Here is a 49,665-nt window from a genome sequence, read left to right on the forward strand (position 1 = left end):
TCCGAATACGATATCGACGACACCGATCCCGTTGCTGACCTACTGGCGTCGTGGGTCTTCACGGGCCCTGGCGTCTCCGACCTCTTGCCCGACGTCCAGGAGGCCGTCGACGAGGAAGCGACTCGCCTTCGCGAGCGCGTCGACGCCGGCGTCGAAGACGCCGCCATCCTCGATATCCCGATGGTGGACGCCAATTCCCACGGCCACATCCGGGGGCTCGTCCGGGAGATTGCCGACCGCAAGGGGTTCTATGACGGCAATCGTGCGGATCTCGACCGACTCACCCGCTGTCTGGAAGCAGCGCTCGCGACGACCGACCGTGGCCCGGACCCCTGCCTCGTGGCAGATGCCCTCGACAGCCTCGAATCGCGTGACAGCGTCTCTGACCGCCTCGATATCGACGCTGTCGAGACCGCGCTGGCAACGCTCCCCAGCGCAGCGATCTTCCCAACGCTGCCGCCGGCAGCCCGACGGATGCTCTCGGCACTGTTCGCGAGCACCGAGCCACTCGACCGGAAGGACCTCATCGAGATTACTTCAGAGAGTTCCTATAACCGCCATCACAAGACGTTGCGGGCGTTCTTCCTCGTGGAAGATACCGGCGAGGGCTTCGTCGCACACCTGGAGCCGTGGTGGTCGTCGACGTCATCGGTGAGCGAGCCATATCACGAGGACACTCCGTACCCGGGATCACCGGCCGGCCATCCGTCGCACATCCTGCTGGGCCCAGTCTATGACTCTGGGCTGCTGGACATCCCGCCGGATGAATACGCCGCCCTCGGATATCTCGACTACCAAGAGCTTCTCGACGAACTGGGGCTCTCGCGATGGCGCCCCATCCTGGAGGCGTTCTGTAGCGATTGCCATGAGGCAACTACCACATCGCATGCTGTGGACTCAGAGCTATCTTACTCGGACCACTCAGGGGTTCGAATCGGGCCGCCGTCGGTGACTTACGACACCGCTCAGGTATCGATTACTCAGACTGTCGCAGACGACTAACTGACGACTGTCCGTTGAATGCGTATATAACTTCCACAAGCAGTGAGACGTGTCAGCGATCGTGCTGGGGGCAGCACGTGTATCCTTCGGCTGCCGGCTTTATGGGTCAACATATCTTAATTATGGGCGAAACGTTTCCTCAAACAGAGTGGCGCTTGATTCGCTATCTACATAGACGATATCGACTTCAAGCTCGTTGGCTGCTGGTGTCTCACCGTCACGGAAATCAGCTGTCCCGCTATTCACCCGGAATTCAATCGTTTCTCCTGCCGACCAGACATCCGTCCCATCATCAGCGATGAGCTTGGTTGATCCCGACCTCTGATCGATCAAGTCATCGTTTCCATCGATATTTTCATTCAACAGCTTGGATGAAGCTGTACTCGGCAGATCCACTAACCGCGCCTCGGTATCCACACCAGGGCCAGACGCACGAACAATGATCTCGATGTTCTCGACGGCCACGCTGTCACCGGCAACGTGTGTGATCCGAACAACTTGCTGGTCACGATCGCCGCCAGCAACAAATTCACCACTTGTCTGACCGACCGATGGCGCAGGATTATCGACATCCTCTGCGAATCCAAGTACGAACGTGGCAATCGTTGCGGCTAGTATGACTGCAATTGCGACCATCAGAATAACGGAAATAACGGGTGAAACAGCTCGCTTTTCTTCCACAGGCTCACTGTTGTTCCCTCTCAAAATAAATCACTGCCTCCTCTTTTGCACCATCTGCGCGTTCACCTTCCCTGTTCAGCCTGCCATTGGTAGCTGCTGTTAAGGGTGCCGCCAGATTCAGCTAAGCTGATATTGCTCTTGAATCGTCGGCGAGACCAGCTCGTAATCAATATACTCACCGGTGAACTCAGCGTTCCAGACGAATTGGTTGGTGATGCCGTACTTGTTTCTGATATCGGCTGGTAAGCACCACTGGAGGCCGGTCTGGATGTCGACGATATCAATATCGTATGCGCCTGGCCCCAGTGTCGTTTCACAATAGTCCTGGTCGATGTGGAGTCGCACTGTCATCGACGAATCCTCGATATCACGGATGCCGAGCCGGAAGGCCCCGTCAGGTTCAGTCCCGGCCGCAGCCAGCCACTCTCTCTTGATGCTCAGGTACAGAGACGTCCCGCCGCGCTTGATCACACTCCGGCCCGCAGCCATAGTGTTGGCCATGCCAGATACTTACCGAGTAACTAGGATAAACGTATCGACCGAATCAGTCAATGGCTGTTAGATACTCTAAAATTGTATATTTACGGCATTTAGAATATCGACTCTATTTGACAGCGTACTAGTAGATATAATATCTAAGTCAGACGTTGAGACCTCTTACCAGTTGTTGTGCGTCTGGTTTTTATCTACCAGAGACGGTGGAATAGGTGAGCGATAGGCTTGCCTACTGTTCAACTTCGTATTTGTTACTTGCTGGGATCGTTGTCCCACATTTGACGCAACTAAGAGTCCCGGTAGGAGCGGTTCCGCAGACCTCACACCGCCACGTGTCCCCGACCTTGATTATGTCACCATAACAGTCGTCGGAAGTGTGTACAGTCCCAGTTCGTGTGTATCCACAGTCAGGACATTTGTATTTCCTAACCGTTACCATATTCGGGGTTATTGGATCTGCCCGAAAATACCTTATTCTACTTTTGATTTCGATGATGGCTGACCAATCCCAGTCCGGACCACTGCGCTCAGGAATAGATTCGCTGCATTCATACCAACTGATATACCAGCACATTTCTGCTATTTTGAAGCTCCGTCTGTCGACCGTTGGCTCGCCCCTTGGGTAGCCTTGGTTGTTCTCGCCGGACGAGGAATCCACACCAGCCTCGCTCACTGCTGAACCTATCGCTGTCTGCCGATTGTGCGCTATCTTTGGATTGGGGCTGACAAACTAGACAGATGCCCCATTGTGTTGCCGTCTCCGGATTCTCTCTTGGGAAGAACACAACGACGCAGAGACACCACTGCGATGGGTTTGGACTGGCCAACGACTGAAACCTCCCGTAGACATTTGTAAGCCAGCAGCTAGAGTCTCTCGTAATGCCACGCAGGTGGACAGAACAATATATGCGGGAGCGGTTTCCTGCCGAGGTTCGTGAAAAACGACTTGAGCAGGGGTTAGATCCCACACAAAAACCCACACACGAGTGGCTCCGAGAGAACGGCTATCGGCAGTTTCTTCGCCGGGCTCGTGAGCTCGGGTACACACCCGATACGTTCCTCCTTGAGGAGTGTGGATTCGATGAACGGCACAAAGAGTGGCCTTGCTCTGATGGGGAGCTGATCAGGCGTCTGGAGGACTGGCTAGCCTACCACGAGGACGTGGGTGAACGTCTCAATAGCACATCCATCGGCGACGCCCGAACCCATCTCCGGCGCATCATGGAACTGTCTGAACAGTGCATCGGAACCGGAAATCTGCTGAAGTATGGCCGTGGTGAACAGACGGTCTGTGTCCGGCGGGCAAAACACCTGATGCGAGCTCTGAAAACCGAGTTCGAGAATAGCCAGACACGATCTAACTACATCACCACGTTTCGGGACTTTCTGCACGATTCGTACAAAGATGGGTACGTTGAGCATGAGCCGATTACAGCGCTGGTCGACCGATCCGGCTGGACTGAAACGACCAACGGACCGGGATTCGCCGCGACAACTGATCTCGTGAAAGCGTATTTTGAGGCCTGTGAAACCCGTGTCGAGCAATTCCTGATACTCGCGCTGGCGGGATACGGCGTCCGACCAAGTTCGATCTGTGGGGACGAAGATCGCGATGCCTTCGTGCTCGATGCCGAGGTACCGCACATGACCTTCTCGGATGCCCGCAAGAACGGTCCGGGACAGATGCCACTGGTCATCGGTGTCGATTTCGTCCGGTCGTACTTCGAGACACTGGAGCAGGACCCATCGTATGACGGTACGATCCTCCCGAGTGACCGGTCTGCCGATGGTGCCCGGTCAGCGCAGTGGGTACGAGACAAGATCGCAGCCATCGGCGAGCGGACAGACGCAACGCTGCCAAACGGAAATAAGCCGACACCGAAGCACTTCCGGCAGTTCTGGTATACTCGTTTTATCGAAACGTACAGTGAGTGGCTCGATCGAGCCGACGATGTTGCCTCAATGCGCGGGGCTTCCTCGGGCCAAGTGGCCGCAGAGGCCTATGCCGGTGACAGTCCGTGGTTCAAACAATTCATCAGATATATGCGGCCGACGCTGGAGGCAGCCTTCCCGGCGGAGATCACACCAGCTGATGAATTGGGCAATATCGACGTCAATCCCGACCGTGGTCCGACAGGGCAGACATCGCTGCAGACGTTTGCACATACGACTGCTGCGAGCGTTCTGGGTTGGTGTTCGGTTGCTATTGGTGCTCTGACGAAAGCCCGTCTTCAGAAAGAGAAAGCAGAGTATCTGCCTGATGACTGTGAGCTTAAGATTGTACGACCACGCCGATTCGCGAAGGGTACTCTTGTCTCGATGGTCCTCATCGTTATCATGGGGATACAGATGGCTGAACAGGGTGTCTACTTCAATCCAGTAACAATGGAAGCTGGCACGCCAGCCATCCCAACACTGCAGGTTGTCGGTGGTTCAATGATTGGTGCTCTCAACACGCTGTGGGCAGATTACAAAGTCCGAATACAGGATGAGCCAGACAAACGCGGCGTGTTTGACGCACTGCCGTTCTTTGGGCCGGACGCTGAGTAAGTCTGCGGTAGCGACCTCCGGTCGCCTGTGAACTATTCGACCGAAATCAGATGTAATATCCTACCCCCGGCTTCCGCCACCGGCACCGACCTGCACACCGGTCTCGGGGGTGTCGCCAGTGTACCAGGAATCGTCGACACAGGAGTCATCGAGCACAGAAATTCGCCACTCGCCGGGCTGTTCCATTTTGACGAGGAATTGAATCTCGGTATCGGGGGTCCCATCTTCATCCAGCAGCCCACACATATCGAGTTCGTCTTTTGGAATCGTTACCATGCCGGAGTTGCCGCGAACATTGAGTTTGTTAATGCTTGGCATAAGTCTTTCACGGCCATCGCCAGTGGATAGCCATACTCCTGCTGTTCGGTGGATACGAGCGTAAAAACCACTCCCATTTTGACACCAATTCGTTGACACCTGTCAAAATGGGCTGGTGCTTTACTAGCCGTGCCAGCCGATACCGTGCTATGGTGACCTCCGTCTCCTGCCTGAATTGTGGCGAGCCAGTCAATGCACAGTACGCACGCGTGTTCGGGAACGATGATGACGAGGTCCATGCTTGTCGGAACTGTGCGACACAGGGTGCTATCTCGAACGGCGCCGCCGTCGACGCCGACCGAGACGGGACGCCGCTGGTGCACCGTCCCGACGTCGACGAGCCCGTTGAGGCTGTCTTCCACGAGGCAGAATCCGAGGAAGACTCCGAGGACTACGTCACGCTCGAGGAACCCCGCGAACAGCCGACCACCACACAGACTGGGTCAAGCACCGACCATCACGACGACGAGGCGTTTGCTGCCCTGATCGCTGAATAGCCTTCAACTCGCCTCGAACCGGGCCCTCGACAGATTGCGGTCCACTGTCGCATCGTTTCAGTGATGAGAGACGCGTGCAGCGACGATGATCTCGCCCGCTGCCCGCTCAAAGAGGAGTTCATACCCCTCAGCCGTCTCTCGCAGCGGGCTGTCTGGGAACGATCCGTCCGGATATGGGCTCGACGGCGACTCGACAATCTCCGGTTCATCGCCACCGATATCGATCAGCCCGCTTCCGGGTGCGAGGACACGCAGCTCATGGACGGCGCCATCGACTGCGGTATACTCTTCGACGATCGTGGGCTGCCCAGCCTCATCGGTCGCGACCTGGACGGCATCATCGCTCTCATCTTCAGCAGCAGACTCAGGAACACTCAGCCGGAACTGGAACTCCGGTGTCTCATGTGGATAGCCCAGGTCAGTGAACTGGAACTCGGAAAACCGGCTTTCGGTATAGCAGAGGCCATAGCCCGGTGGCCGGGACGCGAAGAGATTCTGATCTTGCTTGAGGCCTCGGAAGGGCTTGGGTGTTTCTGCCTTCGTCGTTCGATTCGGGCGCTCGCGGTTACTCAGCTCGACCCAGTAATCAAATTCCTTGAGCCAGTGATTGTGGACATCTTCCTCGTGATGGGCTGCGCCGACGAGCGACACTCCGGCTGACCGCATTTCCTTCGCGGTGTCTGACATGATCTCGACACACTCGTAGGTCCAATGGCCTGCCTCGCCACCACTCGTGGATTCCGGGGCGAGCATTCCGAATTCATCGATATAGACGGTCATCCAATTCCGGTCACCATCGCTGTCAACCCGCGTTCCGCGGAATGTCCGGGCGGCGAGAAACCCAAACCACCAGTGTACAACCGGAGTCGGCTTGTCTTCGCCCTGCGGCGTGAACTTCGGCTGTTCGGTCGTCGTATCCGGAATGGCCATTGCTCTTTCACAGCCCCGGAACAACGGATCGGGATAGACGACATTGAACGTCCCTTTCGGATGGTCCTGGAGCTGCTCGATGAGATCGAACACGTCAGTGTAGTAGCGCACCGCCCGGACCAGCTCCTCTGGAGTGGGCGCGTCGCGGTCGACAGCCTCCATCCAGCGGCCGTTGACATCAATCCCCTCTGGTAACCAGAGCGTTGTCCAGTCGCGGAGTCGACGCCAGTCTGAACTCTGCTGACGACCGTTGCGGACAATTCGCTCGCCGTTGTGTTCCATCTGGTACGTGGCAAACTGGTCGATGGCAGTGGACTTCCCGGAGCCTTTCGGGGCCTCAATGAGCGTGAGACTGGCTTTCGGACTGGTGACGGTATCTGGCCCGTCAGCTGCATCTTCGATATGGATGAGCATGTCCGGATAGACACCAGAAAGGGCTGCTCCCGTTCGTCGATAGAAGGCTTCGGGATCGAAGGCGGGAATATTGAAGCGCTGACGGATTTCGTGTGCATCAGACGGGTATTGACTCGGCGCCGGTCGACCGATGACGATGGGCTGGCCTTGCTGTGTTCGAACAGTGTAGCCGTCGCCGTCAGGATCTTCGCCTATCAACATCAGTGGGTGTGCAGCTGTGGCTGGCTGGTACCGATAGTTGCCTCGTGGCATTCTATTGTGGGCCCTCTCTCATCGGCGAGTGCCTTGCAGTGGTGCTCGAAGCTGGCTGCCGGCTTGTTCCTGTCACCAGCGACCGCAGTGCTGAGAGCCACAGTGGTCATCGCAGAATAGTTAACAGGCGACTAGAATAAATCCGTGGACTCTCATGCACGCGCTCGTCTGTGTGACGAACTCGAGCGCGTACGCCGTGGACCTCACCGGCATATCGTCTACGGTGACCCGCGCGGACCTGCCTGCTGCCACAGCCCGTTGACTCGACTGTGAGCAGTAGTCAGTACCAGATATATACGAACCCTGTCAGGTACGGTCGATGGTGGCAGAAAGAAGAGATATTGGCTGGGTAGTGACACTGACGACACTGTTGTGACGTTTTTGCGGTGAGCGGTACGCGCGCGTTTCCGGAACTGGAACGGAAGGGGGGACCCCCCAACCGCCCAGTCTCTGCATATTGACTGACCTGCTGCGTCCACTCACAGCACCCGCAGCGAGTACTACATATCAGAAGTAGAGTATAGTTCTGTTTGGGATGGTATCAGTCCCAGTCATGCGGTGCCGGAATCTACTAGGATGTTCAATCGCTATTGTCTGGTACTGATGTTCATGTCGAGGCACCACTCTGCAGACCACTCACAATGCTGGGAACGCACGCGTCGCAATCGTGTTGGAGAGAATATTGATGAGTGAGTCACGACTGAGCGATGGCGAGGGCGCTGGGGCGCTGGAGGAGTGGGTCGAACTGACGGCAACTGAGCGACGCATCCTCGTCGAGATCAGTAAGATGGAACAGGAGGACTGGGCGATGTGGGGCGGAGCAGTGATTGATGCAGTGGGCGAACAGCACCTTTCGGTGTCAGACAAACAGGTGTATCGCGTCCTTAGCAAGCTGGTTGACCGGGGGTGGCTGGTCGATTTGATACCGGACAAGCGGACGAGCCGATACGCACTCACGCCAGCTGGGCGGGACGTGCTTGAGGCAGGCCATGCAGAGCTGACAGCAGCTGTCGACGAACTCCCGGATGAACTGTTGAGTGAGCGTCGGGAGTAGTTTGCACCGAGCAGGCTTGCGTCGCCCGCTGCCTATGTAGAGAGGTCCATAGGCTTATCGCTATGGAGTTGATACCATAGGGTAGCGGATGGCGTCCTACACGACCATCGAAGACTGGCGGGATGTCAAAGACGGCTACGTCGTTGCTGTGACCATCCGGCAGGCGGACGATGAGACGTACCCATGTGGATAGGATTACAGTCTCCACCTCGGGGAGGTCGGCGGGGACACGATCCTCCGATACGACAACGCCCACGAACAGACGAAAGGGCACGAGCGCCACAGCAACGATGATGTTGAATATATCGAGTTTCCGGGGTTGCCGGCGCTCTACGACCGCTTCAAGGAGGAGATTGACGAACTCTCGCCTGTCTCGTGGAGTTGGTCAGCGTAGGACGCCTCCAGGAGGGACACACCATGGCCACACTCAAAGTCACCGTCGGAAATAGCGAGCAGATCCAGCAGCGCACTCGTAACCGAATCAAGGCCGCGCAGGACGGTGAAGACCTTGATGACGCCCAGCCAATGCTGAACTTCGACTCGTACGCAGAACTCAGTCGTCTCCTCAGTCCAAAGAATCTGGAGTTGTTGGAGGCGATCTCTGAACATGAACCGGCGAGTATCAGCGAGGCTGCTGAACTGGTCGACCGTGATTACAAGCAGGTCCACCGGAACCTCTCCGAACTGGCAGCCATCGACGTCATTGAGTTCGAAGGCGGCGGGTCGGGCCAGGCGAAGAAGCCACTGTTAGCCTACGATGGTCTCGAAATAGATATCCCGTTTACCGGTTCGAACGGGAATACCGGTACTGCTGGTCCATAGCTACTCTCTGAAATCCATAAGTATATGATATTTAATTTGAGTCTCAACTGGTGTCATTTGTTATAGCACCCAAATGTTGATTCCGATAGAGTGTCAACGCTGTCAACAAGGATGTCACATCAAGTCCGTCTTGAGGATGATGTATACGAACGGATCAAAGCGAACAAGCGTGACGACGAGTCATTCAGCGACGCTGTAGAGCGGCTTATCGGTGGGCAATCACTCAGAGACCTTCGCGGTGTGTTCGACGAGGACCAGGTGAACGAGATGCGGGACGCCATCGAACGGGCTGATCAGGACGACCGCGACGAAGTTCGGGATGTCGCGGAGCGATTCGAATGATTGTCGATACAAGCTTCATTCTGGATATCATCGACGGTGTCGAAGCGGCCTTCGAAAAGGAACGGGAACTTGAAGCAGCGAACGTTCCACTGGTGATTCCATCAATGACGGTCTTGGAATTGTACATTGGCGTCGGGAAGGTCGCGGATACCCGTGAGGAACGCCAGACTGTAGAAGCTGTGCTTGACTCGTACCCGCTGGTCGATATGACACCGAGTATCTCCCGCCGCGCTGGTCGGCTACTCGGTGAACGGATGGCCGATGCGGACGACGGTGAGGGACCAGGTATTGGCAAAGGGGATGCGGCAATCGCTGCAACCGCTCTGGAGCGTGATGAGCCTGTTCTCGCCGGCGACAGCCACTTCGGAACAATTCCGGGTGTGACCCACGAAAGCTATCGGTAGCGGCAGGTCTCACAGTTCGAGTTCTGCGAATGCCTCATCGATAACATCCTCGCTGGGGGCGTTCAGATATGGCTCGATGGCGGCGAAGGAGTCCCACCCACCGACGGCCATCACCACTCGGGGATTCATCTGCTCGTCGACGAGGAGTCGTTGGGCGAACCGTCGACGGAGATCGTGTGTACTCACCTTCTCGAAGTCCTTGTCGCCAGTCGCTTCAGCCGCCCGCGCAGCTGTCCGACGAACCACAGCACGGACGCCGGGCTGGGTCAGATCAATAAAGGAGTCCTTTGGTGCGATGTTGTGCTCGTTCTGGAAGCGCTGGAGGTCACGCTCGACCTCGGCGGGGAGGAAGGCATCGCGAGGCTTCCCACCGTTGCCGCTGGTGTCTTTCCCGGCCTGAACGCGAAGTCGATACTGACCGCTCTCAGTCTGCTTGATGTCAACGGGTCGGACCTGGGGAATCTCGAATGCGCGCAGGCCGACGAACGCACCCAGTTGGATAATGAGGTCGTCGCGCTGACTGTTGGTCGCCCGGCGGAGGTCCTCAATCTCAGCGTCTGTGAGCCAGACCTTGTGTTCGTTCCCGTCGGTGGCTTCAATACGCATTACGATTACTTTAGTTTCCGTCACTAAAGTATCTAGCGGCTGGTAGGTATGGGGCGAGACACCCCATGTGCCGAGTGAAAATCGGGGAGTCTGTTACGACTAATATGACAAGTCGTTACTCATTATCTTAGGCGTGTCTTTGAGATATGGCCGCTCGGTATGTTTACGTACTGAATAGGCGGTTCTTTTTGACAGTTCTGAAAATAATCACCTTGCGAACTGTTCTGTGACACCTTACTGGCAGTGACATCCGTGGGCCGCGCACGGCGCAAAGTCCGCGCTAGCTATCAAATATGATAATCGTGCCCATGTCGTTTTTGCAAATGTCATAAAATAGCTAAATATGTCGAGTAGTGTTCAAGAGGCAATCCAAGTCCTCCATGTTGATGATGAACCGGACTTTCAGGACCTCACTGTGGAATTTCTTGAACGCGAAGACGAGCAGTTCAGTGTCGTCGTAGCTTCTGGTGCCACCGAGGCTCTAGAAATAATCGACAACGACAAGCCAGACTGTGTCATTTCAGACTTCGATATGCCCAGAGCAGATGGACTTGAATTTCTACAAATGATTCGGATAAAGTATCCACAACTCCCGGTTGTTTTCTTCACTTCGCAGGACCGTGAGACGATTATTGGTAGTGCTATCGCCGTCGGTCCCACAGGCTATGTAAAAAAGGAGGCAACTGCTGAACAGTACGAATTTCTAGCCGAACAGATTCGCAGTACGATGTAGTGACCAAACCGCGACTTATCGGACAAGTCGTAATTACGCTAACGTCGGGATTTGGAATTAACCACGACGTTCGTTGGACGCCGTAACACGCCTCGAAAAGTGAATAAGTTACGCGCGCTCTCTATCTACCTCAACCAAATATTCAATAACAAAATCCCACTCGTCGAGATCATAGTGAATCGTTGCGACGTGGGTCTTTGGCTCATATTCGCCTGGATTGATATTTGCTCGCACTGCGTCCCATGCTGGTGTCTTGAGGTCCATTTTCTGACCGTGGTCGCTCTCATCGCGGATGTCCGGCGGTTCCGAATCAGTGGTTGAACCGAGGCTGCCAGCTTCCCTCACAACAATCTTTTCGTACCTCATACTGTCTTTACTCATCACCTTCCTTCCAGAGATAAATCTGCTCGTTTGACTCTGTTTCGACGGCGTCAATCATCGGCAGGTTGTCGGATAGTGACGCTGGATCGACCAGCGGTCATGCCGGACCAGTATTGCGACAATATGTTTAAGACTAAACAGAACCATGACGAAGTTACTAACACCAACCGGAGGCTGCATGGGTGTTCAACGACGAACCGGGTGATAACGAGACGTTCCTATATAAACTCGAACGGGAATCAGAAGTTCAGAAGCTTATCGCACACCTAAAACGGAGTAGGAAGAACTACGTTCGACGACGAGCGGCCACAATGCTGGGGAACATTGCAGAAATCTCGAACCCCAACGAGCGACGGCAGGCTGTCAAAGCACTGGTCAGCGCTGTTAAATCGGATGAGGACGACAACGTTCGCGCGGCTGCGATCGACGCGTTGTATCAGCGTGGCGAGGACGCGTTCGACTATCTGGTCGCAGAACTCGCTGAGATGGGAGGTTCAGAGGCAACTGAGCGAACCGCGACAACACTACTAACCGAGTGGCTCTCAGCTGACCGGCTTGAGTTCCGGATGGTTGCGGCGACGGCACTCGGCGAACGTGGTGCGACGGCGGCCGTTCCGAATCTGGTTCAGGCGTTAACTGATCCGTCTCCTCGTGTTCGAACGCGGGCAGCACAGGCGTGTGGGCAACTGTCAGACCCGCGAGCTGTCTCACCACTAAGTGAACGCCTCTCAGATGATCGGCAACAGGTGCAGGAAGCTGCCGCTAACGCGTTGGGTGCCATCGGGACTGATCGTGCGCTTGCAGAGTTGGTCCCCGTAACCCAGGCAGACGAGGAGGCGCTTCGACTCACTGCGGTTGATGAACTCGGACAGTTTGGCTCGGTGAAACCGGTTGTGGTCCTTGTTGATGCTCTCGATGATGACTCATCGACTGTCCAGCGGGCAGCGATGCTCTCTCTGCTAGAGTTGCTCACGACAGCCTCCCCGGAGGAACTCGAACTCATTCGCGGGACCGTTGTCGACGAACTGGCTCGAGCAGATGTCCAGGCAACAGTGCCGGCGCTACTTGATATCGCTGCAGACGGGACCCGGCGGCGGTACCGGCAGACAGCGATTTGGTTGTTGAGCCGCATTACTGGTGACCGATATCGATCCGAAGTGATTGACTGCCTGCTCTCGGCTCTAGACAAGCCCGACGAGGAAACCGCACAGCTAGCCGAAGCAGTGCTCCCAGAGCTACGGAGTCCCGAGTTAGAGAAGCGCCTCCGGGTGTATCTTAGCCGTGAACGTGGATCCGAAGAGGCACGGAGCCGCGCTCAAGCAGTTCTTGATGAGATATGCGACGGCTCCTCGGGAGAACTTGTGACAACGGGTGTCGACTATACATATGTCGACAGTCCGGCCGACTACACGAACCAGCACAGTTCGCGTGACTGACTGCACCTCTTATACGGTCCTAAATCGTGAACCCTTTGCCCGAATCTGCAGGTCGAACAGTTCCTTGAGTACGTTGATTTCTGATTCGGGCTGTCCGTTCGGATTCAGGTAGTAGTGGGTGAGCGCATCCATGTTTGCCAGCCGAGAGTTTAAGACGTGAACGAACTTGAATGCCGTCTCAGTGTCGAATAAACGAAGTAGTTCGCTGAGAATATCAAATCCAACGGTTAGTCGCGAGTTGCTTGTTTGTTGTTCGTCCAAGACACGAACGAGCGTCTCACCAAGTTCGGTCATGCTTACTCCCTTATCCAAGATAGCGATGTCAAGTGGAGCCGCCTCCAGATCAATATCCGTAACATCGGCAAACGGCTGTGCTTTGGTCGTGAGGATCGTCGTCCAGGCTGGCCAGGATTGAAGCGCGTTGTCAAGAAATCGAACGCGCTCTGCTGGGTTATTAGTGACAAAAACTGCGACGTCTGCCGGCGATGTGAAATGCACGCGGGCGTTGTCGGCGCCTGCAGTTTCTAGTGGTGAGAGAATCAGGATATTGCCGACCCGATCAATCCGGTCGGCCACATGAACACCAGAGTCGATGAGTGCGGAGACGTGTTTGAACAGGTGATTTTTGAATTTGGCAAGCCCCTCGTCGGCGTCGTAGCTCTGACTGGTCTGGTTGCAGTACGGGCAGTCCCACCTGAGGCTGAACTCGTCCGATTCAACGGTGTGTTTGTAATGGGAGAGTAAGTGGGATTTTACTGCATCCACGAGTTCTGACTGCTTCGACGACCAGACTGTGAACTTACACTCCCGACACTGCCACTGATGGACCATTCGGGTAGGGTATAATTCACTTCGAGTCAGAAATAAACTTATCTATACGTTCTCTGCTGTGATCTAACCAAACGTAATGAGGGCGATACAGTCGATTAATTCGCCGACTGCTACTCAGCGCAAAGCGGTGGGCAAATATGGTGGTGTGGAAATCTATGGCTTATTGAATAGACTGCTCTATTGATCGCTCAGCTTTTCGCCGAAACACTCTAGGAAATCCGGCTAGTCATCTTGACATATACGGCTATGACTGATCCCGATTCACAGACCCCGATGCACGAGTGCCAAGCCGATCTCGTCGTCGCACTCGACCTAGATGACTTCTCGCCGGACGCCTATACGTCGGCATCGTATCTCGAAGCGGCCCTCGAGGCTGGCGTCACCGTTGTCGATCTCGCCACCGCCCACGATGTCTCGAAGCGCTCCATCTACCGCGTGCTGGACCGCCACGACATCGACTACGAAACGCCACCCAAAAACGGCCCTGCCCGCCGGCTCTGGAACGCCCATCCCGATTCGGTGCCCGGTGATGACTGATGGGCGCGACCGACACAGCTGCGACCGTCGACGCTGGTGTGGAGCCGTCGCTTGTCGACACGATCAAGAACATCGAGGAGGGTGATCTTCTCGTCGTCAACGGTACGTCACGAACTTGGGATGTCACGGATGTCGCTAACCGCACCATTGAGGGCCCGAACGACGCTCGTGAGTCCAAGCGCGTGTGTCGACTGTCCTGTGGCGAGTCGGTGTTGGGCTTGGAGCTTGTTGCGTATCCGGACCACTACACAGCGTCGTTACACGCTCCTGCGGTCGAGGACTGGACTGAAGAGAGCCAGTCGTTCGATGTCCACGATGTCACCATCCTCTCGCAGGACATCCCGTGGGTGGTCGTGACTGGTGGCGCAGACAAGTATCACTTCCCGGACCCACAGGCAGCTGCGTTCGGTGAAGCGCGACCGGCTTGTGGCGGTGGCAATCAGAGCGCGACATATCGTATCGTCCGCTCGAATACTGTTCGGCCTACATACGCTGGCTGCAAAGATTGTCTGCGCCGCGAGAAACCCGTCGCACTCGACCACGTCACCTGTCCGTCCTGTTCACGGTCGATCTGTCACGGCATTCTTCGAGGCAGTGCGGTGGGGGCCGTCGACGGGCTGTCGATCACGTGCCCACACTGTGACTTCGACGGCGTGATCAATGTCGATGTGGCCAGCGGCTTCGCCGGCGTGGACGATCCGACGACGTGACCCACGGTGACTGCTGACTCACAGCCGTTGAGCCGGTAAACTCTATATTGCTATATCGAATATCTGTAGACTAGAGACAGATTGCATATCTGGATACAAAATCTAGATATAATATACAGATACACGATATGTGGGCCTGCACGCACATACAAATGACCGATCCGTGATGCAGAAACGGCGACTCAGAACTGTGTCTCTTGCCGTTCGGTGAAGGTTTCGTAGCCGTCTTCGCCGGCCTCAATAAGATCAGGGCGGACCTCCGCAAGCCCTGCCCGGACAAGCAGCCCAAGTACTGAACCGCGACTCTCCGAGTCGGTAGCATCTCTGTCGAGATACTCGCGAACATCGGCCCCGACAGCATCGAGTTGCCCAGCCTCGTCGAGGCCACGGATCAACGCTGCGAGGTTCCGATCTCGCATGGTGAGGTTCGTCGGTACTTCGCCAGCATCGAGTTCTTCGTAGACGTCGGCGATGTACTCCTCTAACGACGGCGCGTCGGGCTCAGTGTCTTGTTGCTGTGGCTCGCTCTGGTGCCGTTTCTGTTCTTTCGACTGTTCGAGTAGTTCCTCTGGGTCGCGGTCGTCTGTGGTGTCGCTCATCGGTCTGTGAGTCTGCTCAGCAGTTGCCCAGTGTTCGCACTGTACGCCTCACGGGCTCGCTTCCCGGTCGCATAGAGTTCGTCGTCAGGAACAGCGAAGAGCGTCCGGCCCGTGTTCTGGTTATTTCCGATGTCGGCGGTCTTCGTGACTGGTTCGCCGACGATCTCCGGATACTCCTCTGTCACATACTCGACGAACGATTCTGAGAGGGTCTCCTGACTACTGATTATCGTTGGGATGATCAACGCCAGGCCGAGGTCGACATCAAGGTCGGCACTGATTTCCTCCAGCGTCGCATCCAGTTTCTGGAGTTGGTCACGCTCGAAGGCACCAGGCTTCAGCGGAGCGACGACATTCCGGGCAGCGAAGAGCCCGTTGAGTGCGATGTTGTCCTCTTTGCCCGGGAGGTCGAAGATGACGAGGTCGTACTGGTCGGCGACGAGGTCCTCGACGAACCCATCGAGTTTCTGGTAGCGCTCTTCGAGAGGGACGTTCGCGAGGTTGTTGTCCGCGCCACCCAGACCCGGGTCAGCTGGGATGAGGTCCGGGCCCTCGTCGGTCGGGAATGTCATCCGGTCCAGCAGGTCATCGATGTTGTCTCGGAGGAACGCCCAGTCATCACCGAAGACAGCTGAAATCGGGGCGTCGATCGAGACGCCGTCGTCGGCCGTCTCTTCGTCGACGATGGAGAGCCCGAAGTGTGTCGCGAGGTCGTTCTGTGTCCCGGCGAGATCGACCAGGAGCACCTCGTGACCCATGTTGTGTGCGGCAACGGCGATGTGGGCGGCGCTGGTTGTCTTCCCAACGCCTCCCTTTTCGACGTACGTAGCAGCCCGTTGTACTGATGCCATATACAGATACTGTATACATATTGGTGATACATATAGCTGCGTCAGACGTTCATGTAATCATGAGACTACTCACTGCAACGGTGGCGTGCAGAAGTACATTCGATCACCATCGAAAACGGCATATCGCTCTTGAGCCGGGTCATAGACCACGCGTTCACCGGCATCTGCAGCGACATTAACCAGATCGACGAGCGATGACATTTCGACTACATTCAACTCAGAATCATGTAGATCTTCAGATAGAGTTCCAATAGAGATCCACTCAGCATACTCCACATGAGTCAGTTGGTCACGCTCTGCTGGCGAGAGCGCAATCTGGTTACGGCGACGTAGTAAAACGAGGCTGGCAAGCCCGCCTACACTGACAACGAGTATTGCTGGCCCACCAATGCTCCTGATCGGTGAATACTCGCGCGTCGTAGTAACTGATCGCACCTGCCGGCTTGTATTCGTCATTTCCCCTGGATCATTGACAACAAACGAATCACCGTCGGGAATGAATCGAAGTTCATCAACAAATTCGCGATTAACTGTCCGGCCATTTACTTGACCGGTCATTTGTGTTTGCGCTTGGACAACTACGATTGGGTCGCCAGGTGTCTCACCCAGGGTTTCCTCCACACGCTCAAGCTGAAGACGTGTCTGATTCAGGTTAAATTCAAACTCTGTGTTTGCAGAACCACCCGGTTCAACATCAGCCGCGGTGGTGCTCCCGATCTCGCGAGTCTGCTGCCAGAAAACTGTCCCGTCACCACGACTTTGAACAATCGATAGAACCGTAATATCAACATCTACGGCCCCATCTCCGCTTGCAGTATACTGGAACTGGTACTCACCAATAAGACGCGGTGAAATAAGCGGAAAATACGCGCGTTGATTCCGCAAGCGCTGATTTGTCTCATACACTGGGTTTTGTCCAGTCACTGTTGCACCGTGACTAAACGTTGATGTCCGACTCCACCGTGAGTCGACCTCTGTCTCAGTCTCCGTTCCTGGGCTAATATGAGCAGTATAGCTAGCCCATAGACCACCCACTAGCAGAAGTACAAGCAAGGCAAGAATGATGACATATTGCTCGTCGACTGCTTTTCGGATTCGTAGAGGAAGTGCGTCATCAGACTGGTCTATTGTGTCGGTCATCGCTGTGACCCTCCAAACAGCTTACTCCATCTTGAACTTACACCCGGCGACCCCTCAATTCGAGGACCATCCCCGATGATCCGTGCTACGATAATGAATGGGAGAGCTAATACTGTGTCAAAGACAAGCACTGGGGCTAGCGGGCTGAGTTGATACAATATTTCAATCGCTGGTTCGGGGAGTATGAGCGGATATCGATATTCCTGCACGTATCGCCTGTATGCGCCTGTGTCGGAGGGTGCAAATAAACGTACGGTCGCATTAGCTGAGTTATTTGGCTGGATACGCCCGCTACCGGTTCCATTGAGCACTTGAACGCCGTCACTGGCCGGTTCAACATAGTACTTTACAGGGAACACTGTTCCGCCGGGCACCCGGTATGCTGTCGTTTCCGTTTCACCTGCAGGAATAACTCCAGGACCCGGTAAGTCGGTTTCAGCACTTACGACCTGGTACTCAGTCGGTCCGAGAGGAAGAAGTACACTGAGGGTCGCTGTTGCGACAACGACCGCACCACATAATAAAACGACTTCGCGTGGTCCGGCCTGCAGACCGCGTCCACTGTCATGTCCTCCAGTACGATTTTGGACTGAATCTCGATTCAACCCTCCAGTGTCTCGACTACTGGCTAACAATAGAAATAGACCCGCCACCCCAGCGCCGACCCATACTTGCGTTGGAACCCGTTGTTGGAACGCACCACCGACTGTCTGAACTGCCATCACTGCTGTTCCCAGTTCCGGAATCGTAATCAGGGTACCAGCAACGCGGATGCCGACAGCGACAACTTGTGGGTCGCGAACTGGGGGCTCGCCAGCCGATTGGTCGGTAAATGGGTTCGCATCTCCTTGTGTTATGTATCCGCGCTCGGTTTCTCGAACAATTCGGTGAGTGGTCAAGTCACCACCATTCACTTGCTCAGCTCGATAAATAATCACGTCACCGGGTGCTGGCTCACCAACGACCTCCGGCGGTAGCGTAAGGAATCCGTCTCCAGGATCCAGTGCCGGCTCCATACTTCCGGTTTCAACGTAGGCTAACAGAAGCGGCTGCCCAACAACTTGCCCAGCAAGGAGAGTGATCGCGAAGACGATAATAAGAACCTCGACCACCCGCTCTACTCTTGCCCACATTCATCACAAAATCAATATTATGCTTACATAAAATTGCCGAAATAAGTGACGCTATCTTCTACAGACTGGGCAGGCCGAGTGCCTTGGGGCTTGACGCCGCAGCGGTTCACTCTGAATGTAGTTGTCTTTGCGCCTCTATTACGCCGTTTTGACGAATTCGGACTTCATGTGTATCCACAGAGAACCGAACCTCAGTAAACTGACGCCCTTCTACTGCCTGAAGGCCGTTACAGAGTGACTCAGCGTCAACGTACTCATCTAGTACTGGTACGTCATCACTAGACAACTTATCTAGAACTCCTGCAAGCTCTACAATAAGCTCGGTATCGCTTTCCCAGTCATGCACTGCAAGCGTCTCCCAGTCTTGTGGCGAAGATGGAGTAGCAGCGGTCCCTGACATACTCCCCACTCGTTCTTATACCAATATGAAAATACTGCCCCAAATATCAACAGTAATAACGAAAGACTATAACTTATAAATCAAACAGGAAATATAAGATACTAAGTAGAGCCAACGATGTAGATCTGGAATTACGAAATATTTACTATAAGCGTTGATGCCCATTTTGAGACGGCGAGAGGACCTCGCTGTGAATGCCAGGTGAGGTGGCTACTCTTGCCGGCGGATACGGAGAACAATGACCGCCACCAGCAAAGCGACCAGTAGCACAGCGCCAAGCGCTGGAGTCGGACTAAAGCCACTGGGCTCGCGATCGGTTGGTTGATCAGTCGACGGTGTCACAGCAGCACCACCCGGCTCGGCAGTTTCGGTTTCCGTACTGATATCGGCTCCCTCAGTTTCGGTACCAGCATCAGTGGACCCGACAATCTCGGTTTCGGTGACGGTCTCGCCCACATCACTCACATCCTCTGTCTCAGTGGGGACGCCGCCTCCGCCATCTTCGCCATCTGTGCTGTCGGCATCGTCTCCAGCATCTCCGTTGCCCCCACCGCCTCCGTTGCCCCCACCGCCTCCGCCTCCGCCACCCGGCCCGGAATCGGACTCATCACCGTCATCGAGCGCCGGTGCATCATTCACTGTCACGGCAAGCGGCGAAAAGCCCGGCGTGCCAGCGGCAAGCGTAACCGTACTACCGGATGTCTCTTCAACAGCAGTTGGGAGAACGTCCCAGCCGGTCCCATTATACCGCTCAACAGCAAGGTCGTCGGGGCTAACGCCGGCCGGGAGGGCGGATTCAGCAACTGTTAGCGTGACTGTCGCATTGGCAGCTGGAGCACTGACAAGAGTAATGTTACCGGCTGCAACGGTGGCTGACCCGTCAGTGGATGTCCCAGTAATGTCACTAACAGACTCTGCTGCGACTGCCCGAACTAGCACGTCACTCCCTGTTGACGCATCAGGGGTAACCGATACCGACTGTAGTGCAGGCTCTGGCCCGCCCGGGACCGGATCCGGTATCTCAATTGTTTCCCCAGTATCACCAACTTGTGGGCCGCCACGGACAATAACCTCTTTACTGACCGCATCAGACTCATTCGGTGCGCGCGAGGCGGTCTCTTCGACACTAAGGGTAACGTCATATGTCCCGGTTTCGTTAAACACGTGTTGGGTCGCCGGACCGGCCCCGCTTGCGACAGTGCCGTCGTCAAAGTTATAGACGTATCTTAGCTCGTCGCCGCTGCTTCCGGTTGCATTAACTATCACTGGTTCACCAGCAGTCGGGATATCGGTCTCAACCGCAAGCGTCCCATTAGCGACTTCACTCACCTCTGCGATGACCGACAGGGCGAGGTCGCTCACCTCAAAGTCACCACGCGTGTCAGCAGTGAAACCTATCGATGTGGACTCGCCGGTCCCGAGCTGGATCGCATTTGTCTCACCTTCAACTGGAGCGTCAGGGTCGGCACCACGGTAAAAAGTGAAGTCATCGGCAGGTGGCCCTTGGTCGACGATGTAGACATACGCTTGCCGGTTGCCATCCTCACTAGCAACGTTCGTGTTGAGGACGAGGAGAACGCGATCGAACCGAGTTACCGCATCAGCTTGCAGGCCCTCACCTGGTACGCCTGCATCACCGTCGAGCTGGATTGATACTTGCCCGCTCGGGCCAACCTGAGCGTACGCACCATTCGGCCCGTTGGCCGGTTGGATCTCAACGCCCTCGCCAATTTCGGCGGCCCGTGTAGTCGTGGGGGGAGCTGTCGCTGTAAGAAGGGCGAGCACAATGAGTACGGTGAGAGTCCGGGCGTTCATTTACTTGATATGCCGTCGTTAGTTTAGTGTCGAACTGGGTATGTATCCGGCGATTCTGCGAGTTGCGCCGCGCCGGGCAAGAGGTGCGAGGCGAACTGTTGGAGTCCTGTGACTGACATTAATCATGCCAGCAGTGGTCTTACGTCGCTTCTGTTATCTCATTTCGTGCCTACAACGCAATAGCACGTTTAATTTATGAATTAATAATATGGGCTAAATCACGATTTACCTTTCATCTAAGGGGCACGAGTATTGGGATCAGTACTTCGGTTGACCACTACGGCATTGCCGCTTGCGAGCTGACTGCCGCTGTTGGCCTTCGAGAGTTCGTTTGCGACTGCCTGGGCGTCAGCAAGAGCCTGTCCGTTCACATCAGTAGTACTGGATTCCATCCTGATTTCTGCACCTCCGAATGCCTTCCCAATTCTTGGGTCACTGTCGTCATATTCGATCGAGTTACCCTCAACTGTCGCGCTCTCAGCGGACGAGTCAATGGCGAGGCTCTCACTATTGGCCACGTCCGTGAGCGTGTTGTCCACCACCGTTGGGTCCGCGACGCTACCTGTGGCGATTTTTGTGCCACCACGGAGCGTACAGTCACGGATCTCCTGACCGATTACGAAGAACCCACCCGGCCGACCGCGGTCGAGCGAGATTGGACGGCCTGCCTGCCGGTTCAGAATACCAATGTCGACGTTGATGAACGAGGCGCCAGGGGTGTTTCCGAGTGAGAGACCGCCTTTGGTGTCGAAGGTGACGCTCCCGTCCTCCTCAACGAAGACTACGTTGAGGGCGGCGTTGCGGAAGGTAACAGCGGAGTCTCCGACATTGATCAGCCCGGAGCCGCCCGAAAAGTTGCTTTTCGAGCTTTCATTACTAGCCCCGAAAAAGTCGAACTCGATGTTCTCAACTGAAATGTCGTCTGCCGAGAACGTTATCCCAGCACTGGGGTAACCGCCGTCGTAATTGAGGGTCGGCCTGCTGAGGCCTTTGATGACAGCGTTTGCTTTGTCGAACTCGACCGGATCCTCGAACGAGTCGTACTCTCCGCCCTCGAACAGTGCAACGAGAGCAGACTGGGAGCTACTGCCACCTGCAGTCCCGCCCTTAATATCGGGCTTGAGTACCTCATTAACGCTGGCGAACTGCTCCCCAGAGCCGACGATGTCCGGAGTCGCCCGCGTGCCGGCGTCGCCACTCACTTGGACTGAGTTCACTGCATTTTCGATCAGCAGCGATTCGATTTGTGCGGCTTTGCTGCTCTCACCGTTGACGCTGGCTGGGTTGTCAACGATTTTTATTTCCTTCGAGTTCTCGCCGTCAATATCGTGATTTACAACTTCGTTGTTTTCAACGGTGAAATCGAGTTCACCGGCCGTGCTTCCGAAGCTGAAGATACCTTCGGTAAGGACATTTTCAACATAGTTGTTCGTCAGCGTGAGTGAACCAGATGCGCCGTTCGCGCTGATCGGAGCGTTGATCGACTCACAGTTAGTAATCGTCGTATCTTCGCCGGTCGCTGCGATGGTGGGGTTCCCCTTTGGGCTCCCGCTGCCAGCTTGATTCTCAACCCTGACTCCGTCGAGAGTAACGTCTGAGCCGCTAACGAGGATAGATCGTTCACCACCGAAGCCGGCTCCGGTGACTTCCTCAGTTATTTCCAAGTTCCGAATGCTCACACCGTCTCCAGAGGCTTCAATAAATGCACCATCCTGGACATCGCGGTCTATCGTTGGCCGACCATTGAATCCAGTGACCGTAACATCATCTGTCGAAATGTCAATCGCCGTGCTCTCCGTGATTGATACACTGCCATCAACGCCGACAACTGCCCCTGCGTCAACTTCACCACTGCTGAGTGCACTGGAGAGATCAGCGAAGGTGTTTGGTTCGTCACCGTCCCCATCAACTACGTACTGGGGTTCAGGAATACTCTGTTCTGGCGCGGAGGCGTTCGCGTCCGCGTACAGAGTCACATTATCGAGCAACTGTCCGCTGACATCGTTGTTAAGCGTGTCAACGGTCAGCCCGACGACAATCTGCTCACCAACGCCGAGTTCGACAGAGTTGGCTGCTCCTTCGAGTGACTGCCCATTTGAACCGTTCGTTGATGTCTCAGTCGACCGTGTAACACGGAAAGTCACCGCGTCGCTGTCATCCTCGAAGTAGACACTGACTTCTTGCGAGCCCTGATTGACGACGCGGAACAGGTCTTCAAGCTGCGTAATCGCATCTTGAGTGACACCCTCCCCTGAACCACTGTTATCGCCGTCAAGTTCGAGTTCGACCGTGTTGTCGCTCTCTGTGTTTACGTACTCGCCCGCATTCGCGCTGTCGAGTGGCTGAATGGCGATGAAGGAACTTTGATCCCCTGCAACGGCCACATCCACGTTCCGCTCTGCCTGTACACTAGTAAATGCCTCTGTACCGAAGGCTGCACTGCCCCCTGCTGCGGTCGCACCAATGCCGATGAGTAGCTTTCGCCGTCTCATGTCCACCCATACCTGTATGTGGAGAGTACTTTGTTTTCGCTCCGTTGAAGGGCCGAAACAGGTGATTTCGGCGTCGGTAATACTCTGTTAACGCCCGTAATAGCTTGTTTACGAAACAGAAATTGACACGCTACGGGGTGCGAACCTAGATGTTACGAGAATTCTAACTGATATGAAGCCATTAACACTCGATTAAGTGAACATAAAAGTATTTGTACATATCTAATATATATCCGGTTGGGTTAATGAGTATACCTGTAGCTAACTGGCTAACAACCAGCACGGGGGTTGAATTGGAGGAGGAGGTGGTCTTTTCTGTGTTGTCGAACCAACGTCGGCGATTCGCACTTCACGCTCTGTGCCAGCGGGGTGAAACGGCTGAGCTTGGGTGGTTGGCAAAACGGGTCGCCGCCTGGGAAAGCGGTGTTTCTCCGGCGCGGGTTGGCTCCGATGCCCGCAAATCGTGTTACGTGTCGCTGCAACAGAGCCACCTGCCAAAAATGGACAAGGCTGGAATCGTCTCATTTGACAAACGTTCGGGTGTCGTTCACCCGACAGCTGCTGTTGACGATCTCGACATCTACTTTGATATCGTTGCCGAACCCGAAATCCCATGGTATGGGTACTACCTTGGGCTCGCGGCGGTCGGTGTCGCGCTATTGATTGCGATGGTAACTAACACTGGATTGTTCAGGACTCTCCCAGATATCGCGTTGATGGCGTCTCTCGTTGCTGCACTGGTTGTCTCAGCGCTTGCACATACCTACACCGCTCGGCGACGGAAGCTTGGGAGTGACGGCCCGCCACCGGAGGTAGACCAATGAACCATCAGAGGCTGATCCTCTCGTTATTTGTTCTCGCAGCCGTCATCACGGGAACTGCTGGGTACAGTTCCATCCAAGCACAACGATCTGTTGATGTTACTGTTGCCAATAATGAGGATGCCTATCTGGCTGTTGAGACGCACAATCCCGAGATTCCGAACGGGACAGACGCTAGCGCACTGACAATCACGAACCGGTTTGATAGGGAAATTGATCTTTCGGTTCAGGAAGTTACGACTACCGGGAGTATCAGCTATGACTCACTGTCTGATTCCGACGAGCTCGGAACGGGAGATAGTACAAATGTAGATGTGACTTGTGATGGCACACAAGACGGACGGATCAGTACAGTACTATTCGCAGAGGGCGACAACCGTGAGATATCCGTCAGGACCATGCAAGAAGTGTATATTGAGTGCACAGCACAGTCATCGTGATACAGTTCACGCAGTACAGGCCATTCTGATCTCTCAACCTTCTGTCGTGGCCTTTCGTCTATCCTTGCCGCTGCCGTCTGCTGAACTGTTTCTCCTGAGCCGTCACCCAAACTTCCATAGAATTCAACTGCCTGTCAAAAGCTGATAGCGCCTTGATAAGTGAGGTGAATAGATATGCAAATAGTTTACAATTAGTTAGCGGTTAACCACAATTATGTCACCACAAACAGAGGAGTTGTCTGCTAGTGACCAGCCAAACAGCACTGCAAGCCAGGGTACACCCGAAGCACAGACAGACTCTCACAGCAACCGAAATCACTCGGTAGCAAACGATAGCAGTTCCCCGTGGGACCTGCTCGTTATCGGCGGCTTATTCTTCGCATATGTTATCGCTCTCATCGGTATTGGCGTGTTTCGCGCAGTCAAGGGAATCGTTGGACTTGGAAAGTGAGGTGCTTACCGAGTACAAAAGTGAGCGTCGAGAGCAGTTTCTGATAAGTCATGATGACCAGTGACTCCCGGGGTGACGATATCGGCGAGCCAGAATCATTACACACAAGAGAATCAAATACCGCTAGCTGGGTACATCACATACAATACGACTGATGGATATTCCATCTCAACTACGGTGTTTGTTTGCTGGCACTGTCGAAGAACGCAACGACTCCTATGTGATTGAAGTGCCCAAACAGGAACTACAGACCGGTACTCTGCAGGCCGGTGCAATGTATCGCGTTGCGCTGCTTTCGGGTCCGACTGACACTGAGTCTCAACAGAGTGAGACAGAGCCGCAGAGAAAGCGCAGGTCACAAGGGATACAGACGCCGCCGGTTGCGGAAGGCGAACAGCGCACCGTCGACATCGAGGATCTCGGCGACCAAGGTGACGGACTCGCACGTGTTGAGCGAGGGTTCGTAGTGATTGTTCCCGACACCGAGGTTGGAGAGCGCGTTACTGTGGAGATTACCGATGTTAGAGAAAACGTCGCCTTCGCTGAGGTTGTTGCACGGGGCAGTTCCTCTGAGTAAGCTGTCTCGGATCTATTCCTCGTTGGCGTAGACGAGCTGCAGTGCTTCACGAAGGTGATAGAGCACCTCGTCATCATCCGTCTGGTGGTGAGCGTGCCGGATGTGCTTTTCAACGGGGTTGTCGGTTTCAGTTTCGACGCTTTCTGGAGGCACACATCCGTATTTTACTGTAATCTCATATATCTGTTGGTTATCTGCTAGATACAGGTGTACCACTCGTAATTAATTGGTTTGTCATTGGTGCGCAACCAATATAGTCTGTCTACTGTATCTGAGATGCAAATTGATTCGTTGAACAATGCCAAGTAGCGGTCCCAACAACATACTGGTCATCAGATGAGATGCTCTATAGATTTGCCGTCCCGGACCAACTCGGACTGCTCAGGCGAGGCGTCCGTAGCACGGGTGGAGAACGACTCCGGTGACACGGCCTGTTGCATCGCTGTGAGCTTTGATCGAAGTTGGCCGCTCGTCGAGCGCACCAGCTCATCGTCTGGCCATAATCGACAGGAAAGTGCTTAGTTCCAGTTTATACCGATACTTATTTCAAATAAAAAAGGTATCCAATGAATGCCCCGAGACCATGTATAAGAACGAGAACAGGCAGGAGAATGCCGCACACTCCGATCAGCTGGAGCACTAACGTAGGCCCAGACTGAACAGTCAGAGAGAGTACGCCATACGCAAGCAGGGACGTGGCAAAGACCCCGGCTGTGGCCGCTTTCAGACTCTGAATTCCGTCATACGCGATAGCCCGGGTACTATCCGCGCCACGGAGTGGGAGTCCATGACTTCGGATGTCGATGACGGTGCGAATTAGTACCCATGCCGCCAGTACAATTACGCCAAGGGAACCAGCAGCGACAATCATCATTCCGGCGCTGAGTATCGATGTATCGCCGCCTAACGCGGTAAATGAGCCAAAAATTACGACCGGCAGTGCAATCACACAGACTGCAATCGATAGTGCCGTTAGTAGTATCTCAACTGGCAGGGTATTCGCCAACATCCATGCTTGAATCCGCTCCGTCTGTGAGGGCGAGGCCGCCATTCCTGATTGTCGCGGTGCGGCTGTTGGATCGCTGGAGGGGTCGGAGGGCATATTCGGCGCCAATGTCCCAACGCAAAAAATTCTTATCAATTAGCCTGCAATAACTCCGTCCACACCGTAGTGGTTCTATCACTTGATCAACCCGTTATTGGCGGCAGCTGCGCGCAGATCATACGCGTTGCCCTTAGGCAACCGACCTGCTCCGCCTGCAGGGGATTACTCTGAACAATTTCTAATAACGCAGGTATCTCCACGAGCGCTCAAAATGCTACACCTAGTATATATCTGGTAACTAAACTTAGGCCAAAATATAAGTAATGACAGAGTAATTAACCATTCGGTAAGAATGAACCACATAGGGGTGGCCAAGTCGGATACAAAAGAGTCACAGCTTCGAACGATGGCGCGAGATATGTCCGAGAGTCTGGCGAAGGTGTTCAGGGCACATGATAACTCGAACCGTGAGGATGCTATTGAATCACTTATCGAAGTAGACCGGCGCCAGTTTCCGACGTTAGACACTGATGAGGTTGAGCTAGCTTCGACGGCGTTCGTTGACGCGCTCTTTGCAAAGGACGAGATCGAATTCCAACAACTCACTGGCGGCGAAATTGACGCAACCGGACTGCGAGAGGCAGATTATTCGGCTGCGCTACAGAAATTACGACAACGAGCTGTACTTATCGGTGCTGATCAACAGTATGCGGTTGAAAAAGTTCGGGCCTGGAGACGACACAAAGTTGGTGGCGACTACTGGACCCCGTTCCAACAATCACAACTTTACGAACTCAGAGCCGCGTTGAATGATCCCGAGTATCCACACAAGCCACGAGCAGGTCAATCCGGGCCAGGGCCTGAAGCGATGCGGTATGCATTGGCGTTCGAACTGCATGATATGCATACAGAACGACACTGGCTACAGGGTATCCGTGTCATGACACCATACTTCCTCAGGATTCTTTCCCACCATGAGGAGATGGGGTGACTGACATGACGATGCATACTAACGGCGAGGTCAAATCAAACGTCTTCTCTCGTCATAACGATGGCTCAGATATGACTGTACTTGTCGTCGATGATGATCCCGATATTTTAGACCTCACTTCGACTTTTCTGGAACGAGAAAAAGACGGTTTCAACGTAATTACACACGCGGATCCGACAGACGCGATCGAACAAGTCGATCAAGTCGATGTTGATGCAATCGTCAGCGACTACGATATGCCGTCGCTAAACGGGTTAGAGTTCCTTGAGGCTATTAGAGAAGATTATAAAAATATCCCCTTCATTCTGTTTACTGGCAAAGGTAGTGAAGATATCGCCAGTGAGGCGATCTCGAAAGGAGTCACGGACTATCTAGAGAAACAAACCGGACCCGAACAGTACGCGCTGCTCGCAAATCGCATCTCGAACGCTGTGGAGCAGTATCATGCTTCTGAGACGCTGAAACGGTCCCAGCAGAAGTTTAGCAAAGTTGTCAGAAACTCGACAGACGTACTAGGAATAGTCGATAAGAAAGGTGAATTCAAGTACATCTCACCAGCTTGCGAGAACACACTCGGATACAAGCAAGAAGAGTTAATCGGCGAATGTGCCTTCGATTATATGCCTCCGGATGATCGCCAAGAGGCGATGAACGAGTTCTTTGCCGCGATTGAAAACCCAGACAGGGGGCCAACGGTCGAATTCCGATTCGAGGATCCCGATGGCGGGTGGACAATTGTTGAGGCACGGGGCGAGAACCTGTTTGACGATGAGTTCATCAATGGGTTCGTCGTCAATGCTCGGGATATCGGGGAGCTGAAACAACGGGAACGAGAACTTGAGCAGCAAAACGAGCAACTCCAGAATATGCGAAAAATGCTCTCGCATGATCTACGGAGTCCTGTGAGTGTCGCGTCTGAATCCCTGTTCTTGTATCGCGATACGGAAAATGAAAAGTGGCTGGAAAAAACCGAAACCGCGGTCCAGCGAATGGATGAAATCTTAGACAAGGTGACGACTCTTTCTATAGACGATACCAGCATCACTGACACCGAGACTGTTGAGCTTCGAGATATCGTCAGTTCGGTTTGGGATACAATCCAGACAAAGGGCGCACAGTTGCATATTCAAGACTCGAAGAAATTTGAAGCCGATCCCAGTCGGCTTAAACAGATCTTTGAGAATCTCATCCGAAACGCCATCGAACACAGCACTGGCGAGGTAATCATCAAAGTCGGGACAACTAACGAAGGTATCTACGTTGAGGATACAGGGCCCGGCATCGCTGAAGATGAGCATGACGATGTTTTCGACTCTGGATATACAACTGACCCAGCGAATACCGGGTTCGGATTGAGTATCGTAAAAGAAATTGTCGTCGGCCATGGCTGGGAGATCTCGCTGATAGAAGGCGAGAATGGAGGTGCTCGATTCGAGATTGACAACATTGTCTTCCAGCCCGCAGTCTATAACTGAACGTTCAAGCCCTCCAAGTGGAGACCCTACTAGCGGTAAGTGACCAAAGAAAACTATTGATATTGCTCTGTTGACTTGATGGAAACGCTGCTATCCCAAGAGAGCGTGAACTAAGACATGGGGCGCAAGAGACCGACCGCTATTCCGTGCCATCGAGCACGTCCTGTTGACTGGTCCATGTGCGAAAGAAGCCGAGCCATGGGCGTTACAGCCCGGATGTCTTGAACAATGAACGTATCGACTATCTTGTTCACTATCGTGGCTCGTCGCTGAACGCAACCGCGAATAATGCACTCATCCGGCCAAAAGGCTACTCTTGGCGCTAGATGGCCGAAACCTCGTATTCGGCAATTAAGCGCCTGCTCGGCGACGCCGTGCGAGCGCTTGGCTGGTCTCGACAGTTCCGTGAAATCATCTTGATGTTCCCCATCTCAAACATAGAACCGCTCTGTGAGCCGCACTAACTGTAACTCAGAGCCTATTCAACAGATCAGTATAGACAGTAGTGTAGTGGCCTGATAGACACATCAGATGAGATGTCCGAGAGGATCAGTTTCGTGAGCCAATTCTGACTGCTCTGGCGACATGCTTGGGTGCTTCCCGGAGAACGACTCCGGTGAGACGGCCTCTTGCATCGCTTTGAGCTTCGACCGCAGTTGGCCGCTCGTCGAGCGCACCAACTCATCGTCTGGCCAAGAATGCACTTCGAGCCCGTCGAAGCGTGTTGCGACTTGCTGGACTGTATTCAACTGTTCGAGGGCGTACTCGACCCAGTACTGGTGGCTGTCTTGCAGCTGCTGGAGTTCGGTGACAACGTCGTCGTAGCCAGCTTCTTTGGCGGCGGTGAGACACTGCTGGAAGTTCGCGCCGCGTGGGTTGATTGGCTCGTGGAAGACGACGACCTCACCGAGCGCTCTAAAGTAGCTGAGTAGCTCGTGAAAGTCGTCTTCGCCCATCGTGGGGTATGTGGGCGACATCGAGACGAACACCGACACACCGGCCTGCTGGAGTTTGTCTAGGGCCTGCCAGCGAGTCATCGGTGGCGGGGCGTTCGGTTCCATCGCTCTGACGAGCGTCGCATCAAAGGAGGGAATCGATGAGCCGACGGTCTCAACCAGATCGAGCCGTTTTCACGGCAGTTCCACACTGACGCACTGGATGCGTGGGCACTAGAGAAGATGCCGTCGGTATACCGAGCGGACGTTCTGAACGAACACGAGTCACCACAGGCGTCTCTGAACGGAGTGTGGGGGTGGGTATGCTATATAGCAGTTCAATGGTGAATGCGGCTATGATGAGGAGCTACCATCGCTCGCCTGGTGCCCTGGTCTGGAGACGATCTCTTTGCACGCCTCACACAGTCGACCATATGTGTCGGTACAACTCCCCTCAAGAATGGGGACTTCCGTATCGCAGTTTGTACACTGGGTCATTTGTTGAGAGCCGGCTAGTGAAGTATGAGTAATATGCCTGTATTCGGCTTGTGTCTTGCGATTGTGCTGGGTTTGACTGCTGATAAACTGTGACAATTTGGTGAGCCGAAGCGGTTGTGATCGACGAACGGATGCGAGCGGGCTCGGAGGGATTCGAACCCTCTGTCTCGGGATTAAAAGTCCCACGCCTGTGCCTCATAGGCCCCGAGCCCGGAATATAGTATATGTGCTTGACCGGTATACATCTCACGCTGCCGAAACTGGACTCGATGGGAAATCGGCTTCTGGCATTGTGGTTGCCAACCGTTGACGGCATTGGTGACGGGCTGACAAATTATACGAAGACGGCCGAGTCGGCCGGCGAGTTGGCCACTGATGTTGTCTACGAGTTGTGCGGGCTGACCAACGCGGAAACTGAGAGTGGTGAGGATGTGGTTAAGAGAGTGAACGGTCTGCTGGACTGTGGTTATCTCACTCACACTAACCAAGGTCGGCCTCACCCAACCCCCAGAAGACTCAGCTGACTCCATCCTCCAGCAGACCACCGAGCAGAAACCGAATCTCCGCGTTGGTGAAGCCAGCGTTGTCCGAGAGTCCGACAGCACAGTCGAAATCCAACTCACGGCACGGTACAAACCTGACGACGAGGACGCCTATGAGACCGACCAGTGGGGCTACACGGAGACTGAACCGCTGCCGGCGCTGCGGATTACCGACCTCACCGAAACGGAGGGTGACCTGATCGAGGCGTTTGTGCCGGTCGCCGTCGACGAGGCCGGTGGCTTCGCTGGCTTCCGTGAGACGGCGACAAAGACGAACTCGCTGGTAGATCGGCTGCGGAAGCTGACGTTGCCCGCCGTCGACGACGTTCGCGATGGACTGGCGAGTTACATGGAGACGGTCGAGCGGGCCGACGAATTGGAGACGAAGATCGAGCGGACTGACGAGCTGATCGACGAGATCGTCTACGAACTGTATGGGTTGACTGACGAGGAAATCGAGATTGTTGAGGAAGCGGTTGGAGGGGAGTGATTTCGAGTTCTCCCTCAGGCTGTAAACTTTCATTACCCAAGAGCTAGTCAGGTGCGGTAGGTATCTCACGTGCCACCGATTGATGAAATTGATCGCCGGACTGACGTTGTCTTCATCCTATTTTACCATATGGAGTCAATCCATGGTGTCACGAAACTCCAGAAGCTACTTTTCCTGATTGAGCAGGAAACCAACTTCTTTGAAGAGTACAGAGACGATATTGCGTTCAATTTTGCGCCCTATAAGATGGGTCCTTTCTCCGAGGCAGTTTATGAAGAGCTCCATTTCCTCCTCCAACTGGGAGCTATCGAAGCTACCCCGCTAAACGGCAGTTCAGTCGATGGTTTCGGTGACGATGACCTAACAAACAAAGAATTTACTATTACCCCAAAAGGGGAGAAGATTGCAGCTCAGTTAGTCGAAATTCTCGAACCCGAGTATCGAACGGAAATTGAGAACTTGGTGGAGTCATATGGCAACCTATCGCTACAGGAACTACTGGAAGTTGTCTACACGTCATATCCGTCGTTCGCCAGGGAGTCCGAAATCAAGGATGAACTTGAGTTGGAGGGAGACTGATGGCTGATATCGAATATGTCGAACAAGAATATACGAAACGGTGGGCTGAAAGTGAGGATGAGCACTCCAATCAGTACATCCCCGAAAAGTATCAACTAGGAATCCTCGCAGACTATTTGCAAAGTGAAGAGATTGTGTTCACCACTGAAGCACGTGTCTTCTCGTATCCGATCGACATTTTAGCTGTTGACGGTGATGAGACAATTGCAATCGAAATGAAAGCACGGAATATTGGCCGCGGAATTGAACAGGCCCGCCGTGACGCCGACGTGGTTGATTACTCTTATTTAGCCGTCTGGGACCATTCTGTTTCTACAGAACTTGAAAATCGTGTTGAAGACCTCTCAATTGGGCTACTAAGCATCGATGAAGACGTTGAAGTTATTTCCAAAGCTGAATCTGTGTCACAACAATTATGTAGGAAGGAAAACATCGTCAACCGAGTCTTAGACGATGTTCGAGACGATCGTCCGGTACAAGAGCAATAACGAGCGGTCTATTTTCGACGACTACCACGAATTATGGGATTCAGCTCTCGTATCAGCACATCTCCTCGCTAATTCCAAAAAACGGGTTCCAAAGCTGCTTGCTGACTTGATTGAGGAACGGAGCCTCAGTTATTATATTGACCCTATACTTACCGAATTTCGACAAGGGAGGAGCTTCCGGTATGAGAACGGAAAGCTTCGACAATGGCATAGTGCCTATGCATCTGAGCTTGGCGATCCATTCAAACGACTGCTCAACGATCCGGGGACGGTCAACGCTCGATTCTTACAGACAGGTGTAATCCAACAGATTGCACAGGACGCAATCGAATTCCAGGAAAGTATTCTCTACGAGCGTCTTGAAGCCAACCTCGGAAAATATGAAGAACTGGACATCGATAGAGAGGAAGCTAAACCGGACGCCGTTATCCCATGGGGACATAAACTGGAAACCCAGCAAGATTATGACGCATTCGAGACAATTCTCGAAGCCTCGAGGGCTCAAGCAACTCGTCCTTTGCGACCGGTAGTGTACACATCGACAGGAAAAATCTCTCGTGGTGAGAATCGAACTGAATTGGTTCAGCTACTCAACAACGAGGATATTGGAGAGTGTTTCCTTCTGTTTGAAGATCTCGATAAGCACGACACCACAGAGTCCGAATACAAACATATCATCGACTTCGTATATGATCTCTCGTCTGCGGGTATTGATCCGTACTTCTACTACGGTGACTTCTTCGCGAACCTTCTTCACGACTTTGGCCTCCAGGGGGCCGCCTATGGGACAATTCATGGAGAGCAGTACCGAGAGTCGGTCAAGCCAAAGGCAAGTAGCGGTATGTCGTCCCGATATTACCTCGATAAAGCCAAAGACTTCCTCCAGATTCAGGCTGTAGTGGACATCATGACACGGGCAGATGAGCCGGTATGCGAGTGTCAATTCTGCAGCCAACACTTCGATGACTGGCTAGATCTCGCCGAGCTTGATGAAGCAGAAGATGACGAGACGGCACTGCAAACGGTTGTGATGAAACACCGAATTTTGAAACGGTGGGAACACGCTCGGCTGGTTGAGGAGACAGGCGTAGAGGATGTGGTTGAAGATCTCCAAGAGGATTTCAAAGACATTTCAGGAGAGTATAGCAGCTCACAGCAGGTTGCCTCACGCAAGACGTTGCAGTACATCCAGCGGTGGCGGCAAGCCGTTGAAAACCGCACTGCACTGCTTGAAAATTAAAACTAGCCACCCCTGTGCTATCGCCATTTCGTCCACGAATTATACTTTCACTCCGCTGGTCTGACAATTAAGACCATCTGCGGACTACTGTTTCATAGAGTGTAGAACACACAATGCCCTGGATTGCAATTTATGATGGACGAAAAGCTGCCCCGCGACAAGTACCAAAAAAGACTGATGTAGAATGTCCTGAATGTGGTGGGCAGATGCGAGTCTGGAGTAGGTCCAGTGACGGGCGCGCTCGTCACTTCAAACATACCGAAGGGATGGGTCATAGCGATGGAAGTGGGACTTCAGCCTGCGAATCCGTCGCTGAATCGGATAAGCACCTAAAGTGGAAATCACTGGCTGCCGACCGATTGGAGAGTATTTTTGAGAGCAACATTTCGAACTGCCAAATGGAGAAGCGACTCGGAGCACCCCATTCGGACAAAAAGCGGCGATTTGGAGACGCAGTTATTACCTTCGAGAAGAGAGATTCCCAGCTAGGTCGTGGCGTCGTTGTTGAAGTCCAGCATAAGAATGAGTCAAAAGATATCGACGCCGCGACGGCAGACTTCATCGAGCAGGACTATGCTATTGTCTGGACAGATGCGGATGATTTTGGGAAACACCAATGGCGGATGGCGGAGGTCGATGTCCGGTCACGCGCTCAGGAAGCGGCATGGCCTGAGTGGGTACCGTCGCAGAGTGAGTGGTGGCAACCACCGTATAGTCACCGCGCTCACCAGCCAGAGTGGCACACTGCGTGGGAAGAGTTACCTTCGGGAGAAGTGCCAGCCACACTCCCGCCAGAGTGGTACGATCAAAAGGCACGATATCTTTGGAAACAGCAATCATGGGATACTCTGTTTCCGGCGTGGGTAGAACAAGGCAAGGAGGAGTATCCTGCAACAGAGTACCAAGCTGAAGTACGTGATGAGGTCGTTGATCAGTCGGACTTGGTGATTAGCCTTCCGCCGGACGTGATTGAACCAATAGTATTTCGGACGGTTTCTTGGGAGCGGTTGTTTGCACGCGGAACAGAACCGCCCTACTCCGAGCGATCAGATGTATCCCTGGAGATCAACATCGCCCCACTCATCGACGAGAGAGTATGGAAACAGTGGTATCGAGAGGGCGTTCGTGACCGACAGTCTAAGCAGGATGGCATTGATCCCCCTCCAACGGCGTTCGACGATGTTCAGTGTCATGAATGTGGAAATTATTTTTTCTGGAAGAACGGGTATTCAGAGTGCCAAAACTGTGGAACTGAGATTGACTGGCAGTGGAACATAGCAACCGGCCGTATCTCAGAGGACTCAGTACCCGAAGAGTTCAATTAAAGATATATGTTCCTAGTTAGAAATTCAAATATGGTATTTCCTGGATTTAGTATTTCTGACAACATCGTGGGTAAATCAGTTAGCTTTGATACAATTCGATTAGAAGAATACGGAGAGTTACAACACCATTGGGAAGGCGATCTTCCTCCACAAGTCCGGTTAACGTCTGAGGCACAAGATGCGATAAAATGTGTTCTAGACAAATATTATCAAAGGTACCCTGAGCTAAGAGATTGGTACCCTCCGGGTAGTACTTCGTTTAAATTCCCAGTTCGAGAAGCTGATATTGACCCCTTACTAAATTGTTTAGCCCACTGTATTGTCCTGCGGCTAACCCCAGGAGCCCCTTCTGAATTTTCCTCATCGGAGCCTAGGACGCTGCTCTATTCGGAGTTTTTAATTGACGATTTAGATTATTCGATTAACCCCCCAGACTGGAGCCAGTTAGACGATTCCGAGATGAACGTTCAGGCCGAAATAGAGAATCAGATACCAGATGGTTATGATTCGATAGAGCTGACGCAAGAAAAATTCCGCGAGTATGTGTATGATGTGCTGAGACCGATTGCTACGGAATCAGACTGGCCCGAGGGTGCGGCTTGGAGTATTAATCTCGCTTTGCATGAATTACGGAAAGGCCGATATCAAGAGGCAGCATACGCATTTGCAGCCGTTCGGAACAGTGTTACCAAATCTCCGACTCCGGTTGAGGAGACAGACTACACTCAACTTCTTAATAAATATCTCATAACTCTCAGAGACCTTTCCCTTCATCATAGCACCGCTGAAGCACCCTCAGTTAGCCAAGAACGATTTGTTGACATATCTGACCGCACATACATTTTTGTGCCGACATTCATTTCGGAACCAACTTTTCACGATCCCTACTTCAGAATGTCCTCGCCAATCTGGATAGCGAATGCGTTAACCTTCATTTCTGGATTGGCACATGCCCTCGCAGCTCCCACAATTTCTCGAAACGAGATTGACCCGTTTGGGTCAGAAATGACATTTAATAATACTTCATTTGTGCTACGCGCCGCGAATGAATTGGTTGGAATTGACGAAAGGACGAATCAAGAAGATCCGGTTGGATACTTAGACTATATCGATTTCCGCGAATTTGCACCGGAAGCTGTCCTCACTGATGTGTTCGAATCCATCGGGTATGAGACCGTCGGTACGTTCGAAAGTTCCTTTGAATATGAAGGTATTGAGGTGTCATTAGATGCGGATCTAGTTCTCGAAAAGGATTCCAAACTACACCTGGTCTACTATAACCCGTCCGATGTCCAGAGCCTGCATCAAGAAGTGGAACAACTTGATATCGAGGCGCTACTACTCATTGTTGCTGAAGAAGAATATACTGAGACGATTATTGATAGTGCACGAAACTCTGAGACTATCGAATTGTATTATCTTGATGTGGGCTCAACTACCTTGCGTTCAGTTGACACAGGACTCCCAGTAAGGAGCCAAGCACCAGTAACAAAAAGTGAGGTACAAGAACGCCTTCGTGATCTCTACGACTCAGCAAATACTGTCGACAACCCACAGCAAAAAGGTGATTTACTCGAACAATTTGCAGAATTGCTATTTAAGAGGTACATTTCGGAGACAGAAGTTCTCCGCGTCAACAGCGAAACTGGCAGTGAAGAATTTGATTTGGTCCTTCGGAATAATCAGGAGTCCGACCCATGGGAGAACCTATCGTCGATTATTATGGTGGAATGTAAGAATTGGAGTGGGTCTGTAGGTGCGAACGTCATCCACACGCTTAATTCGAAAGCAGATACACTGGGAGCTAATTGCACCACGGGAATTTTGCTGTCATGGAATGGTATCTCAGGGTCTGAATATGAAGACGCAGCACATCAACGGATTAGAGAGCTCAAGCAACAAGGGTTTGAAGTTTTACATTTCGACAAAAGCTCGATGGAATCAATGATCGAATCTGATACTCCGAATGAAATTTTCGACCAACGATATATCGAACTTATTACAGAGTATTGACTGAAAGTTTGATGGTATAATCGACGGGAACACTGTTCCAAAGCGGGAAAATCAGGTAGAACTTGTCTCCCCACTCAAGTCCGCCGCATCGTCGTCACAACTTCCCGCTCGGTCACCCACCACTGATAGCCGTCACAGACGGCCTTGATACGCTTGAACTTGCCATTACTCCACGGTTCGAACTTGATCTTCCGTTCGGAACCGTGGACGTGCTCGTACCCCAAGCCGTTTGCGTCAGCCACACTGGCTATTCATGCCCCACTATCCGAACGAGATTACAGATCCGCAAACCACTGACTTGTGTACCACTCTCGCGGATGCGCGTACAGGCATTTCTCTGAGAGTCTGCTACTTGTCTTTCCATACTTTTTGAAGATCCTTGGAGGAGAGCGCCGAACAAAGGATCACGTTGCACAAATCTGCAGTCCCGAGAGCCAGCGCAACACACTTGTTGTCTCTATCCCAACAAGTATTCATGCCACGATACACCAAAGCACCGATTTTCTGCGGCCACTGCGGTGAACATGGGCGTCACTCGCCGGAGTCCCCGAATTGTGAGCACTTTGCGAGGGATGGGACTGACCAGATTTGGTTATCAACAGTGGGAGCCTTGCGCCGGGACCGCTTCCACCGCGACGACCGTCGGCACACGAAGTTTTATTTCCAGAACCCATTTAGCTGTCCAACCCACCCACTTTTCAGCGACGTACAACGAGAATTGAACCAGACAGATCCAACTTTTAAATTCAGATTGGATAGTGGAGGCCGCGCTCATTTCGAAATTCTTCCAGAAAATGAGGAAATGTTCTCCACCGTTCACTGCGACGACATTGATCCCGACATGGAGAAATCCTTCGGTGATAATATTTCCCACGCCATCGAAGTCGTCAGCTACAAAGCCGATCAAATGCAGAATGGTTTCCAACGGTTAGCCGGCACCGAAACCCAACCAGATCCGTTGTACGTCTTTCAGGACGATGCTCATATTGCTCTTGAATGTGCTGCTGCTGAATAGATTACAGAGAGGAATGCCCTCCACAGTAGCAGAGAGGTAATCCAGCCGTGCAAGATACACACCCTGTATCTGTCATGCTACTCAGACCATCATCTGGTAGTGATAGAATTGACGTTGGTCAGTACGCATACACACTGAGCGGATATTTCTGGTAAGGTCGTGGGAAACAAGCGACGGTCAGAAGCCAATCGGTTCTCGGCTAACCAACAGTCATAGGCGTTAGTCAACTATTGTTGGTTAGCGCTCTGCTACTCTACACCGTTGCCGCCACGTGCTGATACTCCGCCTGCGACGGCGTCGGCTGCAACGTCAACTCGGTGAGGGCCAGCTCCCTGAGCACTTCGGGCGGAATCCCATCAGTATCCCGAAGCACGGCATCAAGCGTCCATTCGCCGTACTGACTCGCGCTCGGTGCGATTACGTCGACGGACTCAGTAGCCACCTCGTCACGAATAGCCCGTGCTGCCCGCCGAACACGCTGGCGTTCTTCCACGGTGCAGCTCATGCTTCAACACCTCGAACGAGATCGCCGACGAGCGACCCACCGACGTGTGGGCCGATGTCCCACCCACGCTCGCCACGCGTGTATTCACACCACTCCGAGAGCGTCTCAACGGGCGTCTCTGCCAGCACAACCTTCTCGGCGTCACCATCGGCCGCCACAACAGCCACGGCAAATTCATAGCTGTCCCAGTAATGCGCGGCACCCTCGCCGTCGACGCCAAGGAAGAGCGGCCGACCTTGGGTGAGTAATTCGCGTGCGGTACGGTCAGTATAGCACAGGTATGTAGTAGTCTATCGGGATTCCAGTCGATGGATAGTGAGTTATCCGACGGTTTGTCATTTGATGCGGTGATGTTGTCCGCGGAGAATCAGTATTGCACCAGTGATTCCCAGCAGCCACTGGAGTACGACGACTGTGAGGCTTCGCTCTGTCCCCCGATGTTCTTGAACCACGGTCGGATAGACGACGTAGTAGCTGTTGTCGACCTGAACGAGTTCGTGATTACCCGAAACGAGAACATCATTGTGTTAGCCACGCCATTGTTTGTTATAGATGCGATTGCGCTTATTGCACTTATACTACAGTTGCCGCCTGTAGTCAACTATTACGCAAGAATTGTACTTGTCGCGAATACAACGTCTTCAATGCAGGATGTGTATAACGTTGTGCGCTTAGCTGCGATGCCAGGAGACGCGCAGTTTATCAACGTCTTCGATGAGAGTGTTCGGTCGTTCTATTGCGTGAAATCATCGTCAGACACGGAAAGTACCGGAATGCAGGGACGAAGTTGAAATTAACATTCAGTCCTCAAGCTGCTCAAAGAGATGAAAGTAGAGGGTCAAACCAGAGGAAGATACTAGGGGTGAAGCTGCTACCATTCTAAATCTTTACTTTTGTATTTTATCAGACGATGATTTTGCGTCTAATGGGTTGATTGGTGAGAGGCATGTCGATATCAAATCCGACCCAATTCAGCGAAGAATTGCATCTTGAAGCGAGCCGGGCGACTCTCCAGTCAGCCGTTTATGGAATTCCACAGCTTGAATTTCAGTCATACTGGAAATCATATCGGCAACAATTCGGGCTCGTTGTTCTTGAGAATTATCGAATCCACTTTCTTTTGGGTCTTCTTTAAGAGCATCACTATAGGGTTTAGGGATAGCAGACTCCTGAGGATCGCTAACTCCAGATTCATCATATAACGCTTGGAAGAGTTCCCGTATTATCTGTCGTTGTCCTCGTTGTTGGCCCATGAGAGTGGAATTTCTGATTACAAAATGTACTGTGAGATCCTGCAGAATATCGATGTGGCCCTTCAATTTATCCGACACTATGAGTTGGTACAATCCATCGGGACCCTTCTCCACAGTGAGATAGAGATCAATATCGGGATCACTCTCTAACTCATCTTGGTCTATATCCGGGTAGTAGACTCTGTTGAGGTACAGCTCCACGAGATAGGAAGTAAACTCCTCTAAATGCTCTTTCTGATCCAAAGTTCCCTCATACGGCTCAAATATTTCTGGAGAAACTGCGTATGCATTGCTTGCGAGGAATTCGATGACTTCTGTAGGAGTAAGATCGGCGTCATCATACCCTAGATCATCTTCTAGTTTGTCTAATTCCCGAGATTCAACATGTTCAAACTCGTCTTCTGAGGCTTCCCGTAATAATCTGTCCAGCGGTAATCTGCCGTCTTTGTAGAAGTCAGTCAAGTCATGAATAGCGTAGGTCAGATCATCTGCATAGTCCATAAGTTCTGCAACAATCGTTCGCTGCTCATTCCCAATCGCTTCTCGAATCATCTCAAAGGCTTCGGCTTCTGTTTTATAATAGCCGAATTTTCCTCTGGATCGGTCTTGATATGTGTCAACCTCGGGTTCCCAAGCATCCTGAGATTCTATATCCACCCATTCACCGCGTCCATATGGGTATTTGAGAATTCCGTTAAGTACTCCAATTGTAAGACCCAAGCCAGTATCTGAATCTCGATAGGAAGCCAATCGAGTGAGGATACGGAATGACTGTGCGTTGCCCTCAAACCGTATACCAGGGGGTTCCGTATCCTCAAGTAGATGTTTCTCATCGAAATCATTGGGTGTAGAAGGATCATCTCCCTCGTCTTCAGAACGGCGTATTTTTCCGGGCTCAAGAGGATCGATTTTGTCGTTCGTCTTCTCCTGAAGTAACCAATCCAACTCCTCTTCTGCCAGATGTCCAAAAGGAGGGTGGCCTAAATCGTGGGCAAGACAGGCAGCTTCTACGATATCAGGGTTCATTTGTCGACGAAGCTCTGGGTCGATTGTATCTGTTGCATAACCCTCAGAAAGAGCGACACTCTGCATTAACTCCAAGTCATACTGTTCCTCGATATCGCTACCATTCCTTCCTTCTGTACGAAGAATGTATTCCGCCAACCGACGACCAACCTGTGCAACTTTGAGTGAATGAGATAAACGGTCGTGATAGAGGTAGGTCTCTCCAGCACGAGCAACTTGAGTTACATTTTTTAATCGTCTGAACTCTGGAGTGTATTTAATTCGGTCTACATCCCGTTCGAAGGGCGTTCGGCCTTTTTCCTTGTGCTCATTGGCTCTGGAGAGATGGACATCATTTGGAGAATTATACCCTAGTAAACGGTCAGCTAAGGGGACGGGGTCATCAGACATGGAGAAAATTTGTCCTTATGCTGTACTCGGAGGGGCGCGGACTTCACCGGCAGCTGTAATCTGAAGCTCCCCTTCAAGCGTTAGTTCCTTCAGTGCTGCACGAGCTTCATCCTCTGAAAAGTCCTCAGCTTCTACCACCGTATCAATGAGGTTCCACGGTTTCTTTGACGCGTCTTCCATGACGCTTTCCAGAATCTTAGCCCGAAGCTCCGGCGAGATATCGGGCTTCGAACTAGCGTACTCAACACCCATTATATCAGAATCTCGTATCTACAACGACTTAATTCCTCTTGTCGAGACAGTATCCTCCAACACAACCCCTGCCGTCCCATGGAAGAATAGTACCTATCCTTAGACATATTCACGGCAAGTATGAGCCTGACACCATTCCTCTCACTTATTTAATGGCAATGAATTTGGATTAAATGGCTCTAATGATTCGTGAGAGATGAGATTATAGAATGGATCAGTACTATACCGTCGCGGCCACGTGCTCATATCCAGCCTGCGACGGCGTCGGCTGCAGCGTCAACCCAGCCAACGCCAACTCACGCAACACCTCTGGCGGAACTCCCTCACAGTCCCGAAGCACGGCGTTAAGCGTCCATTCACCGTACTGACTCGCACTCGGCGCAAGCACATCGACGGACTCGGTCGGCACCTCGTTTTGAATCGCCCGTGCTGCCCGCCGAACACGCTTCCGTTCCTCCACAGTGCAGCTCATGCCTCTATACCTCGCACGAGATCGCCGACCAGCGACCCACCAACGTGCGGCCCGATATCCCAGCCACGCTCCGAGCGCGTGTACTCGCACCACTCCGAGAGCGTCTCGAAGGGCGTATTCGCCAACACAACCTTCTCGGCGTCACCGTTAGCCTCGATAACAGCCACGGCGAATTCGTAGCTGTCCCAGTAGTGGGCTGCACCCTCGCCGTCGACGCCGAGAAACAGCGGTCGGCCTTGGGTAAGTAGTTCGCGTGCGGTACGTTCTTGTGGATTGGATTGCGTAGTTGCCATTGGTTCTTTCCCGGAACCACGCGCCTCGGTGTTCCAAGCACCGGGGCGATTTCGTGAGAAATCGACCAGCGGCGCGTGTGTTCCTATCTAATACTGTTGTTCCGGGCAACCAAAAAACTATTGCTTCGGAGCAAGATAGTTGTAAGCACAGACAATGTCGACTCGTGGACCAGATCCCAAGGCTACTGACGAAGAGATTATTCAAATCATTAAATCAGTAGAACCGCCGTTCGTGACGACCGGAGATATCGCAGATGCTGTTTCTCTTTCTACGGAGAGAGCGAGGCAACGGCTCAATCAACTCGATAATCAGGGACAGCTCCATCGCACAAAAGTTGGGAGTAGCGCAGTTGTCTACTGGATTCCAGAGTCTTCTTCAGGATCAAGATAGGTTCGTCCTTTGTTCGTGATCCACCACACCCGGGCGCGCCCAATCTTTCGCGTATCTACAAGTCCATCTTCTTCCATTCTCCGCAACCGCTGGTCGACAGCTTGACGGCTTACACCAGTCCTTTCAGCAATATCGCTAGTTCCAAGTACTGGAGAATATGCTAAGACCAACGCCTCCAGTATAGATTCCCTGTCGGCCGTCGGGTCTGGACCCGGCTTCTCTGTCACTGTAATGGCGATACATCCGCCTCTGTCATTAGTTATGATGAGTGTATCTCTTGCTACGGGGCAAAGACTAAAACCCACCACTCCGAAGCAAGAGATAGGCGACGCCCACAGCAACCTCCGGCGTCCCATCGAACCCATGACCGTCCGCAAGCCCACCGACGAAGAGTCGCATCGCTCGCCAACCACGCCCCTCGCCGGAGGGAGAGCATGACTGCCTGGCACACCTGCACCGCCCTCCAGCGGGATCTCCTGAAAGCGATTGCCGACCACGACCACTACGACCGCGCGGCCACCGCTGACGCCCTCCAGATCGCCGTCGAAACCCGACGCGAAGCCACGCTCGAGGACGCCCGCGTCACGGACGCCCTCGACACCCTCGAAGCCGACGACCTTGTCACCACCGACGAGACCTACGCCCTGACCGACCGCGGCCAGGACGCGATCACCCAGGCCGCCCGCTCGCTGGCTATCGTCACCGGCCACGATCTGGTCGCCACCGACGGCGGCACCACCATCCCCTCGCACACGGCGGCGGCCACCCGACTCGACACCGTCCTGCAGGCCGCCGAACCCACCCTCGCCGACGACGAACTCGAACGGCTTGCCGCCGTCAGCACCTACCTCCGGAACACGGACGGCTTCGTCGTGCAGACCCACGCCGAGCCCGGGATCCGCAGCCACGCGCTCGATGTAATCGCAACAAGCGAAGACGGCCACGGCGCACCTGCCGGCGACGTGCTGGACACGCTCGCCAAAGAGTACGGCGCCAAGCGAGCGCTGACAGCCTTACTGGATCTACTGGTGCAAGGTGACTGTTATCAGCCACAGCCAGCGACGCTGCGGCGGGTCGACACCGACGCCGCCGACACGGGAGGGGACCAATGACGACCTACCACGAACTCACCGGCTTCCAGCGCGACCTCTTGGAAGCCATCGCCGCCGTCGACGACGATCCGTATGGCCTCGCGCTCAAGGACTACCTCGACGAGCGCTACGCCGACCCGATCAACCACAGCCGGCTCTACCAGAATCTCGACCAGCTCGTTGACCAGAATCTCATCAACCGCGACGAACTCGACGCCCGCACCAACGTGTATACGCTGACTGACGCCGGCCAAGACACGCTCTACCGCCAGGCCGAAACACTCGCCGGCCTGTGTGAACTGCCTCGACCCGTCACTGGAGGTGCGCAGTAATGCCCCAACAACTCACGCAATGCCGTCGCTCAGCGGGCAAAGACGGGGACCCAGTCGGTCGGTGTTGTCAGAGGCACACAATCACTGGGCAGGTGATGACCGACTGGTACCCTACTGGAATATACGGACATCTCACACAAAACAGTTACTCGCAGGGACTCCCTCAAAGTCCGAGTTGGAAGGTAGTCCGCCGCCGCCCGCGACGGCGGACCAGCTCTCGTGCCTCTGACACCTATCCAGGACAAAGTGGACAACTTTGTGCTGGCACTTCTCATGTAAGTGGCAATGATAAATGTAATTTACGCCTCACTTTTGGAGCAGAACACATCCAGCAGCGTCCAGAGAAGCGATCTCTGGGACTGAACCAACCGATAGAATGGGTACAGATATCGGAGACACGGCCGTGTGATCTACCCCCGACCCGTTGCTGGGGAGGGACGGCAGTGACGTTCGTTCCGGGCAGACAAGCCGAGAAACATACCACGCAGTTTTTATTTGGCTGCCGGAAAGCGGAGGCCGGGTGGCACTGGGCACCTGCTGTGCCACCCAAATGTCAGAGGCACAAGCGGGTTCTCTGCCCCGCACACGGCCCGGCCAGAGTGACGCCGCGATGTGGCCCAGCCTGTGGCGGCAATCAGAACCCGTTTTTCTCGTATGAACTGCCCAGTAATAATTCTATTTCAGCCCTGCGACACAGCAACGCACTTCTGGCCGCCCGACTCTTCGGACAGTCAGGTTCCAACGCGGCGCTGGACCGTGACCGTCACGCAGATAGCCACCAGCGGGTGCGACGACTTTCCTGTCTACAGCAACAGAATGGTGGGCATCTTGGGGGTGTGGGAAGTGGGGTGGAAGCCACCATCCGAGATCGGCAACGAGCTCCGACTCTGCTACAATCAGGGGGATGGACACATCCAACGCGAGTGGATAGGGGCCAAGACCCACCTGCCGCTGGCACGGGTGCTGGTAAAAACGGCTGCGATATCCTCGCAGTATCTATCGGTTTACTACAATATTGTTCTCAGAATAAGCACACCGACCAGCATCGCCTGACGGCGACAGGGGTCTCGAACTGTGCACCACAGAATGGTGGGCAGCCGGGAGACCCCGGCGTGCCTCGCACCACCCAATATCGCCGTTCCCGGCGACAGGTCCTGCACCCAACACATTCGCTTCGTCAAGCGGCTATTGGGGAAACATGGAGCGCGGGGCAGAACCTGTCGTCTGATAGCAGTGCTGTAGTTGATAATTTTTATGAAATCGCAGACGCCGCTGGCGAGCGTCTTCGAAGCCGCTGGCAGGTGATCCGACAACAGAATGGGCGACAGCCATGGGCAAATGGCGTGTCGCAACCCATCCAGGATCGCCGAAATCGGCGACGGGCTCTGGACCCTGACTACTTGGGTGACCGATTGAGTCCTATGAGGATGCTGAGCGGAGACCAGAGCCCATCAGGACATGCGACGAGTCCCAGTCAAAACGCTTCCGATAGTCGCACAATCGCACGCCAGCAACGTGATAGAACTCAGTACATTCGAGCCTGGTGGCAGCGATCAGCGATGTCGCCGTCCCGTAGACTGTCGTCTCGCCATCAAGGACAGCCACGGAACGAGAATGGTGGGCAGCCGGAAGGAAGTGGGTGTGTGGGGGGGAGTGGCGTGTGCACCATTCGAAGCCGTCATCCACGACGACGGGTTCTGGACCCGAAGTCCGCGGTAGCGCAACTGGCTATCAGGGGGATCCGTAGCGGAGACCAGAACCCATTGTATAGAAAGACAGTCGCCAGAGAAAACACTTACGCTATGTCATCGGATACATTCCAGATTGTCCAGCTCCAAGCACACACGCTGGACACGCTATGTGCCAACAGTCGCACAGACACAGCAAGAAATCCAACAGCAACGACAGTATTCGGTCGGCGGCGGAATGGTGGCCGGCCGGGGGGCGCGTTCAGTGTAGCGAGCGCGTCGGCCACCATTCGGCGTCGTCGCCTGCACCGACTGGTTCCGAACCCAGTCCGGGCAAGCCCATCGAGAAGGCGTACTGACCAGCAAGCTGGACTTCGGAACCTATCCGCTCGATTGGTCACAATCTGTAAAAGTCGTTTTGGCCGACAATTGTCACACCGCGGGTCGGGTCGACGCTGCCAGCAACACATCGGGCACCCATCTCAGCCGGAGGTCGGCCAATGACTACTCGCCCAACTGCTGGCGAGATCGTCGCCATCACGACCACCGACAGTGAACCGCTGTTGCTGGTCTGTCGACAGACTGACGAGCACGTCACAGGCGTGTTGCTGGCCGACCTCGCAACAGAAACACTCCAGCGGTTGCGGGTGTCCAAACCCGATACGGCTACACGCCGGGAGCTGGCCACCGCCGTCGAGCGCGCTGACGAGTTGCTGTCGTTCACGGTCCCGACCACAGATTGCGCACTGGTTGAACGCGATAGCAGCCGTCCCGACCCCTTCGAAGGAGGGGATGCCTAATGGCCCGCGCCGACCCCTCGCCGGGCACTGCGACCGACACAGCGACCACAGAAACCGATCAGTGGCGACTCCGCTACATGGTCGGTGATCTCGAACACTACACCGAGTGGACGACCGAGTTCCCCACTGTCGAGAACTACTACGACCAGTACCGCCGCGGTGACTACGCGCATGATGTCGTCATCGAACGCCGGGCGGTGGTCGAACGATGACGGGGCGTGGCACTCACGACGGCGTCGACGGTCGCCGATCACTCGAGAACCGCTGGCTCGACGCCGACGCGGTCGCCGCCGTGGGTGAGCCAGCTCGTAAGCCTAAGACTGAGGATGGCCCGATATCGAGCAGCGCTTCGCCCGGCGTGAGCGGATCGTCTTCGACGAGGATGAGGCCCAAGATGAAGAGATGGATGACTGAGCCAGTTCGCCTCCGGGTTCGTGCTCGTCGCAACCAACAGGGCTCGATTCTTGAATGGCACCCTGACGACGAAGGCAACGCCAAAGAGGCACTTGCATCGCCGCGGGCACTCATCCGTGATCTCTACGGCGCCGTCAACCGGTCGACCGTCGTCGACGGCGATCTCGTCGCTGTCGTGGAGGCGTGGCCTCGATCGGGCGACGTGATCGACGTGATCGTCCTTGAGGAACACGCCCGCAGCGAGAGTGCGACTGAACGCCTGCGGATGCAGGCCAGCGCGGAGGTGGCCCAATGAGGGCCTATAACCCGTCAGACGCGCGTCTGACGCGACCTGTTGCAATAGCCGACGTATTTAACACACAGCCGACCAAACCGATTCAACATCAAGCACAGAGAAGACGCTCACCGCTAATCGGTGAGGAACGGGATGCCGGGGTCGTGCCACCGACCTCGGCTGAGAAGGTGACGAACCAACAGTTCTCACCTACTGTTTCTGACCGAGATAGAATAAACGTTGTGCCCGAACAGCGAGAGCCATCTCTGCGCTCTTGTTTGGGCCTCTCGTGTCGCCAGAGAGCCGCTAGACCGTCGTGAGCCGCTGATACGAAGATGCAAGCCGCAGACTACACACTGACCGGTACGCTTCAGCCCCTCTCGGGAGCGCCACGGGGAGAGCTGTCGCTCTCCACTGGGCGAAACTCCACCCAGAGAGGGTTCCCAGGAGGGATGCCATGACGTTCCACGTCGTCGGCTGTTCAGACTGTTCGGCACTCTGGATCATCGACGAGTCAGGTGACTCGAAAGCCTGCTGTCCAACCTGTGGCCGGACTCACAGCCGGGAGCACCTCCGTTCACTCGCGTCGGCTGCTGACAGGGAGGTCGCAGCGCAGCGACGGTCGGCTATCCTTGCATCACGCCGGGATGAGTCGGATGCTGACCTACGCGCGTACTGGGACCAAGCTACTGATGACCCAGTCATCGACGATCGAGAGTATCTCGACGGGATGGGTCTCGACGACGATCTCGTCGATAACCTCTGCGGTGAGTCTTCGTCAACGTCGACGACGTCTGATTCATCGACAACCCGTCCGGACTCCGGGCCCGACGTAGACGTCGACGTGGCGAACAAACCACAGCTCCGCGGGTCTGCCTATCCAGACGCCGCGAAGGAACCGGGAATTGCTCTACTGGACCCTCGGGGTCAGCTCTCGATCACCGGACTCACCTACCATGATGTGGCGCCACAAAGCTCCGAGTGGCTCGGTGATCTGCTTGCGGACCTCATCCCGATGACAGCACGGTGTGTCCAAGACCTCGCGGTCTTGCACGAGGCGGGCCCCGATCCCGCAGATCCGAGTCAGACGAACTACGAAGTGCCCCGGTTCGTCCAGGAGGTCCTCGCCGACGAGGTCGCTGGCCTCGAGGACAGTGACGGCTCGGTCGGGGCCATCGAGGAGGCACGCGCCTATCTTGATGCGGCGGCCCGCTACGCGCTGCTGTGGGACAATGAGTGCTACCAGGCCCACCGCGGGTTCAAGGGCGCGGAACAGTTCGAGCGCATTCAACGGACGCTCACGACGACCGGCACGAGCCGCGGGCCGTTCAACGCTGGCGTCGACGCACTCCGGCACTCGTTAGTCGCCCTGCACGCTGAACGCGACACGCCACTGCCAGTCACGTTCGTTCTCGACGGAGAGGCCTGGACGGCAGCCGACCGAGAGACTGTGAAACGCGCTCTTCGGGTGTTGGACGTCCTTGCTGACGGCTTGGATGTGCGCCTCCAGATGTCGCCCGGAGTCCGGCAGCGGGTGCGTCGGCTGACGTTGCGGGCGCTCGATGCAGATGACGAAGCGGACATCCCGGCGTGGGCTGAGCGCTTCTCGTTCCTTACTGAGGCCGGATACTCCTCCCGCCGTGGTGGGGACGTCGACGAGGACTCAGACGAGGGTCAGCTGGACGAGCAAGCATGGGGGTGGGTCGACACCAACCGGTCCCAGACAGGCCCGTTGACTGTGCTGGCGCATCTCGATACTGACGGTGAGCGCTCTGTTCGCGCTATCAAGCGAGACGACGCAATCGACTATGCAGACGGGAGTATCGACCGCTACGTGTCGTTCCTCGAAGCCGAGGACATCGTCACTGTGGACCGCTCGCACGCGTCTAACCGGCTCTCACTGACGTCCCTTGGTTCGGCAGCACAGCAGTACGTCGACCGAGAGGGCAACCCTGTCCACCCGTCCCAATCCCGGCTGTCGGGGGCGTCTTACGGACACCCCTCACGGTCTCGTAAGTGTAGTGTATCCGCCCAGAAGCGCGACCGGTACCCCCCCGCCGAACGGTGGCTTGCCGCGACCGGCTCCGCGCCTGAGTCTGGCTATGTCCAGTGGCTCGGCGACCGCACTGGTCCT

General features: G+C 54.2%; 54 protein-coding genes, 1 tRNA gene and 5 pseudogenes. 34 read left to right on the plus strand and 26 right to left on the minus strand.

Annotated elements, in window-relative coordinates; genetic code table 11:
* Nucleotides 1–1,002 (plus strand): annotated as a pseudogene (locus G9463_RS10020) (aminotransferase); the annotation flags it as partial.
* A 120-nt stretch (nt 1,003–1,122) separates the two neighbouring features.
* Here G9463_RS10020 and G9463_RS10025 read toward each other — a convergent pair.
* Nucleotides 1,123–1,638, minus strand: a complete 516-nt coding sequence (locus G9463_RS10025; RefSeq protein WP_011222255.1) for a type IV pilin — start codon at nt 1,636–1,638, stop codon at nt 1,123–1,125.
* Between the two features lie 162 nt (nt 1,639–1,800).
* The gene (locus tag G9463_RS10030; RefSeq protein ID WP_165896615.1) at nt 1,801–2,184 is read right to left on the minus strand and encodes a hypothetical protein; all 384 of its coding nucleotides are present in this window, start codon (nt 2,182–2,184) and stop codon (nt 1,801–1,803) included.
* A gap of 873 nt (nt 2,185–3,057) precedes the next feature.
* Between G9463_RS10030 and G9463_RS24000 the strand changes: the two genes are divergently transcribed.
* Nucleotides 3,058–4,728, plus strand: coding sequence for a hypothetical protein (locus G9463_RS24000; RefSeq protein WP_240150006.1), 1,671 nt, complete (start codon nt 3,058–3,060; stop codon nt 4,726–4,728).
* Nucleotides 4,729–4,788: 60 nt separating this feature from the next.
* Here the strand turns inward: G9463_RS24000 and G9463_RS10045 are convergent, their stop codons facing one another.
* A complete protein-coding gene (locus G9463_RS10045) occupies nt 4,789–5,046 on the minus strand; it encodes a hypothetical protein (RefSeq protein ID WP_165896616.1) in 258 nt (85 codons plus the stop codon).
* Nucleotides 5,047–5,195: 149 nt separating this feature from the next.
* Between G9463_RS10045 and G9463_RS10050 the strand changes: the two genes are divergently transcribed.
* A complete protein-coding gene (locus G9463_RS10050) occupies nt 5,196–5,543 on the plus strand; it encodes a hypothetical protein (RefSeq protein ID WP_165896617.1) in 348 nt (115 codons plus the stop codon).
* A 57-nt stretch (nt 5,544–5,600) separates the two neighbouring features.
* Here the strand turns inward: G9463_RS10050 and G9463_RS10055 are convergent, their stop codons facing one another.
* A complete protein-coding gene (locus tag G9463_RS10055; protein ID WP_011222249.1) occupies nt 5,601–7,139 on the minus strand; it encodes a hypothetical protein in 1,539 nt (512 codons plus the stop codon).
* Nucleotides 7,140–7,824: 685 nt separating this feature from the next.
* On the opposite strand from G9463_RS10055, the gene G9463_RS10060 reads away from it, so the two are divergent.
* From G9463_RS10060 to G9463_RS10080, 5 genes and pseudogenes are all read left to right on the plus strand, one after another.
* Entirely contained in the window at nt 7,825–8,193 is a 369-nt protein-coding gene (locus G9463_RS10060; RefSeq protein WP_165896618.1) for a helix-turn-helix transcriptional regulator, read from the plus strand.
* A gap of 88 nt (nt 8,194–8,281) precedes the next feature.
* Nucleotides 8,282–8,587, plus strand: a pseudogene (locus G9463_RS24485) (DUF6516 family protein).
* A 23-nt stretch (nt 8,588–8,610) separates the two neighbouring features.
* Nucleotides 8,611–9,015 carry a transcriptional regulator gene (locus G9463_RS10070; protein ID WP_004966318.1) on the plus strand — a complete coding sequence of 135 codons (405 nt, stop codon included), beginning with the start codon at nt 8,611–8,613 and terminating at the stop codon, nt 9,013–9,015.
* 111 nt (nt 9,016–9,126) lie between these two features.
* Nucleotides 9,127–9,357, plus strand: coding sequence for an antitoxin VapB family protein (locus G9463_RS10075; RefSeq protein WP_004966319.1), 231 nt, complete (start codon nt 9,127–9,129; stop codon nt 9,355–9,357).
* Nucleotides 9,354–9,761: a PIN domain-containing protein gene (locus G9463_RS10080; protein ID WP_165896619.1), complete on the plus strand. Its 408-nt coding sequence runs from the start codon at nt 9,354–9,356 to the stop codon at nt 9,759–9,761. Before G9463_RS10075 ends, G9463_RS10080 begins: the two co-directional genes overlap by 4 nt.
* 9 nt (nt 9,762–9,770) lie before the next feature.
* On the opposite strand, the gene G9463_RS10085 is transcribed toward G9463_RS10080, so the two are convergent.
* On the minus strand, nt 9,771–10,367 hold the full coding sequence (locus G9463_RS10085) for a site-specific integrase (protein WP_165896620.1): 597 nt from the start codon (nt 10,365–10,367) through the stop codon (nt 9,771–9,773).
* A 343-nt stretch (nt 10,368–10,710) separates the two neighbouring features.
* Between G9463_RS10085 and G9463_RS10090 the strand changes: the two genes are divergently transcribed.
* Entirely contained in the window at nt 10,711–11,100 is a 390-nt protein-coding gene (locus G9463_RS10090) for a response regulator (RefSeq protein ID WP_121304867.1), read from the plus strand.
* A 108-nt stretch (nt 11,101–11,208) separates the two neighbouring features.
* On the opposite strand, the gene G9463_RS10095 is transcribed toward G9463_RS10090, so the two are convergent.
* A complete protein-coding gene (locus G9463_RS10095) occupies nt 11,209–11,466 on the minus strand; it encodes a hypothetical protein (RefSeq protein WP_004966323.1) in 258 nt (85 codons plus the stop codon).
* A gap of 197 nt (nt 11,467–11,663) precedes the next feature.
* Between G9463_RS10095 and G9463_RS10100 the strand changes: the two genes are divergently transcribed.
* Nucleotides 11,664–12,917, plus strand: a complete 1,254-nt coding sequence (locus G9463_RS10100) for a HEAT repeat domain-containing protein (protein ID WP_165896621.1) — start codon at nt 11,664–11,666, stop codon at nt 12,915–12,917.
* Nucleotides 12,918–12,926: 9 nt separating this feature from the next.
* On the opposite strand, the gene G9463_RS10105 is transcribed toward G9463_RS10100, so the two are convergent.
* On the minus strand, nt 12,927–13,748 hold the full coding sequence (locus G9463_RS10105) for a hypothetical protein (RefSeq protein WP_007189738.1): 822 nt from the start codon (nt 13,746–13,748) through the stop codon (nt 12,927–12,929).
* Between the two features lie 246 nt (nt 13,749–13,994).
* On the opposite strand from G9463_RS10105, the gene G9463_RS10110 reads away from it, so the two are divergent.
* Together G9463_RS10110 and G9463_RS10115 are read left to right on the plus strand one after the other, a co-directional pair.
* Nucleotides 13,995–14,285 carry a hypothetical protein gene (locus G9463_RS10110; RefSeq protein WP_011222239.1) on the plus strand — a complete coding sequence of 97 codons (291 nt, stop codon included), beginning with the start codon at nt 13,995–13,997 and terminating at the stop codon, nt 14,283–14,285.
* Complete coding sequence (locus G9463_RS10115; protein WP_004966329.1) at nt 14,285–14,995, plus strand: hypothetical protein; 711 nt, start codon at nt 14,285–14,287, stop codon at nt 14,993–14,995. Before G9463_RS10110 ends, G9463_RS10115 begins: the two co-directional genes overlap by 1 nt.
* A gap of 182 nt (nt 14,996–15,177) precedes the next feature.
* Here the strand turns inward: G9463_RS10115 and G9463_RS10120 are convergent, their stop codons facing one another.
* From G9463_RS10120 to G9463_RS10150, 6 genes are all read right to left on the minus strand, one after another.
* Nucleotides 15,178–15,594, minus strand: coding sequence for a hypothetical protein (locus G9463_RS10120; RefSeq protein ID WP_004966330.1), 417 nt, complete (start codon nt 15,592–15,594; stop codon nt 15,178–15,180).
* Entirely contained in the window at nt 15,591–16,445 is an 855-nt protein-coding gene (locus tag G9463_RS10125; protein WP_165896622.1) for a ParA family protein, read from the minus strand. The genes G9463_RS10120 and G9463_RS10125 overlap by 4 nt, the downstream gene beginning before the upstream one ends.
* A 69-nt stretch (nt 16,446–16,514) precedes the next feature.
* On the minus strand, nt 16,515–17,585 hold the full coding sequence (locus tag G9463_RS10130) for a DUF5305 domain-containing protein (RefSeq protein WP_165896623.1): 1,071 nt from the start codon (nt 17,583–17,585) through the stop codon (nt 16,515–16,517).
* A 1,239-nt stretch (nt 17,586–18,824) separates the two neighbouring features.
* Nucleotides 18,825–19,118, minus strand: coding sequence for a hypothetical protein (locus G9463_RS10140; protein ID WP_082229943.1), 294 nt, complete (start codon nt 19,116–19,118; stop codon nt 18,825–18,827).
* Between the two features lie 210 nt (nt 19,119–19,328).
* Nucleotides 19,329–20,933: a PKD domain-containing protein gene (locus G9463_RS10145; protein ID WP_165896625.1), complete on the minus strand. Its 1,605-nt coding sequence runs from the start codon at nt 20,931–20,933 to the stop codon at nt 19,329–19,331.
* A gap of 236 nt (nt 20,934–21,169) precedes the next feature.
* A complete protein-coding gene (locus tag G9463_RS10150; RefSeq protein ID WP_165896626.1) occupies nt 21,170–23,425 on the minus strand; it encodes a hypothetical protein in 2,256 nt (751 codons plus the stop codon).
* A 245-nt stretch (nt 23,426–23,670) separates the two neighbouring features.
* Between G9463_RS10150 and G9463_RS10155 the strand changes: the two genes are divergently transcribed.
* The 3 genes from G9463_RS10155 (at nt 23,671) to G9463_RS10165 (ending at nt 25,714) form a co-directional block, all read left to right on the plus strand.
* A complete protein-coding gene (locus G9463_RS10155) occupies nt 23,671–24,249 on the plus strand; it encodes a hypothetical protein (protein ID WP_165896627.1) in 579 nt (192 codons plus the stop codon).
* Complete coding sequence (locus G9463_RS10160; RefSeq protein WP_004966261.1) at nt 24,246–24,686, plus strand: hypothetical protein; 441 nt, start codon at nt 24,246–24,248, stop codon at nt 24,684–24,686. Before G9463_RS10155 ends, G9463_RS10160 begins: the two co-directional genes overlap by 4 nt.
* 605 nt (nt 24,687–25,291) lie before the next feature.
* Nucleotides 25,292–25,714, plus strand: a complete 423-nt coding sequence (locus tag G9463_RS10165) for a TRAM domain-containing protein (RefSeq protein ID WP_007189730.1) — start codon at nt 25,292–25,294, stop codon at nt 25,712–25,714.
* A gap of 12 nt (nt 25,715–25,726) precedes the next feature.
* Here the strand turns inward: G9463_RS10165 and G9463_RS10170 are convergent, their stop codons facing one another.
* The 3 genes and pseudogenes from G9463_RS10170 to G9463_RS10180 form a co-directional block, all read right to left on the minus strand.
* Nucleotides 25,727–25,867 carry a hypothetical protein gene (locus G9463_RS10170; protein WP_160164333.1) on the minus strand — a complete coding sequence of 47 codons (141 nt, stop codon included), beginning with the start codon at nt 25,865–25,867 and terminating at the stop codon, nt 25,727–25,729.
* A 179-nt stretch (nt 25,868–26,046) separates the two neighbouring features.
* Nucleotides 26,047–26,229: pseudogene (locus G9463_RS24015) on the minus strand (radical SAM domain-containing protein); the annotation flags it as partial.
* A gap of 26 nt (nt 26,230–26,255) precedes the next feature.
* Nucleotides 26,256–26,816: a hypothetical protein gene (locus tag G9463_RS10180; protein ID WP_240150007.1), complete on the minus strand. Its 561-nt coding sequence runs from the start codon at nt 26,814–26,816 to the stop codon at nt 26,256–26,258.
* 361 nt (nt 26,817–27,177) lie between these two features.
* Here G9463_RS10180 and G9463_RS10185 point away from each other — a divergent pair, with 361 nt between their 5' ends.
* The 3 genes and pseudogenes from G9463_RS10185 to G9463_RS10195 all read left to right on the plus strand — a co-directional run.
* Nucleotides 27,178–27,750 carry a hypothetical protein gene (locus tag G9463_RS10185; protein ID WP_240150008.1) on the plus strand — a complete coding sequence of 191 codons (573 nt, stop codon included), beginning with the start codon at nt 27,178–27,180 and terminating at the stop codon, nt 27,748–27,750.
* Between the two features lie 5 nt (nt 27,751–27,755).
* Nucleotides 27,756–29,225, plus strand: a complete 1,470-nt coding sequence (locus G9463_RS10190; protein ID WP_165896628.1) for a response regulator — start codon at nt 27,756–27,758, stop codon at nt 29,223–29,225.
* A gap of 236 nt (nt 29,226–29,461) precedes the next feature.
* Nucleotides 29,462–29,689: pseudogene (locus G9463_RS10195) on the plus strand (IS5/IS1182 family transposase); the annotation flags it as partial.
* Between the two features lie 63 nt (nt 29,690–29,752).
* Here the strand turns inward: G9463_RS10195 and G9463_RS10200 are convergent.
* Together G9463_RS10200 and G9463_RS10205 are read right to left on the minus strand one after the other, a co-directional pair.
* Nucleotides 29,753–30,262 (minus strand): radical SAM domain-containing protein, encoded by a 510-nt coding sequence (locus tag G9463_RS10200; RefSeq protein WP_165896647.1) that lies wholly within the window; start codon nt 30,260–30,262, stop codon nt 29,753–29,755.
* Between the two features lie 534 nt (nt 30,263–30,796).
* Nucleotides 30,797–30,870: transfer RNA gene (locus G9463_RS10205), tRNA-Lys, on the minus strand.
* Nucleotides 30,871–31,135: 265 nt separating this feature from the next.
* Between G9463_RS10205 and G9463_RS10215 the strand changes: the two are divergent.
* The 6 genes and pseudogenes from G9463_RS10215 to G9463_RS10240 form a co-directional block, all read left to right on the plus strand.
* Nucleotides 31,136–31,690 (plus strand): annotated as a pseudogene (locus G9463_RS10215) (restriction endonuclease); the annotation flags it as partial.
* A gap of 129 nt (nt 31,691–31,819) precedes the next feature.
* Nucleotides 31,820–32,269, plus strand: coding sequence for a type II toxin-antitoxin system antitoxin SocA domain-containing protein (locus G9463_RS10220; protein WP_193569590.1), 450 nt, complete (start codon nt 31,820–31,822; stop codon nt 32,267–32,269).
* Nucleotides 32,269–32,757 (plus strand): hypothetical protein, encoded by a 489-nt coding sequence (locus G9463_RS10225; RefSeq protein WP_121578464.1) that lies wholly within the window; start codon nt 32,269–32,271, stop codon nt 32,755–32,757. The genes G9463_RS10220 and G9463_RS10225 overlap by 1 nt, the downstream gene beginning before the upstream one ends.
* Nucleotides 32,723–33,997, plus strand: coding sequence for a hypothetical protein (locus G9463_RS10230; protein ID WP_165896631.1), 1,275 nt, complete (start codon nt 32,723–32,725; stop codon nt 33,995–33,997). Before G9463_RS10225 ends, G9463_RS10230 begins: the two co-directional genes overlap by 35 nt.
* 398 nt (nt 33,998–34,395) lie before the next feature.
* On the plus strand, nt 34,396–35,322 hold the full coding sequence (locus G9463_RS10235) for a hypothetical protein (protein ID WP_165896632.1): 927 nt from the start codon (nt 34,396–34,398) through the stop codon (nt 35,320–35,322).
* A gap of 30 nt (nt 35,323–35,352) precedes the next feature.
* Nucleotides 35,353–37,335, plus strand: coding sequence for a restriction endonuclease (locus G9463_RS10240; protein WP_158598835.1), 1,983 nt, complete (start codon nt 35,353–35,355; stop codon nt 37,333–37,335).
* Nucleotides 37,336–37,409: 74 nt separating this feature from the next.
* Here G9463_RS10240 and G9463_RS10245 read toward each other — a convergent pair whose 3' ends face one another.
* A complete protein-coding gene (locus tag G9463_RS10245) occupies nt 37,410–37,577 on the minus strand; it encodes a hypothetical protein (protein WP_158598834.1) in 168 nt (55 codons plus the stop codon).
* A 233-nt stretch (nt 37,578–37,810) separates the two neighbouring features.
* On the opposite strand from G9463_RS10245, the gene G9463_RS10250 reads away from it, so the two are divergent.
* Nucleotides 37,811–38,350, plus strand: a complete 540-nt coding sequence (locus G9463_RS10250) for a hypothetical protein (protein WP_165896633.1) — start codon at nt 37,811–37,813, stop codon at nt 38,348–38,350.
* Between the two features lie 253 nt (nt 38,351–38,603).
* On the opposite strand, the gene G9463_RS10255 is transcribed toward G9463_RS10250, so the two are convergent.
* Complete coding sequence (locus G9463_RS10255) at nt 38,604–38,855, minus strand: hypothetical protein (RefSeq protein WP_165896634.1); 252 nt, start codon at nt 38,853–38,855, stop codon at nt 38,604–38,606.
* Nucleotides 38,852–39,133 carry a hypothetical protein gene (locus G9463_RS10260; RefSeq protein WP_165896648.1) on the minus strand — a complete coding sequence of 94 codons (282 nt, stop codon included), beginning with the start codon at nt 39,131–39,133 and terminating at the stop codon, nt 38,852–38,854. Before G9463_RS10260 ends, G9463_RS10255 begins: the two co-directional genes overlap by 4 nt.
* Nucleotides 39,134–39,292: 159 nt before the next feature.
* Here G9463_RS10260 and G9463_RS24490 point away from each other — a divergent pair, with 159 nt between their 5' ends.
* Nucleotides 39,293–39,646, plus strand: a complete 354-nt coding sequence (locus tag G9463_RS24490) for a DUF3267 domain-containing protein (RefSeq protein WP_370457907.1) — start codon at nt 39,293–39,295, stop codon at nt 39,644–39,646.
* A gap of 180 nt (nt 39,647–39,826) precedes the next feature.
* On the opposite strand, the gene G9463_RS10270 is transcribed toward G9463_RS24490, so the two are convergent.
* The 4 genes from G9463_RS10270 to G9463_RS10285 all read right to left on the minus strand — a co-directional run bounded on the left by G9463_RS10270 (nt 39,827) and on the right by G9463_RS10285 (nt 42,541).
* Entirely contained in the window at nt 39,827–41,524 is a 1,698-nt protein-coding gene (locus G9463_RS10270; RefSeq protein ID WP_165896636.1) for a deoxyguanosinetriphosphate triphosphohydrolase family protein, read from the minus strand.
* Between the two features lie 15 nt (nt 41,525–41,539).
* Nucleotides 41,540–41,776, minus strand: coding sequence for a hypothetical protein (locus G9463_RS10275; RefSeq protein WP_165896637.1), 237 nt, complete (start codon nt 41,774–41,776; stop codon nt 41,540–41,542).
* Between the two features lie 220 nt (nt 41,777–41,996).
* The gene (locus tag G9463_RS10280) at nt 41,997–42,248 is read right to left on the minus strand and encodes a hypothetical protein (RefSeq protein ID WP_165896638.1); all 252 of its coding nucleotides are present in this window, start codon (nt 42,246–42,248) and stop codon (nt 41,997–41,999) included.
* Complete coding sequence (locus tag G9463_RS10285; protein ID WP_165896639.1) at nt 42,245–42,541, minus strand: hypothetical protein; 297 nt, start codon at nt 42,539–42,541, stop codon at nt 42,245–42,247. The genes G9463_RS10280 and G9463_RS10285 overlap by 4 nt, the downstream gene beginning before the upstream one ends.
* Nucleotides 42,542–42,695: 154 nt before the next feature.
* On the opposite strand from G9463_RS10285, the gene G9463_RS24495 reads away from it, so the two are divergent.
* Nucleotides 42,696–42,932 carry a FaeA/PapI family transcriptional regulator gene (locus G9463_RS24495; RefSeq protein WP_165896640.1) on the plus strand — a complete coding sequence of 79 codons (237 nt, stop codon included), beginning with the start codon at nt 42,696–42,698 and terminating at the stop codon, nt 42,930–42,932.
* On the opposite strand, the gene G9463_RS24325 is transcribed toward G9463_RS24495, so the two are convergent.
* Entirely contained in the window at nt 42,896–43,240 is a 345-nt protein-coding gene (locus G9463_RS24325) for a winged helix-turn-helix domain-containing protein (RefSeq protein ID WP_370457906.1), read from the minus strand. The genes G9463_RS24495 and G9463_RS24325 overlap by 37 nt on opposite strands.
* 126 nt (nt 43,241–43,366) lie before the next feature.
* On the opposite strand from G9463_RS24325, the gene G9463_RS10300 reads away from it, so the two are divergent.
* From G9463_RS10300 to G9463_RS10330, 7 genes are all read left to right on the plus strand, one after another.
* Entirely contained in the window at nt 43,367–44,044 is a 678-nt protein-coding gene (locus G9463_RS10300; protein ID WP_165896641.1) for a transcriptional regulator, read from the plus strand.
* On the plus strand, nt 44,041–44,355 hold the full coding sequence (locus G9463_RS10305; RefSeq protein ID WP_165896642.1) for a helix-turn-helix transcriptional regulator: 315 nt from the start codon (nt 44,041–44,043) through the stop codon (nt 44,353–44,355). Before G9463_RS10300 ends, G9463_RS10305 begins: the two co-directional genes overlap by 4 nt.
* 756 nt (nt 44,356–45,111) lie before the next feature.
* The gene (locus tag G9463_RS10310; RefSeq protein WP_165896643.1) at nt 45,112–45,408 is read left to right on the plus strand and encodes a hypothetical protein; all 297 of its coding nucleotides are present in this window, start codon (nt 45,112–45,114) and stop codon (nt 45,406–45,408) included.
* Nucleotides 45,409–46,543: 1,135 nt separating this feature from the next.
* Nucleotides 46,544–46,843 carry a hypothetical protein gene (locus G9463_RS10315; RefSeq protein WP_007189756.1) on the plus strand — a complete coding sequence of 100 codons (300 nt, stop codon included), beginning with the start codon at nt 46,544–46,546 and terminating at the stop codon, nt 46,841–46,843.
* Nucleotides 46,843–47,055 carry a hypothetical protein gene (locus G9463_RS10320; RefSeq protein ID WP_165896644.1) on the plus strand — a complete coding sequence of 71 codons (213 nt, stop codon included), beginning with the start codon at nt 46,843–46,845 and terminating at the stop codon, nt 47,053–47,055. The genes G9463_RS10315 and G9463_RS10320 overlap by 1 nt, the downstream gene beginning before the upstream one ends.
* A 194-nt stretch (nt 47,056–47,249) precedes the next feature.
* Nucleotides 47,250–47,552, plus strand: a complete 303-nt coding sequence (locus G9463_RS24020; RefSeq protein WP_004966303.1) for a hypothetical protein — start codon at nt 47,250–47,252, stop codon at nt 47,550–47,552.
* Nucleotides 47,553–47,988: 436 nt separating this feature from the next.
* The coding region (locus tag G9463_RS10330) for a DUF5817 domain-containing protein (protein ID WP_240150010.1) at nt 47,989–49,665 on the plus strand (1,677 nt) is incomplete at its 3' end.

Origin of the sequence: Haloarcula sp. JP-Z28, from assembly GCF_011440255.1 — an archaeon.
GTDB lineage: Archaea > Halobacteriota > Halobacteria > Halobacteriales > Haloarculaceae > Haloarcula > Haloarcula marismortui.

Coding starts and splice junctions, on each gene's coding strand:
- G9463_RS10025 (WP_011222255.1), bottom strand. CDS start 1,638: ATGGTCGCAATTGCAGTCATACTAGCCGCAACGATTGCCACGTTCGTA.
- G9463_RS10030 (WP_165896615.1), bottom strand. CDS start 2,184: ATGGCCAACACTATGGCTGCGGGCCGGAGTGTGATCAAGCGCGGCGGG.
- G9463_RS24000 (WP_240150006.1), top strand. CDS start 3,058: ATGCCACGCAGGTGGACAGAACAATATATGCGGGAGCGGTTTCCTGCC.
- G9463_RS10045 (WP_165896616.1), bottom strand. CDS start 5,046: ATGCCAAGCATTAACAAACTCAATGTTCGCGGCAACTCCGGCATGGTA.
- G9463_RS10050 (WP_165896617.1), top strand. CDS start 5,196: ATGGTGACCTCCGTCTCCTGCCTGAATTGTGGCGAGCCAGTCAATGCA.
- G9463_RS10055 (WP_011222249.1), bottom strand. CDS start 7,139: ATGCCACGAGGCAACTATCGGTACCAGCCAGCCACAGCTGCACACCCA.
- G9463_RS10060 (WP_165896618.1), top strand. CDS start 7,825: ATGAGTGAGTCACGACTGAGCGATGGCGAGGGCGCTGGGGCGCTGGAG.
- G9463_RS10070 (WP_004966318.1), top strand. CDS start 8,611: ATGGCCACACTCAAAGTCACCGTCGGAAATAGCGAGCAGATCCAGCAG.
- G9463_RS10075 (WP_004966319.1), top strand. CDS start 9,127: ATGTCACATCAAGTCCGTCTTGAGGATGATGTATACGAACGGATCAAA.
- G9463_RS10080 (WP_165896619.1), top strand. CDS start 9,354: ATGATTGTCGATACAAGCTTCATTCTGGATATCATCGACGGTGTCGAA.
- G9463_RS10085 (WP_165896620.1), bottom strand. CDS start 10,367: ATGCGTATTGAAGCCACCGACGGGAACGAACACAAGGTCTGGCTCACA.
- G9463_RS10090 (WP_121304867.1), top strand. CDS start 10,711: ATGTCGAGTAGTGTTCAAGAGGCAATCCAAGTCCTCCATGTTGATGAT.
- G9463_RS10095 (WP_004966323.1), bottom strand. CDS start 11,466: ATGAGGTACGAAAAGATTGTTGTGAGGGAAGCTGGCAGCCTCGGTTCA.
- G9463_RS10105 (WP_007189738.1), bottom strand. CDS start 13,748: ATGGTCCATCAGTGGCAGTGTCGGGAGTGTAAGTTCACAGTCTGGTCG.
- G9463_RS10110 (WP_011222239.1), top strand. CDS start 13,995: ATGACTGATCCCGATTCACAGACCCCGATGCACGAGTGCCAAGCCGAT.
- G9463_RS10115 (WP_004966329.1), top strand. CDS start 14,285: ATGGGCGCGACCGACACAGCTGCGACCGTCGACGCTGGTGTGGAGCCG.
- G9463_RS10120 (WP_004966330.1), bottom strand. CDS start 15,594: ATGAGCGACACCACAGACGACCGCGACCCAGAGGAACTACTCGAACAG.
- G9463_RS10125 (WP_165896622.1), bottom strand. CDS start 16,445: ATGGCATCAGTACAACGGGCTGCTACGTACGTCGAAAAGGGAGGCGTT.
- G9463_RS10130 (WP_165896623.1), bottom strand. CDS start 17,585: ATGACCGACACAATAGACCAGTCTGATGACGCACTTCCTCTACGAATC.
- G9463_RS10140 (WP_082229943.1), bottom strand. CDS start 19,118: ATGTCAGGGACCGCTGCTACTCCATCTTCGCCACAAGACTGGGAGACG.
- G9463_RS10145 (WP_165896625.1), bottom strand. CDS start 20,933: ATGAACGCCCGGACTCTCACCGTACTCATTGTGCTCGCCCTTCTTACA.
- G9463_RS10150 (WP_165896626.1), bottom strand. CDS start 23,425: ATGAGACGGCGAAAGCTACTCATCGGCATTGGTGCGACCGCAGCAGGG.
- G9463_RS10155 (WP_165896627.1), top strand. CDS start 23,671: ATGAGTATACCTGTAGCTAACTGGCTAACAACCAGCACGGGGGTTGAA.
- G9463_RS10160 (WP_004966261.1), top strand. CDS start 24,246: ATGAACCATCAGAGGCTGATCCTCTCGTTATTTGTTCTCGCAGCCGTC.
- G9463_RS10165 (WP_007189730.1), top strand. CDS start 25,292: ATGGATATTCCATCTCAACTACGGTGTTTGTTTGCTGGCACTGTCGAA.
- G9463_RS10180 (WP_240150007.1), bottom strand. CDS start 26,816: ATGCCCTCCGACCCCTCCAGCGATCCAACAGCCGCACCGCGACAATCA.
- G9463_RS10185 (WP_240150008.1), top strand. CDS start 27,178: ATGTCCGAGAGTCTGGCGAAGGTGTTCAGGGCACATGATAACTCGAAC.
- G9463_RS10190 (WP_165896628.1), top strand. CDS start 27,756: ATGACGATGCATACTAACGGCGAGGTCAAATCAAACGTCTTCTCTCGT.
- G9463_RS10200 (WP_165896647.1), bottom strand. CDS start 30,262: ATGACTCGCTGGCAGGCCCTAGACAAACTCCAGCAGGCCGGTGTGTCG.
- G9463_RS10220 (WP_193569590.1), top strand. CDS start 31,820: ATGGAGTCAATCCATGGTGTCACGAAACTCCAGAAGCTACTTTTCCTG.
- G9463_RS10225 (WP_121578464.1), top strand. CDS start 32,269: ATGGCTGATATCGAATATGTCGAACAAGAATATACGAAACGGTGGGCT.
- G9463_RS10230 (WP_165896631.1), top strand. CDS start 32,723: ATGTTCGAGACGATCGTCCGGTACAAGAGCAATAACGAGCGGTCTATT.
- G9463_RS10235 (WP_165896632.1), top strand. CDS start 34,396: ATGGAGAAGCGACTCGGAGCACCCCATTCGGACAAAAAGCGGCGATTT.
- G9463_RS10240 (WP_158598835.1), top strand. CDS start 35,353: ATGGTATTTCCTGGATTTAGTATTTCTGACAACATCGTGGGTAAATCA.
- G9463_RS10250 (WP_165896633.1), top strand. CDS start 37,811: ATGCCACGATACACCAAAGCACCGATTTTCTGCGGCCACTGCGGTGAA.
- G9463_RS10255 (WP_165896634.1), bottom strand. CDS start 38,855: ATGAGCTGCACCGTGGAAGAACGCCAGCGTGTTCGGCGGGCAGCACGG.
- G9463_RS24490 (WP_370457907.1), top strand. CDS start 39,293: ATGTTCTTGAACCACGGTCGGATAGACGACGTAGTAGCTGTTGTCGAC.
- G9463_RS10270 (WP_165896636.1), bottom strand. CDS start 41,524: ATGTCTGATGACCCCGTCCCCTTAGCTGACCGTTTACTAGGGTATAAT.
- G9463_RS10275 (WP_165896637.1), bottom strand. CDS start 41,776: ATGGGTGTTGAGTACGCTAGTTCGAAGCCCGATATCTCGCCGGAGCTT.
- G9463_RS10280 (WP_165896638.1), bottom strand. CDS start 42,248: ATGAGCTGCACTGTGGAGGAACGGAAGCGTGTTCGGCGGGCAGCACGG.
- G9463_RS10285 (WP_165896639.1), bottom strand. CDS start 42,541: ATGGCAACTACGCAATCCAATCCACAAGAACGTACCGCACGCGAACTA.
- G9463_RS24495 (WP_165896640.1), top strand. CDS start 42,696: ATGTCGACTCGTGGACCAGATCCCAAGGCTACTGACGAAGAGATTATT.
- G9463_RS10300 (WP_165896641.1), top strand. CDS start 43,367: ATGACTGCCTGGCACACCTGCACCGCCCTCCAGCGGGATCTCCTGAAA.
- G9463_RS10305 (WP_165896642.1), top strand. CDS start 44,041: ATGACGACCTACCACGAACTCACCGGCTTCCAGCGCGACCTCTTGGAA.
- G9463_RS10315 (WP_007189756.1), top strand. CDS start 46,544: ATGACTACTCGCCCAACTGCTGGCGAGATCGTCGCCATCACGACCACC.
- G9463_RS10320 (WP_165896644.1), top strand. CDS start 46,843: ATGGCCCGCGCCGACCCCTCGCCGGGCACTGCGACCGACACAGCGACC.
- G9463_RS24020 (WP_004966303.1), top strand. CDS start 47,250: ATGACTGAGCCAGTTCGCCTCCGGGTTCGTGCTCGTCGCAACCAACAG.